Below are 52,757 nucleotides of genomic sequence, written 5' to 3'. Positions count from 1 at the left end.
GGCCGCGGTGACGTTGGCCGCTGCGGCCAGCTCTGCCGGCGGGGCGAAACGCCGCTCCTCCTTGAGCAGGTTGGCCAGGCTCTCGTTGCTCAACGCGCACTCCTCATCGAGTCATGATCTGGGGCGATCCCGTGCGTGGGGATTGTCCCGTGTGTCCCAGCGCACAGCTCACCAGGCGAACGGGCCAGTTGACAAGAGGCTCCTTGGAATTGGTGTAGACCTTTGACCGAACATCGAACGGTCGACCGCCGATTGACCGCCGATCGGTCGTTGTGTTGGCCGTCACGTCGGTCGGTCGGCGAACGGCCGACCGCGCGGCCCGCCACCAGGAGGGGGCTGGCCGCGCGGCGGCCGGTGGGCCCGTGTCCCGGCCCGCCCGGCGGAGACACGGGCCCGGCTCTAGGCGGCCAGCTGAGGGCCCTCCTCGCTGCCGTCGGCCGGAACCCGGCCGTCCTTTCTCACCCGTTCGGCCGAGTCCCCGTCAAGCGGCGCGCCGAGCGGGGCGTCGAACGGTGCGTCGGGCGGAGTGCCGAGCGCGGAGTCGGTACGGGCTTCGGCGTGGGCGTCGCCGCGGGCCTCGACCGGGCTGAACGTCCCGGCGGCGCGGTCCAGGACGTAGGCCTGGGCGGTGGCGAAGTCGAAGTACATCCCGACCAGGCGCAGGCTGCCCTCCTCGACCCGGCGCTCCACCGCCGGGTTCGCCATCAGCTGGTCCAGCTGCTGCACCACGTTGGTGATGCAGAGCTGCTCCGCGAGGTCCACCACCGGCCGGTCGGCGAACTCGGCCGGGGCCCGTCGGAGCCGGTCCAGCGAGCCGCGGCCGTTGCGCAGCCAGCGGGCCAGCGGGGTGGGCGACCCGGGGCGCTCGTGCACGCCGTCCAGCAGGGCCTTCATCGCGCCGCAGCCGGAGTGGCCGCAGACCGTGATCGAGCGCACCTCCAACGCCTCGACCGCGTACTGCACGGCGGCGGCCACCGAGTCGTCGGCCGCACCGGGCTCGAACGGGGCCGGCACCAGGTTGCCCACGTTCCGGACGGTGAAGAGGTCGCCCGGCCCGCTGTTGGTGATCATGCTGGTCACCATCCGGGAGTCCGCGCAGGTCAGGAAGAGCTGGGAGGGCGTCTGTCCTTCCCGGGCCAGCCGGGCGAGTTCGGGCCTGATCAGCGGGGCGGTGTGCTGTTGGAACACCCGGACGCCGTCCAGCAGCCGGCCGTGCGGGTCCTCCTGCTGGTCGATGCAGTGGTGGCCGACCCAGGGCGTCCAGGCCCGGCAGCGGTGCGGGCCGGGTGAACTGCCCGCGCGGACCGTGCCGTCGGGGTCGAGCACCTCGTCGTCCTGGCGCCGCGTCACCAGTGCGACCCGCCCGCCCATGGCCTGGTGCCCCGTCCGCCAGTCGTGCAGCGTCTCGTAGGCGGCGTGGTCCAGGAACGAGCCGTCGTGCACCACAGTGACCTCGGCGCCTGCGGGGATCCCGGCCAGGGCCCGGCTGAGCCGGGGGACGGCGGCGAAGGTGAGCGGACCGTGGGTCTGGACGGTCACCGAGCCGGCGGGGCCGGTCGCGACGTCCACGTGGGCGCGGGTCAGCCGGTACAGCGCGAGCAGGACGGCGGTGGCCGCACCGAGGCCGACGCCCCACAGCACGCCGAAGGCCACCACGGCGATCAGGGTGGTCAGGTAGACCGGGAACTCGCGGTGCCGGTGCACGTTGCGGATGTGCGCGAAGCTCACCATCTGCAGCCCGACCACCAGCACCAGCGCGGCCAGGGCGGCCAGCGGGATCCGGCGCAGCCCGCCGGTCAGCGCCAGTGCGGCGGCGAGCACCCAGACGCCGTGCAGCACCGAGGCCCATCGGGTCTGCCCGCCGGCCCGGACGTTGGCCGTGCTGCGGACGGCGCCGCCGGCGATCGGCAGTCCGCCGACCAGCCCGCTGACCAGGTTGGCGAGGCCCTGCCCGCGCAGCTCGCGGTCGAGGTCACCGGTGCGTTGGGACATCCGGTCCACCGCGACGGCGGACAGCAGCGACTCCACGCTCGCGACGGCGGTGACGGTGAGGACGGCGGCGAGCACCCCGGCGAGCGAACCGTGCGGCAGCGCGGGCACGAGCGCGAGCGGCTGCCAGGCGGGCAGTTCGATGTGGGCGAGCTGCAGGTCCAGGGTGAGGGCGAGCGCGGTGGCGACGGCCACGGCTGCCAGTGGGCCGGGCACCTTGGCCAGGCGGGCGCCGAACTCGCCCGCGCGGCCCGGGAGTCGGTCGAGCCTGGGCCAGCACAGCAGTACGGCCACGGTCACCGAGCCGGCCAGCAGCGCGGGTGGGTGCGGACCGGCCAACTGCCCCGGCAGCGCGAGGAGGTTGGCGACCGCGGAGCTCTGCGGTGAGCCGCCGAGGACGACGTGCAGCTGCGCGATGGCGATGGTCAGCCCCACCCCGGCCAGCATGCCGTGCACGATCGCGGGCGAGACCGCGAGCGCCGTCCGGGCCACCCGGCGTGCGCCGAGCAGGAGTTGGAGCAGACCGGCGGCGAGGGTGATGGCGCAGGTGGCCCGCCAGCCGTACTGGGCGATCAGCCCGGCGGTGATCACGGTCAGTGCGGCAGAGGGGCCGCTGACCATGAGCGGGGTGCCGCCGCACAGCCCGACCACGATGCCGCCCACGGCCGCGGCGGCCAGCCCGGCGGTGAGCGGGGCGCCGGTGGCGAGCGCGATGCCGAGCGAGAACGGCACGGCGATCAGGAAGACCACCAGGGAGGCGGAGAGGTCCTGGGCCCAGCGGGCTCTGGGGCCGGGGGTCGGTGGTGCGTGGTCGGTGGTGTCGGAGGCGATGGGTGCACTGGAGATGTCGAGGGTCATGGTCTTCCCGTCTGTCCGTGGGAACGAACGCAGTCAGGTCCGGTGGTGAGTCCGGGGTGGGGCTCCGGGGCGGATCGGCTGTCGTGGGTCGCGACGGTGTGGCGGGATGGCGTGGGCACGGCGGGGAATGCGGGTGTCACCGGCCGGCGTCGACCATCTGGATCCGCCAGGGGCCAGGGCGAGGTGCGGGATGTCTCGCCGAGGGCCGTCGGGACGGGCCATCAAGACTCGGTAAACCGAGGGTAATGAAAGCTTTGCACAGCGTCGTTCTCGGAGGGAAGCGGAAAATCCCCGGTTCACCCCATTGGGTGGTGTTCGAACCGGCGGGAATCTGCTGGTGGGCGGCTCGGGCGCGTTCGGGAGGGCTTGGCGGCGGGCGGCCGACGGGCGGGGCCGGAACGGGCGAACGGGCCGCGGCGTCCCCCGGGGTGAGGGGGAGGCCGCGGCCCGTCCGGTCGGTGGCGGTGCCGTTCGCGGGGGTGTCAGACGGTGGCTCCGGCCTGGGCGGCCGGTGCGGCGTCGGCCGCGAAGCCGTCCGGGAGCCCGTCGGGGAACCCGCCCAGGACGAAGCCCTCGTCCACCTGGGTCGCGAGGTCGGTGCCGGCCTTGGCGTTGGCCCAACTCTCCGCGTTGCGCCGGTGGAAGAGCACGGCCTGCTCGGTGTAGCGGCGCGCGTCGCGCAGCCCGTGCGCCGCCTCGGCCTCGGCCCGCAGTTCCTCCAGGACGGCGCGGTTGGCCGGCTCCAGCGACTTGAGCGGCGGCTCGGCGCCCTGCTCCAGCCGGCGCACCCAGTCCGACTGGCCGAAGGTGGCGAGCAGGTCGTCGCCGACCTCGCGGCGCAGGAACGCCAGGTCGTCCGGCCCCTGCACCTTGTTGCCGACCACCCGCAGCTGCACGCCGAAGTCCCGGGCGTAGTCCTTGTACTGGCGGTAGACCGAGACGCCCTTGCGGGTCGGCTCGGCCACCAGGAAGGTCAGGTCGAAGCGGGTGAACAGCCCGGAGGCGAAGGAGTCCGAGCCGGCCGTCATGTCGGTGACCAGGTACTCGTCCGGGCCGTCCAGCAGGTGGTTGAGCAGCAGTTCCACCGCGCCGACCTTGGAGTGGTAGCAGGCCACCCCGAGGTCCTCCTCGGTGAACGCGCCGGTCGCCAGCAGTCGGACCGAGCCCTCGTCGAGCGCGATCGGGCGGGCGCAGGCGGCGTAGACCGGGTTCTCCTCGACGATCCGCAGCAGGCGCGAACCGCGCCCGGGCGGTGTGGTCTTGATCATCTCGTCGGCGGAGCGGATCAGCGGGTTGCTGCCCCGCAGGTACTCCTTGATCTCCGGCAGGTGCGCGCCGAGCGAGGGCAGGTCGGCCGCCTGGGTGTCCGTCAGGCCGAGGGCGGGGCCGAGGTGCTGGTTGATGTCGGCGTCGACGGCGATCACCGGTCGGCCGATGGCGGCCAGGTGGCGGATGAACAGTGCGGACAGCGTGGTCTTCCCGCTGCCGCCCTTGCCGACGAAGGCGATCTTCATCTGGGGCTCCGGCTCTCGCTCTGGGCCCTGGGGGCGGGCCGCGTGCTCTGGGGCGCGCGTGGGGGAGCGCCCTCTAACTGGAAATCGTTATCGTCTCCGATAGCGGTCATGCTAGCCGGGGTTTGGGGTCCACCGGGGGAGGGAAGTGAGGATTGCCTCTAACGGGTGATGCGGGGTTGCTGTTCCGGGAGGGGCCGCCCGTTCATTACTCTCGGGTAGGTGAGCACTGGAACAGATCCCCTCGCCCCGTTGGCCCAGCTCCCCGGGGTGCCCGACGCCGTGGCCGAGGTGCGCAAGGCCGTCGACCGGCTCTACGGCCACCGGGTGATGCGTCGCCGCGCGACCGAGGTCACCTCCGAGTCCGCGCTGCGCGGCGCCCGCGCGTCGGCGGCCGTGGCCGGGGCCGACTGGCCGCTGGAGGAGGTCCGGCGCCGTACCGACTTCAGCGCGGACGCCGAGGCCCGTACGGTCGGCGCGGCGCTGCGGATCGCCGCCGAGGCCGGCCAGCTGCTCAGCATCTGGCGGCACTCGCCGCTGCAGGTGCTGGCCCGGCTGCACCTGCTCGCGGTCGGCGACGCCGACCCGGCCGCCGGTCGGCCGCGCCGGGCGGGGGAGGGTGCCGAGGAGCTGTTCCCGCTGGAGCTGGAGCCGGTGGAGAGCGTCGAGGTCGAGGCCGCGGTCGGCCCACGGCCGGTACTGCCGCCCGCGCCGGACGCGGAGGAGGTCGCGGCCCGGCTGGACCAGCTCTCGCGGCTGCTGGTGGCCCGTGCGGAGGGGCAGGGTGTGGGCACGCCGGCCCTGGTGGTCGCGTCCGTGGTGCACGGCGAGCTGCTCGCCCTGCGGCCGTTCGGCGCCCACAACGGGCTGATCGCGCGGGCCGCCCAGCGGATCGTGCTGATCACCGAGGGCCTCGACCCGAAGTCGATCTGCCCCGCCGAGGTCGGCCTGGCCGAGCTGGGCACCGACACCTACCGGCGCGCCCTCGCGGGCTACCTGGCGGGCACGCCCGATGGCATGGCGGCCTGGATCGCCCACTGCGGGCGGGCGCTGCGGCTGGGCGTGCGGGAGAGCACGGCGGTCTGCGAGGCGATGCAGCGCGGCATGGCCTGAGCCGGAGCGGTCCCCGCGCGGGTCGGCTCCGCGCGCGCTGCGGACACGAAGATGCGGCGGCACCTGATCCTGCTGGGTGCCGCCGCTGGTGCAGATACCGGGTGACCATGCATGCACCGGAAGTGCCGATCAGACGGGGATCCTGCCCGTTCGTCTGGTCCGGCGGCCCGACAGCGGGTCGGCTGCATGTGGGTGCTCGGATATCTGTACGTGCGGTCCGTGGGGCCTGAACTGCGTTGTCGGTTTGACCTCTTCGGGTCCTGACCGGGTCTCGCGGGCCGTGCTTCCTTTGTATCGCGTTTCGCCCGAAAGGGGAACCCGAAAAGGGAAGTCTGTGCTGATCTGCCCGTTTTGCTGGCGTTCGCAGCCTTCAGAGCCTCCCGGAGGACCCCTGAGAGGGCTCCCGCCGGACTGGTGAGGGCTTCAGGCGGAGGGGCGGCGCCGACGGGCCAGGTACCAGATGACCCCGGCGGTCACCGCGGCCGTCCCGGCCGCCACGGCGGTCAGCACCGAACCGCTCGGCGCGGAGAACTCCGGCAGCCGCCGTCGCAGTTGCACCGGGCGGTCGAAGACCAGCACCGGCCACTCCCGCGCCTGCGCCTCCTTGCGCAGCGCGCGGTCGGGGTTGACGGCCGACGGGTGGCCGACCGCCTCCAGCAGCGGCAGATCGGTCGAGGAGTCGCTGTAGGCGTAGGACGCGGCCAGGTCGTAGCCCTCGGTCCCGGCCAACTCCCGGATCGCGGCGGCCTTGTTCTCCGCGTAGGCGTAGTACTCGATCTCGCCGGTGTAGCAGCCGTCCTCGACCTTGAGCCGGGTGGCGATCACGTGGTCCGCGCCCAGCAGTTCGCCGATCGGCTCGACCACCTCGGAACCCGAGCTGCTGACGATCACCACGTCCCGGCCGGCCGCGTGGTGCTGTTCGATCAGCGAGGCGGCCTCGTCGTAGATGATCGGGTCGATCAGGTTGTGCAGGGTCTCGGCGACGATCTCGCGGACCTGCTGGACGTTCCAGCCCCGGGTGAGCGCGGAGAGGTACTCGCGCATCTTCTCCATCTGGTCGTGGTCCGCACCGCCGACCAGGAAGACGAACTGGGCGTACGCGCTGCGCAGCACGGCCCGACGGTTGATCAGGCCGCCCTGGTAGAACGGCCGGCTGAAGGCGAGGGCGCTCGACTTGGCGATGATGGTCTTGTCGAGGTCGAAGAAGGCGGCCGTCCGCAGTCCGTTCGGCCGGGGGCGCTCGGGTGCGCCCGGCTCCTCGGGCCCGATGGGGTCGCCCTGGGACTCGTCGGCGTGGTCGTCGGCGTTCGCGGTGGTGTCCACGGGAACCGAGGATAGAGGGAGCCGCAAAACACCCCGCCATTCGGCGTACTCGTGGGCGTGCGGGTTTGTGTTTCTGGCCGCTCGGGTACACCATGGAAGTCACGGATCGTTCGCGACCGTGCTAACCCGGTCCGGCTCCTCCCCCCCGAGTCGGGCTGTGGATAGACGACCCCCGCTCTCCCCCCCGGCGGGGGTCGTCGCACGTCCGGGGCCATTTTCAGGGCTTGAAGGCCCTTCGTGCAGGCTTCGGCGCGGGCTTCCCCGGGGGTGTACAGGTGGTGTCGACGGCTCGGTCCGTCCACCACCTTTCGTCACTCTGCGTCGCCGTTTGCTCATGACTCGCACGATGCGCACGGCTGGTTCCGATCGGCTCCGCACGGCCGCCCCGGAGGGGTGCGCGGGAGGCCGTGAGCCGGCCTCGGGAAGGCGGTCGACGGGGGGTCGGTGGAGGTCCGGTTCATCTCGGTGACCCCCTTTCGTCAATTCTTCGCCGATTAGCCCCCCGCCCGAGTGAACGTTTTCATCCACAACCCCCGAGTTATCCACAGGCAATCGGAACGTGGATGACGGAATCCGGATCTCCCCCCACCGTGATGGTCGGCGGCGGTCGCCGGGCAGGGCCTCACCCCTTCCTCTCCCAGAGGTCTGCCTGGCGGCCGTCCGCCGGAACCGTCCGATGCGCGCCGCGACCGCCCCTGGTGGCCGCCGGCGCAGAGGGGAGAACACCATGTCGACGCCGATCGCCGACCAGGTCACCGCCGGAGGCCCCGCGGCCACCGGGCCGCTCGTCGTCACCGGGGACGACAGCCTGGCCGAGCACCTGCTGCGGGTCTGCGCGGCAGCGGGCACCGAGCCCCGGCTGATCAGGGGCGCGCCGCCGCCGCGCGAACTGTGGGAGGCCGCCCCCCTGGTCCTGGTCGGCGACGACCAGGCGGAGCGCTGCGCCGGGCTGGGCAGGCGCGGCGGGGTGCTGCTGCTCGGGCTGGACCTCGACGACCCCGGGGTGTGGGTCAGAGCCGTCCAACTCGGCGCCGAGCACGTGCTGTTCCTGCCCGACGCCGAAGCCTGGCTGCTGGACCGGATCGCGGACGCGGCCGAGGGCGTCGGCTCCCCGGCGGTCACCGTCGCCGTGCTCGGCGGCCGGGGCGGCGCCGGGGCCTCGACGCTGGCCTGCGCCCTCGCGGTCACGGCCGCGCGGACGGGGCGGCGGACCATGCTCCTCGACGGCGATCCGCTGGGCGGGGGCCTGGACATCCTGCTCGGCGGGGAGACGTCCCGCGGGCTGCGCTGGCCCGACCTGGCCGGATCGCGCGGGCGGGTCAGCGGGGCCGAGCTGGCCAGGGCGCTGCCGGCCCTCAAACGGCTCTCCGCGCTGTCCTGCCTGTCCTGGGACCGCGGCGACACCCTGACCGTCCCGCCCGCCGCCATGCGCAGCGTGCTGGCGGCCTCCCGGCGGCGCGGCGGGCTGGTCGTCGTCGACGTGCCGCGCCATCTCGACCCGGCCGCCGGGCAGGCGCTGGAGCAGTCCGACCTGGCGCTGCTGGTCGTCCCGGCCGAACTGCGCGCGGTGGCGGCCGCCGATCGGGTCGCGGCGGCGGCCCGGATGCGGCTCGGGGACGTCCGGGCCGTGGTGCGGCCGGTGCGGGCCGGCGGGCTCCCGGCCCACCGGATCGCCCGTGGGCTGCGGCTGGAGCTGGCGGGGGAGCTGGAACCGGAGCCGGGTCTGGCCGAGGACGTCGAGAAGGGCGTCCCGCCCGGCACGCGGGACGGCGGCCCGCTCGCGCGCTTCTGCGCGAGCTTCCTGAACGAGGTACTGCCGCCGGTGTCGGCAGTCGGAGGAGGTGCGTACTGATGGTCCGTCTGCGCAGGAGCAGGACAGGAACGCGGGGCGGCGTCCCGGTTCCGGGTGACGGTGCGCGGGAGCACCGGCCGCTGCGGAGCGTGCCGCCGCCCGGCGGGCCCACCCGGGCCGAGCACGGGCCCTGCCCGTACGGCCGGACGGCCCGCGAGGAGCGGGCGGCGGAGCTGGTGGACGCGGTACGGCTGCGGCTGGCCGAGTCCGGGGCCGCCCCCACGGCGGGCACGGTCGCGGCCGTGCTGCGGGCCACCCGGCCGCCGCTCGGCGGGGACGAAGTGCTGGACACCGTGCGCTCGCTGCGCGCCGAACTGGTGGGTGCGGGCCCGCTGGAGCGGCTGCTGGCGGCGCCCGACGTCACGGATGTGCTGGTGAACGGTCCGGACGAGGTGTGGGTCGACCGTGGCGGCGGTTTGCACCGAGCCACCGGGGTCCGGTTCGCGGACGCCGAGGCGGTACGGCGGCTGGCCCACCGGCTGGCCACCGCGGCCGGGCGGCGTCTGGACGACGCCCGGCCCTGGGTGGACGCCCGGCTGCCGGACGGCACCAGGCTGCACGCGGTGCTGCCGCCGATCGCGGCCGGCTGCACCCACATCTCGCTGCGGGTGTGGCGGCCCCGGCCGTTCACACTGGACGAGTTGGTGGCGGGCGGTGCGCTGCCGCCGGAGGGCGCCGAGCTGTTGGCCGGCATCGTGCGGGCGCGATTGTCGCTGCTGGTCTCCGGCGGGACGGGCTCGGGCAAGACGACCTTGCTCGCGGCCTTGCTCGGCCTGGTCGGGCCGGACGAACGGATCGTGGTCGCCGAGGACTCCGCCGAGTTGCGACCGGCCCATCCGCACGTGGTCCGTCTGCAGAGCCGGCCGCCGAACCAGGAGGGGCTGGGCGAGTTCACTCTGCGGGACCTCGTCCGACAGGCGCTGCGGATGCGGCCGGACCGGCTGGTGATCGGCGAGGTGCGCGGGGCCGAGGTGTCGGACCTGCTGGCCGCGCTCAACACCGGGCACGAGGGCGGTTCAGGCACCGTCCACGCCAACACGGCGGCGGATGTGCCGGTCCGCTTGGAGGCACTGGGCTCGCTCGCCGGGCTCGACCGGCCGGCCCTGCACAGCCAACTGCGGGCCGCGCTGGACGTGGTGGTGCACCTGGTCCGGGACCCGGGCTCGGGGCGGCGCCGGGTGGCGGAGATCCACACGCTGGCGGGGGACCGCGACGGGCTGGCCGTGACCACTCCGGCGGTCGAGTTCCCGGCAGCGGGTGGGCTGGTGCCCGGAGCGGCCTGGGACCGGCTGGTCGGGCTGCTGGCCGCACGCGGGGTGCGGCTCGGGGCGGGGGCGTCATGAGCGCGGCGGTGATGTCGGTGGCGGCGCCGGTGGTGATGACGGCGGTGGCGCCGGCGGCGGTGCGGGCGTCGGCGTCGGGGCCGGTGGCAGCGGCGGGCCAGGCGGCGCGGGAGCTGCGGCTGGTGGAGATCGGGTTCGTGCTGTTCCTGGCCGCGTGCGCGACGGGTGCCCTGGTGCTGCTCGGGGCGTCGGGACGGACGGGGCGCCGGCGAGGAGGTGACTGACATGATGCGTGATCAACTCACTTTCTGCTGGGTGGCGGTGCTGTGCGTGCTGGCCGTCGCCGGGTGGCGGACGGTTCAGGAACAGCTGCCCGGTGGGCGGCGCTCCAGGCTGGTGCTGGCGGGCAGCGGGCCCCCGGTGCGGGCGCTCGGCCCTGAGGCGGCGCGCTGGGCGAAAGGCCGACTGTCCGGGCTGCTGACGCCCGAACTGCTGGTGCTGCCGGCCGGCTTGGTCCTCGGACAGGTGACTGTCTCGCCGGTGCCGGTGCTCGCGGGCGTACTGGCTGTCCTTCCGCTGCGGAGGTGGCGGCTGCGACGGCGCCTCGCGGTGGAAGCCGGGCAGCGGGCCGCCGCCGTGGTGGAGCTCTGCGCCGCGCTGGCCGGGGAGTTGCGCAGCGGCGCGACGCCGGAGCAGGCCCTGCACCTGGTCACCGCACGGCTGGCCGCGGACCCGGACGGGCTGCGCAGGCTCGGCGCGGAGCCGGTGGCCCGGCTGGCGGCGGGCCGCTACGGCGGGGACGTTCCCGCGGCGCTCCAGCTGCTCGCCGAACTGCCCGGCGGCAGCGGGGCGGCGGCGATCGGGGCCTGTTGGCGGGTCGCCTCCGACGGAGGGTCGGGGTTGGCCGCCGCGTTGGACCGGGTCGCGGAGGCGCTGCGCGGCGAGCGGGCGTTGGCCGAGGAGATCGCCGGGGAGCTGGCCGGACCGCGGGCGACGATCGCGGTCCTGGCCGCCCTGCCGGGCGCGGGGCTGCTCCTGGGTGGCGCGCTCGGGGCCCGGCCGGTGGAGGTCCTGCTGCACACCCCGGCCGGGCTCGGCTGCCTCGGCGCAGGAGCGGTGCTGGAGGGGCTGGGGGTGCTCTGGACGGCCCGCATCGTCCGGGCGGCGGCCCGGGGCGCGCTGGAGGCCCCCCGGGGCGCAGGGAGCCGCTCCCGTGCGGCGGGCCCGGGGAGGGATCTGGGTGGGCGGCGCGGGTTCCTCCGGGCCGGGGCGTTCGGTGCCGGAGCGGGGGTGGGGTGATGAGGCTCATCGGGTGGGTGCCGGTCGGGCTTCCGGCGGTGGTGATGGTGGCTGTGGTGGTGGTGGCTGCGGGCCGGGCGGTCCGGCGTAGGACCGGGTGGAGGGCTGGACGGAGGGCGTTCGGCTGGGAACGGGAACGGGAGCAGGCACGGAGACGAACGGGGCTGGGGGCAGCTGGCGTCGGGCCCCGTCGGCGGATGGCAACGGCGGTTGCCGCGGGGTTGTCTGTGGCGGTGCTGCTCGGAGGCGGCCTCGGGGTGGCGGCCGGGGTGCTGGTGGCGGTGGGCGTCCACCGGTGGGCGGCCCGGGCCCGGTCGCCGACGGATCGCCGGGCGGCGCTTGAGGAGGAGCTACTGCTCAGGCAACTCCCCTTGGGGGCAGAGCTGTTGGCAGCCTGCCTCGGGTCGGCTGCGCTGCCCTCGGCGGCGGTGGTGGCGGTGGGCCGGAGCGTGGGCGCGCCGCTGGGGCCGAGCCTGGTGGCGATCGGGGCCGAACTGGCCCTGGGCGCACCGCCGGAGCTGTGTTGGACCAGGCTGGGCGAACAGCACCCGTCGTTGGCGTCGTTGGCGCGATGCCTGGTCCGGACGAGCCTCGGCGGAGCCCCCGCGGCCGATCCGCTGATCGGGCTGGCCCAGGAGCAGCGCACCGCCGCAGCCCGCGCGGCCCACGCCCGGGTTCGCCGGGCCGCGGTGCTCGCCACCGCGCCGCTCGGGCTCTGCTTCCTCCCGGCCTTCGTCCTCATCGGAGTGGTGCCGGTGGTGATCGGCCTCACCAGCCTTTTTGCCCAAGCGATGTGAGTGGGTGTCGGGCCCTGCCCGGGTCAACCGGGCCGGGGCCGACGGGAGAGACCGGAAACGAATCCAGACAGGAGAGATCTGATGACTGCAGTCTTCGCGATCAGGCCCGGTGCCGGGCGTCCGTTCCAGCATCTGCCGGGAGTGTGGCGGCGGCGGAGCCGTGGGGCCGCCGGCCGAGTGCGCAGGGCGGTTCGGCACCGGGGCCGTTCGGACGCCGGGATGACAACGGCCGAATACGCCGTCGGAACGCTGGGCGCGTGCGCCCTCGCCGCCGGGCTGTACAAGGTGGTGACCAGCGCGGCCATCACCGGGGCGCTGACCGAGATGCTGGAACGGGCGCTCCGTGCGGCGTAGGGCCCGTCTGCGAGGCACCGTCCCGCGGGCTCCCGGCGAGCCGGCTCCCCGCGAGGCGGGCGGGAGTTCCGGGGCGGGGCCCGGCAGGTCGCTACGGGCCCGGCGGCGGTCGGGGCGGGTGCGGCGCGGGGACGCGGGCTTCGTCACGGCGGAGACGGCGGTGGTGCTGCCCGCGCTCGTCCTGCTCGCGGCCATGCTGATCTGGGGCGTGCTCGCGGCGGCCGCGCAGATCACCTGCGTGGACGCGGCTCGGATCGGCGCCAGGGCCGCCGCCCGAGGGGAGCCGGACGCCGCCGGAATCGCCCGCGCGGCGGCCCCGCCGGGAGCGCGGGTCCGGGTGGCGATCGCGGCGGACACGGTGCGGGTCGACGTGGACGCCCCGTGCGCGGCTCCGGGCAGGCTCGCCGGGCTGCTCGCGGTCCGGGTCGGTGCGATGGCGGTGGCCGCACGGGAGGACGTGTTGGGCAGCACTGCGGAAGGAACCGCGGAAAGGTCTGCGGAAAGGTCTGCGGAAAGCTTCACGGAAAGCTTCACGGAAAGGTCGTCGGAGGGAGGTGGAGGTCCGTGGCCCGTCTGACCGGCCGGTGGTGGGCGGCGGAGCGGCTGGCACGCGTCCGGACCGCTCGGGCGGCCGCGCCCGGCAGACACGGGTACGGGGCGGACGCGGGCTCGGCGACGGTCTGGCTGCTCGCCCTGGCGATGCTGGGCACGGCGGTCTTCGCGGCGACGATCGCGGTCGGTGCGGTGGTGGCCGCCCGCCACCGGGCCGAGTCGGCCGCGGACCTGGCAGCCCTCGCGGCCGCCGACGGGCTGCTGCTGGACCCGGACGGTGGCTGCGCCCGGGCCGTCGGGATCGCGGTGGCACAGGGAGCCGTGCTGGTCTCCTGCGCGGCGGACCGCTCGGCGGATGCCGTCGAGGTGGTGGCCCGGGTGCCGGTCGGCGGACTCCCGGGCCGGCTGCCGGTCGGTCCGGTGCAGGCGCGGTCCAGGGCCGGACCGGTCCGGGCTCCGGTCACCGCCGCCGAGGAAGGTCTCGGCGAGGCGCACGGCAGCCCGGGAGCGACCGGCGGCCCGGGAGCGACCGGCAGCCCGGGTGCGACGGGTGTCGCGGGCGTGGCGGGCGGCGAACCGACGGCCTCCGGTGAGGGGGTGGGCTCATGAGTCGCCCGGTGCGCCGGCGTCCGGGTCCGCGGCCGCTCCGGGCGCCCCGGCCAGCAGGACGTCCAGCAGCCGTACGGCGGCGGCCTTGTCCAGCGGGTCGTTCCCGTTGCCGCACTTGGGCGACTGGACGCAGGACGGGCAGCCGCGCTCGCACTCGCAGGAGGCGATCGCCGCGCGGGTGGCGGTCAGCCACTCGACGGCCCGCTGGAAGCCGCGTTCGGCGAAGCCGGCCCCGCCCGGGTGGCCGTCGTAGACGAACACCGTGGGCAGCCCGGTGTCGGGGTGCAGCGGGACGGAGACGCCGCCGATGTCCCACCGGTCGCAGGTGGCGAACAGCGGCAGCAGGCCGATCGAGGCGTGCTCGGCTGCGTGGGCGGCGCCGGGCAGCCGGTCGAGCGGGAGGTCGGCGTCCAGCAGCTGGTCCTCGGTGACGGACCACCAGACCGCACGGGTGCGCAGGGTGCGGGGCGGGAGGTCGAGCTTGCTCTCGCCCATGATCTCCCCGGTGGAGATCCGCTTCCGGAGGTAGCCGACCACCTGGTTGACCACCTCCACCGAGCCGAAGCTGAGCCGGCCCTCGCCCCAGTGGACGGTGGTGTCGGTGTCGAGGACGGAGATGGAGGTGATGTCACGGGCGGCCGTGGTGTACGGCGGGTCGGCCGGTTCGACCAGGGCGACCGAGTCCTCCAGGTCGAGCTCCCGGACCAGGTAGGTGCGGCCCTGGTGCAGGTGGACGGCCCCGGTGTGGACGGTGGTGTGGGCGGCCGCCGCGTCCACTGTGCCGAGCAGCCGGCCGGTGTCGGCCTCGACGATCTGTACCGGGCTGCCGCCGCTGCCCCGCAGGTCGACGGCATCGGCGGCGCGCTCCCGGCGGGTCCAGTACCAGGAGCCGTCGGAGCGTCGGCGCAGCAGGCCGCGTCGCTCCAGCACCGGCAGCAGCGGCGCGGTGGACGGGCCGAACAGCTCCAGGTCGGCGTCGGTGAGCGGGAGTTCGGCGGCGGCCGCGCACAGGTGCGGGGCGAGCACGTGCGGGTTGTCGGGATCGAGCACGGTGGCCTCGACGGGTGTCGCGAACAGCGCCTCCGGGTGGTGCACCAGGTAGGTGTCCAGCGGGTCGTCCCGGGCGATCAGGATTGCCAGCGCGCCCTGGGCCTCCCGGCCGGCCCGGCCGGCCTGCTGCCAGAGCGAGGCCCGGGTGCCGGGGTAACCGGCCATCAGGACGGCGTCGAGGCCGGAGACGTCGACGCCGAGTTCGAGGGCGGAGGTGGAGGCGAGTCCGAGCAGCCGGCCGGAGTGCAGGTCGCGCTCCAGGGCCCGGCGTTCGTCGGCGAGGTAGCCGCCGCGATAGGCGGCCACCCGGTCGGCGAGCGGTCGGCCGAGCTGGTCCTGGGCCTGCAGGGCGACGAGTTCGGCGGCGCGCCGGGAGCGGACGAACACGACGGTCCGGGTCTGCCGTTCGACCAGGTCGGTCAGCAGGTGCGCGGCCTCGGCGGTGGCGGTGCGGCGCACCGGGGCGCCGTGCTCGCCGACGTTCTCGGTCAGTGGCGGCTCCCAGAGGCCGAAGACCATCGGCCCGCGCGGCGAGGCGTCCTCGGTGACGGCCACGGCGGGCAGGCCGGTCAGCCGCCGGGCGGTGACGGCCGGTTCGGCGGTGGTGGCGGAGGCGAGCAGGAAGGTGGGTGACGAACCGTAGCGGGCGCAGATGCGGCGCAGCCGCCGCAGTACCTGGGCGACGTGCGAGCCGAACACGCCCCGGTAGCTGTGGCACTCGTCGACGACCACGTAGCGCAGCACCTTGAGGAAGGAGGACCAGCGGGCGTGCGCGGGCAGGATGCCCCGGTGCAGCATGTCCGGGTTGGTGAGCACGTAGGAGGCGTACTGGCGGACCCACTCGCGCTCCTCGAACGGGGTGTCGCCGTCGTAGAGGGCGGCCCGGACCCGTGCCGGGGCGAGTTCGGCGGCACGGCGGCGCTGGTCGGCGGCGAGTGCCTTGGTCGGAGCCAGGTAGAGCGCGGTGGCGCCGCGGCCGTTGCGGGCCTCGGTGCCGTCCAGCAGGTCGCTGAGGACCGGCGCCAGGTACCCCAGCGACTTGCCCGAGGCGGTGCCTGTGGCGATCACCACAGTCTGGCCGCTTTTGGCCAGGTTCATCGCTTCTGCCTGGTGCGCCCAGGGCTGTTCCACTCCGACGTCCAGGGCCGCGGCGACGATCTCCGGTCGGATCGAGTCGGGCCAGGGCGAATAACGCGCGGGTCGGGCGGGAAGGTGCTCCGTATGGGTGAGCCGATCGGCCCGCCCCCGACTGGTGGACAGGGTCGCGAGCAGTGCCTCGGGCAGGCTGTGTCGGGGCGGCATGAGGACCCAGTGTGTCACCGGCGTGACAGAGAATCGTCGTAAGCCATCGTGCGGGCATGGTCGCAGGTGGTTGAATGTGGCCGTGACGGCCGTATGGCCGTGGGTCGCAGCGCTGAGGCTTGCCACGCGTTGGCTTGGCGCGTCCGGGCTCGCGACCATGCGGTGGCGGCCGTCCGGCCGAGGATCGCACATGACGTAGCAAGGCAAGGTGCTGGAGGTTCCGTGGACCTGTCCCTGTCGACCCGTGCAGTCGGCGATCGTACGGTCGTCGAGGTTGGCGGCGAGATCGATGTGTACACCGCCCCGAAGCTGCGGGAGCAGCTGGTCGAGCTCGTCAACGACGGCAAGTACCACCTCGTCGTCGACATGGAGGGCGTCGACTTCCTCGATTCGACCGGCCTCGGCGTGCTCGTCGGCGGTCTGAAGCGGGTGCGTGCTCACGAGGGCTCGCTGCGCCTGGTGTGCAACCAGGAGCGCATTCTCAAGATCTTCCGGATCACCGGTCTGACCAAGGTCTTCCCGATCCACACCTCGGTGGACGACGCGGTCCAGGCGACCGACTGACGCGTCCGGGCCGGTCCACGTGGTCGGCCCGCCCGTTCCACGCGTCCGGGGCGCGGAGGGTCCGTGCGGCCCCCTGCTCCCCGGGCGTCTCAGGGCCGGCTCAGCCGGTCCGCGGGGCCGCACCGTCGGCCCCCGTCGGAGCACCCCGAGGGGGAGAGATGGCAACCGTCGAACTTCGATTCAGCGCGCTTCCCGAGCACGTGCGGACGGCCCGGTTGGTCGCCGCGGCCGTCGCCAGACGGGCCGGGGTCGACGAGTCGGTGCTCGACGAGGTACGGCTCGCGGTCGGTGAGGCGTGCTCCCGTGCGGTCGGTCTGCACCAGCGCGGTGGGATCGGCGGCACGGTGCGGGTCGCGTTGACCGACCAGGAGAAGCGTTTCCTCATCGAGGTCGAGGATGAGGCGGGCCCCGCCACCGTCCCGGCCTCCGGGGGCGCCGAGGGCGGCGATCCGGACGAGGACACCCTGGGTCTCGCCGTGATCACCGGTCTGGTCGAGGACCTGGAGGTCACCAACGGCGCCGACGGCGGCGTGATCCGGATGAGCTGGCCGGTTTCGGTCGCCTCCGTCGCGGTCTGACGTCACCGAACGGGTTACGCGGGTTCTGCGGGTGTCGGGGGCTCCGGGGGTGTGCGGGTGTCGCGGGTGCCGTTCTCGGGGTGCCCAGTTCCCGGGCGCGCATTGACAAACTGTTGAGCCTGGCGGTTCGCTGCTTCCGGCACGACCGGGTCCGGTCATCGATCGGACCTCGTCGCGGAAGAGGAAGCACATGCGGATCCGCATCCTGTGGCCGGCCGGGCAGGCCACCGCCGCGCTGGCGGCCACCCCCACCACCGAAGCGCTCTGGGCCGAGCTGCCGATCAGTTCGACGGCCGGCACCTGGGGCGAGGAGGTCTACTTCGGAACGCCCGTCAGCGTGCCGCGCGAGGACGGTGCCCGGCAGGTGGTCGAGCCGGGCACGGTCGCGTTCTGGACCGACGGCGACAGCCTCGCGCTGCCCTACGGACCGACCCCGATCTCGCACGACGGCGAGTGCCGACTGGCCAGTCCCTGTAACGTCCTCGGCCTGCTGGACGGGGACGCCCGGGTGCTGCGCACCGTCCGGCCCGGCGATCCGATCCGGGTCGAACGCGCCTGAGCACCGGGACGGGTCGGGCGGAACGGGGGCCGGGCAGCCGGGAACCGGGTGCCCGGTGACGGCCGTGTAGGTTCGACGACCGAAGACGACCGAAACCGAAAGGCTCCTCCCGGTGAACAAGCGACTGCTGGCCGTACCCGCCCTCGGCGTGCTGCTCGCGTTCGGCGCCGTCGGCTGCGGCGACGACAACAGCAAGCAGCTGGACTCCTGGGCGTCGAACGTCTGCGGCGCGGCCAAGGACCCGATCGCCCAGGCGCAGACCGCGCTCGCCGACACCGCCCAGGTGAAGACCGGTGAGACCCCGGTCGACCTGCAGAAGCGGCTCTCGGCGGACATCGGGCGACTGGCCAAGACCAACCAGGACATCGCGGCCGCGATCGACGCGGCCGGCGCGCCCAAGGTGGACAACGGCGCCGCCCTGCAGAAGGACACCATCGACGAGCTGAAGAAGGCCGCCGACGGCTACCTGAACGTCCAGAAGAAGCTGGACGCGCTGGTCAACAACGACCAGGCGAAGTTCGCGGACGGGCTGAACAGCGTCGGCGACCAGCTGCGCCAGCTGTCCTCGCTGTCCACCCAGGCGCAGAGCAAGCTGGGGAGCGGCGAGCTCGGCAAGGCGATGGCCAAGCAGGAGGGGTGCAAGGCCTCCCCGGCCACTCCGGGCGCTGGGGCGAGCGGCAGTGCCGGCGGCTCCACGGCCACCCCGGGTGCGGGTGTCACCCCGAGCGCCGGTGCCACGGCCTCGGCCGGTGCGCCTGGCGGCACCCCCGCGCCGGGCGCGACGGGCAGCGCGAGCCCGGCGGCCACCCCGGCGGCCGGTGCCACCACTCCGGCGTCCCAGGCCCCGGCCCCGGCCTCCTCCTCGGCCCCGGCCAGTCCGGCACCCAGCGCGAGCTGACCGGGGGCAGTACGGCATCGGCAAGGGCCGGGGCCGCTCGGAGGAGCGGTCCCGGCCCGCTGTGTCGAGGGGCGCGGCCGGAGCGGGGGTTGGGGGCCCGGGTCGACGTCCTGATGCGGCCGGTGGGGCGCTCCGGCCGTCGGCGGGGGCGGGTGGGTGAGGGGGTGCTCCCGGTGGGGGCGGCGGGCCGGTGGGGCCGGGATGGGGCGGGGCGGGGGAGAATGGCGGGGTGATCAGTAGCCCCGTTCTCGACCCGACCCGTCTGGCCAAGCTGCGCGAGGCGCTGCTGGCCGCCTCGTTCACCGCCGATGGGTGCCTGGACCTGCTGGGGCCCACCGGCTACGCGGCGCTGGCCCGTAGCGAGGCCGTTCCGGCGCTGCGCGCGACGCGCGGTGGCAGCCCGCTGGAGACGCTGGTGCGGCTGTTCCTGCTGCAGCAGCCGGTGCCGTACCGGGCGGCCGCCGCAGCGCTGCCCGTGGAGGACTGCCTGGCGGACGGCTGGCTGCGCCCGGACGGGGATCTGGTGCGCGCCACGGTGGACGTCCGCCCGTACGCCAACGAGGTTGCCGGAATGCCCAGTTCGGACGCCTGGGTGGTGTCCGACCTGGGCTGCGCGGTCGGCGGGGCGGGCGGGATCGGCTCCGGCGAGACCGCGCACGGGGTGGCCCGCAAGGACCTCGTCCTGGGGGTCGGCGGAGCGTCCACGACGCTGGCGAACATCACTGTGCGTCGCCCCGTCCGGGCGGCGCTGGACCTCGGTTCGGGCTCCGGCGTGCAGGCGCTGCACGCGGCCCGGCACGCTGGGAGCGTCACCGCCACCGACCTCAACCCGCGTGCGCTGCGGTTCACCGAACTGACCCTGGCGCTTTCGGGGTTCGACAACACCGAGGTGCTCACCGGGAGCCTCTTCGAGCCGGTCGGGGAGCGGAAGTTCGACCTGATCGTCTCCAACCCGCCGTTCGTGATCTCGCCCGGCGGCCGGTTCACGTACCGTGACGGCGGCATGGCCGGGGACGACCTGTGCCGCAGCCTGGTGCGGTCGGCCGCCGAGCACCTGGAGCCGGGCGGGTACTGCCAGTTGCTCGCCAACTGGCAGCACGTCAAGGGCGAGGACTGGAAGGAGCGGCTGGCCGGCTGGGTCGCGGGCACCGGGCTGGACGCCTGGGTCGTCCAGCGCGAGGTCCAGGACGTGGCCCAGTACGCCGAGTTGTGGCTGCGCGACGGCGGTGACCACCGGGGCCCGGGCGGCGACTACCAGGCCCGGTACGGCGAGTGGCTGGACGCCTTCGAGGCGGGCCGGGTCGAGGGCATCGGGATGGGCTGGATCACCCTGCGGGCGGGCGGTGCCGAGCGTCCGACCGTCCGGGTGGAGGAGTGGCCGCACCCTGTGGAGCAGCCGCTCGGTCCGCACATCGACGAGTGGTTCGACCGGCAGGACTTCCTGCGTTCGCACGACGACGCGGGGCTGCTCGCGGCCCGCTACGTGCTGGCCGACGAGGTGGTCCAGGAGCAGGTCGGCGCGCCGGGGGCGGAGGACCCGGAGCATGTGGTGCTGCGTCACAACCGGGGCATGCGACGGGCCACCAAGGTGGACACCGTCGGGGCCGGGTTCGTCGGGGTCTGCGACGGGACGCTGTCGGCGGGCGAGATCGTGGACGCGATCGCGCACCTGCTCGGCGAGGACCGGGTGGTGCTGCGGGACCGGGTGCCGGAGTCGCTCCGGCTGCTGACCGAGCAGGGGTTCATCGACCCGGTGCGGTGAGGTCCGGTGCGGTGAGGTCCGGTGCGGTGAGGTCCGGAGGGGTGAGGCCCGCGGTGAGACCCGGTGTCGTGAGGCCCGGCGGGGCGGGGTTCGGCGGCTTGGCGTCGGGTTCCTTGGCGTTCGGTGCGGTGAGGTTCCGCCCCGTCCGGTAGAACGCTGCCCGGGCATCCTCTGGTTCACCCTCCCGTACCCCCTGGTTCGCCCGGTGGTCCCCGTCCGGCCGCCCCCCGTTGGCCGGGTGCTGTGAGGCTCTGTCCACAGGCTGTGGACAGAGTTGGGGAGCCGGGGGCCAGGGGTGGACACGACGACGGCGACCGTCGGCGGGCTGGTGCTCGCCCTCTTCGGTGGCGCGCTGCTGCTCTGGTGCGCCGCCGAAGTGCGCCTTCGCCACCGGGTGCGCCGGTCGGGGGTCCCGGTGGTGGCGACGGTCGTCGCCGAGCGCGACGTGCACGGCCAGCTCGACAGTGCTCCGCTGCTCTCCTTCTCCGTGCTGCCGGCGGCGGCCGGCGGGTCCGGTTCGGGCTCCGGTTCGGGCTCCGGCGCCGGCCGGATCGCTGAGCTGGTGCTCACCCGGCCGCGCGGGCACACTCCGCTGCGCCGTCCGGAGCGGTTCGCGCCCGGCGCCCCGGTGCGGATCTGCTACGACCCGGACCGCCCCCGCCGGGCGGTGCTGGCGGCCGGGGAGATCGGCCGGGCGGCGGTCGTCGACCTGCTGTGGTGCGCGCTGGGCGTGGTGTGTCTGGGGGCGGGTGCCGGGCTGCTGGCGGCGATCGGCCGCTGACGGGTCGGCAGCCCGCCGTCGTCCCCGTCCCGGCCGCGTCCTGGCCCCGTCCCGCTTCCGTCGGCCGTCCCCGTCCCTGTCCGCTGTCCGCTGTCCCCGGCGCGATCCGGAGAGCGCAATACCGCATCCGCGCCGATTTTCCGTTGACAGATCTTGAAATCCGTCATTCCATCCTCCGGAACCTGCCGAAGCCCCCCTCCACGGGGCGCGAACCTCCGTCATCGGGTTACCGTTCGAGTGGCGTCGGTGAGCGCGGCAAGCGAAACAGCGGGAACCGTCCGTTTGACAAGGGTGGCCGGGGTACGGTCACACTCCGCTGGTGGGGTGTCGTGCAGTGGCGACCCCGGGACGGTGGAGGGGTCGGGCGGAGCGCAGCCCGTGCTGCCAGCGCCGACCAGCCACATAAGGACCGGGAGAGAAGAGCGAAGGTGTCCCCGAGCAGCGAGACCGCGCACGGACAGCGACTCGTCATTGTCGAGTCGCCGGCCAAGGCGAAGACGATCAAGGGCTACCTTGGCCCCGGCTACATCGTCGAGGCGAGCGTCGGGCACATCCGGGACCTGCCCAGCACCGCGGCCGAGGTCCCGGACAAGTACACCGGCGAGGTGCGCCGCCTCGGCGTGGACGTCGATCACGACTTCGCGCCCATCTACGTGGTGAACGCGGACAAGAAGTCCCAGGTCAGCAAGTTGAAGTCGCTCCTCGCGGAGTCCGACGAGCTCTTCCTCGCCACCGATGAGGACCGCGAGGGCGAGGCCATCGCGTGGCACCTCCAGCAGGTCCTGAAGCCCAAGGTGCCGGTGCACCGCATGGTGTTCCACGAGATCACCAAGACGGCGATCCAGGAGGCCGTGGCCAACCCGCGGGAGCTGAACCAGCGGTTGGTCGACGCCCAGGAGACCCGCCGCATCCTCGACCGCCTCTACGGCTTCGAGGTCTCGCCGGTGCTGTGGAAGAAGGTCATGCCGAAGCTGTCGGCGGGCCGGGTGCAGTCCGTGGCGACCCGTCTGGTGGTCGAGCGCGAGCGCGAGCGGATGGCCTTCCGCACCGCCTCGTACTGGGACCTGGTCGGCACCTTCGGCACCGGCCGCACCCCGGCCGACGCCGCCAACCCGGAGACCTTCGGTGCCCGGCTGGCCTCGGTCGACGGCAAGCGGATCGCCACCGGCCGCGACTTCGGTTCGGACGGCCGCCTCAAGGCCGGCAGCACCAACACCCTGCACCTGGACGAGCAGGCCGCCCGACAGCTGGCCGCCGCCCTCGAGCAGACCGCGTTCAGCGTCCGCAGCGTCGAGTCCAAGCCCTACCGCCGCTCGCCGTACGCGCCGTTCCGCACCACCACGCTCCAGCAGGAGGCCAGCCGCAAGCTGGGCTTCGGCGCGAAGCGGACCATGCAGGTGGCCCAGAAGCTGTACGAGAACGGCTTCATCACCTATATGCGTACGGACTCCACCACGCTGTCGGAGACCGCGATCGCCGCCGCCCGTGCGCAGGTCACCCAGCTGTACGGCGCCGACTACCTGCCGGACGCCCCGCGCACCTACGCCAGCAAGGTCAAGAACGCCCAGGAGGCGCACGAGGCCGTCCGCCCCTCCGGCGACCGCTTCCGCACCCCTGCCGAGACCGGTCTGACCGGCGACGAATTCAGGCTGTACGAGCTGATCTGGATGCGCACCGTCGCCTCCCAGATGAAGGACGCGGTCGGCCAGTCCGTCACCGTCCGGGTGGGCGGCGCCTCCGCCGACGGCCGGGACGTCGAGTTCTCCGCCTCCGGCAAGATCATCACCTTCCACGGCTTCCTGAAGGCCTACGTCGAGGGCGCCGACGACCCGAACGCCGAGCTCGACGACCGCGAGCGCCGGCTGCCGCAGGTCGCCCAGGGCGACCCGCTGGCCGCCGAGCGGATCACCCCGGAGGGCCACGCCACCAAGCCCCCGGCCCGCTACACCGAGGCCTCGCTGGTCAAGGAGCTGGAGGACCGGGAGATCGGCCGCCCCTCCACCTACGCGTCGATCATCGACACGATCATCCAGCGCAAGTACGTGTTCAAGAAGGGCACGGCGCTCGTCCCGTCCTTCCTCTCCTTCGCCGTGGTCAACCTGCTGGAGAAGCACTTCGGCCGGCTGGTCGACTACGACTTCACCGCGAGGATGGAGGACGACCTCGACCGGATCGCCGCCGGTGAGGCGCAGTCCGTGCCGTGGCTCAAGCGCTTCTACTTCGGCGAGGGCGAGGTCGCGGCCGGCGCTGCCGCCGAGGCCGGCAACGGCGACGGCGACCACCTGGGCGGCCTGAAGGAACTGGTCACCGACCTCGGTGCGATCGACGCCCGGGAGATCAGCTCGTTCCGGATCAGCGAGGACATCACCCTGCGGGTCGGCCGCTACGGCCCGTACGTCGAGCGCGCCTCCGCCGTCGAGGGCGAGCCCGGCCAGCGCGCCGACATCCCCGACGAGCTGCCGCCGGACGAGCTGACCGTCGAGCTGGCCGAGGAGCTGCTGGCCAAGCCCAGCGGCGACTTCGAGCTCGGCCCGGACCCGGTCAGTGGCAACATGCTGGTTGCCAAGGACGGCCGCTACGGCCCGTACGTGACCGAGATCCTGCCCGAGGGCACGCCCAAGACCGGCAAGAACGCGGTCAAGCCGCGCACCGCCTCGCTGTTCAAGACGATGTCGCTGGACACCGTCACCCTGGAGGACGCGCTGCGGCTGCTCTCGCTGCCGCGCGTGGTCGGCACCGACGCCGAGGGCGCCGAGATCACCGCGCAGAACGGCCGCTACGGCCCGTACCTCAAGCGCGGCACCGACTCGCGCTCGCTCACCAGCGAGGACCAGCTCTTCACCATCACCCTCGACGAGGCGCTGGCGATCTACGCCCAGCCCAAGCAGCGCGGCCGGGCCGCCGCCGCCCCGCCGCTCAAGGAGCTGGGCACCGACCCGGTCTCCGAGCGGCCGGTGGTGGTCAAGGACGGCCGCTTCGGCCCCTACGTGACCGACGGCGAGACCAACGCCACGCTGCGCAAGGACGACGACGTCGAGACCATCACGCCGGAGCGCGGCTACGAGCTGCTCGCCGAGAAGCGGGCGCGCGGGCCGGTGAAGAAGGTGGCGAAGAAGGCCCCGGCCAAGAAGGCGGCGGCCAAGAAGACCACCACCACCAAGACGACGGCGACCAAGACCGCCGCCAAGAAGACGGCCGCGAAGAAGACCACCGCCACCAAGACGGTGACGGCGAAGAAGACGGCCGCGAAGAAGACCGCGGCCGCCAAGACCACCGCCACCGACGAGGGCTGATCCGGCGGCAGCAGCCCGACGGCAGCCTGATGGCGGCCCCACGGCAGCCCGACAGCGGCACCGGGCCCGCGTCCCCCACCGGGGGCGCGGGCCCGAGCTCTGTGCAGGGATCGTCACAGGCCGGTGATGACGGCGAACCGGAACCCCGTTCGTCTCAATCCGGCAAAGCCCAGACCGCTACGCTGACCGTATGACGAGCGAGGAGCAGCCCACCCCCAGCGCCGCCCCGGCTGCCGGAGCCACCGGGCCCGACCTGCCCGAGATCGCGCCCGCCGGAACCCCCGTGGACCGGGCCCGGGCACTGCTGCGGACCAGGTCCTACCGGCGGCTGTGGACCACCCAGCTGATCGGCGGCGCCGCCGACCGGCTCGGGCTGCTGGTGCTGCTCGCGCTCACCGTGATCGCCGCGGCCCAGGGCGGCCAGCTCGGCGACCTGCCGCGCAGCCTCGCCTTCGCCACCGCGGCCGTGCTGGCCGTGCGGGTGGCGGCCACCGGGCTGCTCGGCGTGGCGCTGCTGGAACCGGTGCACCAGCTGGTCGCCGGCAAGCTCGACCGGCGCTGGACGCTGGTCGGCGCCGACGCGCTGAGCGCCCTGCTGATCGGCCTCGCGCCCTGGTGGACGGTCTGGCTCGGCTCCGGCCCGAAGCCCTCCGGCGCGGCCACCTACGTGCTGCTCGCCACCGTGTTCCTCACCGGTGCGGCCGAGCGGGTCCGGGGCATCGCCAAGGCCACGGCCGTCCCCGGCCTGCTGCCGCCCGTGAACCCGTACGCCCCCGCCGCGGAGCAGCGGCCGGCCGCCGCCAATCTGGACACCGTCCGGAGCATCGACCGGTTCACCGGCTGGGTCACCGTGCCGCTGGGCGCCGTCGGCCTGGTCGCCCTGACCCTGCTCAACAACATCGGCGCGGCAGTCGGCTCGGACTGGCTGCGCGCCCACCAGCTGACCTTCGCCGCCCTCGGCGCGGCCGGACTCTTCACCACCGCTGCCGTCCGCGGCTACCTCCAGCAGCTGCCCGTCGGCCGCGTGAGCGTCGCCCCGCACTCGCCGCTGACCGGCCTGCGCGCCCCCACCGACGCCGCCCCCGGCCCAGCCCTGCGCAAGGGCCGCACCGGCAGCGCCCCGTACTTCACCTTCGCCGTTGCGGCCGGCTTCGCCTCGATGGCGGGCGTCGCCGCCCTGGCGCTGCTCACCGCCGCCGAGCACCGGGCCGGGCCGATCGGCTACGGCCTGGTCGTGCTCGCCGCGGCCGGCGCCCCCGCGCTGGGCGCCCGGCTCACCCGGGCCACCCTGCCCTCGCTCTCCCGCCGCCGCCTGCTCGCGCTGGCGCTGCTCACCGAGGGCGTCGCGCTGATCCTGGCCGGCCTGGTGCTGGACTTCGTGCTGGTCCTGCTGCTCACCGTGCTGGCCGGACTGGCCGCCGGGATCGTCGTCTCGGCCGGACGCAACCTGCTCGCCCAGGAGGTCGAGGAGGCCCGGCTGCCCAAGGTCACCGAGCACCTGTACGCGGTGCTGCGGACCGTGGTCGCCGCCGCGCTGGTCGTCGTCCCGCTGATCGCCGCCGGCTACGGCGACGTCGAGTACGGCACCGTCGAGCCCGGTTCGTTCACCTTCATCCACGGCGGCGGCGCCCTCGCCGTCGCCACCGCGGGCCTGCTCACCCTCGTCCTCGCCGCCGTCGTCCTGCTGCGCACCGACGACCGGCGCGGCACGGTGCCGTTCGGCCGGGACCTGGTCGACGCGGTCCGCGGCGGCAGCGGCCCGGTGCCCCACCGGGGTACCGGAACCGGCTTCTTCATCGCCCTGGAGGGCGGCGACGGCGCCGGCAAGTCCACCCAGGCCCAGGCGCTCGCCGAATGGATCCGCGGCAAGGGGCACGAGGTCGTGCTCACCCGCGAGCCCGGCGGCAGCCCGGTCGGCCAGCGGCTGCGCGGCCTCGTCCTGGACGTCGGCAACACCGGCCTGTCGCACCGCGCCGAGGCGCTGATCTACGCGGCCGACCGTGCCGAGCACGTCGAGAACGTCATCCGGCCGGCCCTCGCCCGCGGCGCCGTGGTGATCACCGACCGGTACATGGACTCCTCCATCGCCTACCAGGGCGCCGGGCGCGACCTGGCCGCCACCGAGGTCGCCCGGATCTCCCGCTGGGCGACCGGCGGGCTGCTGCCCGACCTCACCGTGGTGCTCGACGTCGACCCGACCCGGGCCCGGGAGCGCTTCACCGAGGCGCTCGACCGGCTGGAGTCCGAGCCCACCGAGTTCCACCAGCGGGTCCGGGCCGGCTTCCTCGCCCTCGCGGCCGCCGACCCGGCGCGCTACCTCGTCGTCGACGGCAGCCAGGCCCCCGGCTTCGTCACCACCGCCATCCGCCACCGGCTCGACCGCGAGCTGCCGCTCTCCGAGCAGGAGAAGGCCGCCCGCGCCGAGCAGGAGCGGCTGGCCAAGGAGGAGGCCGAGCGGCGCGCCGCCGAGGAGGCCCGCAAGAAGGCCGAGGAGGAGGCCGCCGAGCGCAAGCGCCAGGAGGTGCTGGCGCAGCTGCGGGCCAAGCAGGCCGAGGAGGAGCGGCTGGCGAAGGAGGAGGCCGAGCGGCTCGCCGCCGAGGCCCGGCGCAAGGCCGAGGAGGAGGCCCGCCGCCGGGCGGAGGAGGCCGCGAAGCTCCGCGCCGAGGAGGAGGCGAAGCAGCGCGCCGCCGAGGAGGCCCGGTTGGCCGCGGAGGCCGCCGAGCGCAAGCGGATCGCCGACGAGGCGGCCGCCCAGGCCGAGCTCCAGCGGCAGCGGGAACTGGCGCGCGAGGAGCAGCGGCGCCGGGCGGAGGAGGCGCTGCAGCGGGCCGAGGAGGCCCGGCTGGCGCAGGCCGCCGCGCTCGCGGCGGCTGCCGCGGCGGCGGAGACGGCTTCGGACCGGGCCGGTGCGAAGCGGGCTGCTTCGGACCGGGCTGCTTCGGAACGGGCGGGGTCTGCGGCTGCCGGTGACGCTGCCACGACGGAGCTGCGGGCCGCCCCGGACGCTCCGCGGGGCGCGGCGGACGGGCTCGGCGACGAGGCGACGCGGGAGCTGACGCTGCGCGACCGGCAGGCGGCGGTCCGGGCGGCGGAGGCCGCCGGGGCGACCTCCCGGCTGCCGAAGGTGCCCGCTGTGGACGAGACGGCGGTGTTGCCGAGGGTTCCGGCGGGGCCGGCGGTTCCGGCGGCGGATGAGACGGCGGTGCTGCCGAGGGTTCCGGCGGGGCCGGCGGTTCCGGCGGCGGTGCTGCCGAGGGTTCCGGCGGTGGACGAGACGGCTGTGCTGCCGCAGGTCGGGCCGGGGCGTTCGGGGGAGCCGGTGGACAGCACCCGTGAGCTGCCGGTGGTGGACGGGTGGCAGGCTGCGCCGCAGCCCGTCCAGCGGCCGGTTCAGCAGCCCGTTCAGCCGCCGGCGGCTCCGCAGTCCGGCGAGTCGCAGTCCACGGCCGAGCGGCCGCGGCCGGAGTGGGCCGAGGAGACGCCGATGGACGACCTGCCGAGCCTCACCGACACCCTGCTCGGCTCGCGTGACGAGTGGGCGCGCTGGGACCACGGCGGCGACCAGGACGGCTCCGCCCGGCGGGGTGGGGACGACCGCGGCGAGGACGGCGGCAAGGGCAAGGGCCGGCGCTGGGGCCGGCGCAGCTGACGTAGGGACGCAGGGACGGGCGGTGCCGCCCCCGGGACAGTGCCTCCCGGGGCGGCACCGCCCGTCGTCGCACCGGGGCGGTGGCAGGCCGTACCGGGGTGGTGGCAGGCCGTGGGGTGACCGCTGTCCGTGGCCGGGCCGCAGTCCGTGACCGGGCGTGACGCGGACGGAGCAGTGGCTGTCGGAGCGGAGACGTATGCTCGACGGCGGGGAATCGGCGCGGAGCGCTGCCGTACGGAGCTTGGGAGCAGCAGTGGCCGTCTGGGACGACCTGGTGGGCCAGGATCGCGTGGTCGACCAGCTGACCGCCGCGGCCCGGGCGGCCGGGGCGGCGGTCGAGGCCGGTCGCGGCGCAGCCCCCGAGCAGGGCGGGAACGCCTCCCTGATGACGCACGCCTGGCTGTTCACCGGCCCGCCCGGGGCCGGCCAGGTCACTGCCGCGCGCGCCTTCGCCGCCGCCCTCCAGTGCACCAGCCCCGACCTCGCGCTCGGCGGCACGCCCGGCTGCGGGTTCTGCGACGGCTGCCACACCGTGCTGGCCGGCAGCCACGCCGACGTCAAGTACGTGCGGACCGACGGTCTGTCCATCGGCGTCGGCGACATGCGCGACCTGGTCCTGCGCGCTTCCAGCTACCCGACCGGCGGCCGCTGGTCGGTGATCCTGGTGGACGCCGCCCACCGGCTCACCGAGGCCGCCGCCAACGCGCTGCTCAAGGGCGTGGAGGAGCCCTCCCCCCGCACCGTCTGGCTGCTCTGCGCCCCCTCCGTCCAGGACGTGCTGCCGACCATCCGCTCGCGCTGTCGCCTGCTGGTGCTGCGCACGCCCGCCGCCGAGGCGGTCGCCGACATGCTGGTCCGCCGCGACGGCGTCGACCCGGAGACCGCCCGGCTCGCCGCGCTCGCCGGGCAGGGCGACATCGAGCGCACCCGCCGCCTCGCCGTCGACGAGCAGGCCCGCACCCGCCGGGCCGAGGTGCTGCGGATCCCGCTGGAGGTCGCCGACATCGGTGGCTGCCTGACCGCCGCCCAGCGCCTGGTCGACACTGCCAAGGCCGACGCCGAGGCGCTCGCCGAGACCCAGGACGCCAAGGAGACCGACGACCTCAAGGCCGCCTACGGCGCCGCCGAGGGCAGCAAGGCGCCGCGCGGCATGGCGGGGGCCGTCAAGGAGCTGGAGAAGCGGCAGAAGAGCCGGTCCACCCGGACCCGCCGGGAGACCCTCGGGGTCGCGCTGCTCGACCTGCTCGGCTTCTACCGGGACGTGCTGGCGATCCAGCTCGGCTCCACCGGCCCGCTCGCCAACGAGGACCAGCGGCAGGCGCTGAACCGGGTCGCCCAGGACGGCACGCCCGAGGGCACGCTGCGCCGGATCGAGGCGGTGCTCGCCTGCCGGGTGGCCTTGGACCGCAACGTGGACCCGCTGCTGGCGGTCGAGGCGATGACGGTGGCGCTGCGGGCGGGCTGAGGTCCGTTCCGGGGACCGGGCCTGCCGGCCTGTTGGGCCTGCTGGCCTGTTGGCCTGCGTCAGGGCCCGCGGTCGGCCCGGGTCCGATCCGCAGGGCGGCGTCCGATCCGCAGCGGCGTCCGGTCCGCAGGGCGGTGTCCGTACGCCGCCCGGAGCCGCTCGGAGTCGGCTCGGCGTCCCACCTTCGAGTGAACGGGCGATACTCGCCGGGCACACCCGCGTGTGACGGCGGGCCCGTTGTGCACGCTGGGGGCCGACTGCGTCCCGGCCGTGTCCCGGTCCTCCCGGTCGGGAGGGCCCGCCGCCGGAGTGGTCGTCTCCTGCACGGCACCGGGTCCGGTCCGGCGCCGGCCCTCGTCCCGAGGTGGTGCGTTCCGTGGTTCGTCCGCTCCTCGTCATTCCCCTGCTGGCTGCCGCCGTCGGCGGGATCTGGCTGGCGCGCGGTGCGCTCCAGCGCTGGCGCGACCTGCGGGCCGCCGCGACCTACGAGCTGGCGGGCGACCGGTGGCCGATGCTGGTCCGGGCGGGCGGGGCGATGGTCTGCGGGGTGTGCGTCACCGCGTTGACGCTGCTCACCGCGCTCGGGGCGTTCGGCGGTCTGGGCCACGGCGGGGAGACGGCGGACCGGGCAGAGCCCGCTGTCGACGCGGCCGCCGCCGGGGCCTGGGCGGGCTCCGCGGCGGGTACGGCGGGTACGGCGGGTACGGCGGGTGCGCCGGGTGCGGCCGGTCGGCAGCAGGCGGCGCCGCCTGCTGCCGAGTCGGCTGCGGCGGGGGCCGGCACAGCGGCCGCCACTCCCGCCGTGGCCAGCCGCTTCGACAGCGTCGGGCACCCGGGCGGCGGCGAGCTGCTGCAGTCCGCCGTGCTCGGCCCCGACGGAAAGCCGCGCAACGTCCGGGTCTGGCTGCCGCCGCAGTACGCGAAGGAGCCGAACGCGCGCTTCCCGGTCGTCGTGATGCACGCCGCCACCCCGAGCAAGACCGCAGACGCCGAGGTCCCGGACGTCTTCGAGGGCGTCGGCGCGGCCCTGCAGGCGGGCCGCGCCCGCCCGTTCATCCTGGTCGCCCCCGAGGCGCCGAACGGCACCGCGCACCCCTGCGAACTGGTCGCCGCCGCGCCGGCCGCCGTCGCCGACGACGCGACCCTGCGCACCACCATCGCCGCCTCCTTCCGCACCCTGCCGCCCGGCCCGGCCTCCTGGGGCGCCCTCGGGGTCGAGGGCGGCGCGCCGTGCGCCGCCGCGGCCGGGCTGGCCCGCCCGGACCTGTACGGCGCGGCCGCCGCCGTCTCCGGCCGCTACGACGCCGCCGCGCTCACCCAGACCGGCGCCGAGGCCCCGGCGGGCAGCTCGGCCAAGCTGCTGCTGGCCGCCGCCAAGGGCGATGCCGCCGGGCTGGACGCGGCCCGCAAGCTGCAGACCGCGCTCAAGGCCGGGCCGGGCCCGGCGGCCAAGGCCGAGGTGCGGATCTCGGACAACGTGCAGGACTACTCCGCGGACCGGGAGCGGCTGCGACTGGTCCGGCAGGCGGCGCAGTTCCTGGCCGAGGCACTGGCCAAGGCGTCCTGAGCGACGTCGGTCGGGGCGTCGTGGGCGTCGGTCGAGCCGGCGTTACGCTGCCCGGTACCCGGGGTGGGTACCGGGCAGCGGCGTTTCTCCGTGCTCGTTCCCGGACACGTTCTCGTGCTCGTTCTTGCACTCGTTCTTGTGCTCGTGTTCGTGTTCGTGCTCGTACTTTTCTCGGAGCGGCGGAGAGGGAGAGGAAGCGGATGAGGATGAGGGCGCGGGGCTCCGGGCGGGTCCGGGCGGTTGCCGCGGTGGTCGCGGTGGGACTGCTGGCGGTCGGGGTGGGCGGGTGCAGCCGGGGTCCCTCGGGGCGGGCCGGGACGGTCGGCGCCAGCGGGGTGTCCGGGCAGGCCCCGTCCGACGCGCCCGGCGTCGGCGCCGCCACGGCGAACGCCACCGCCACCCCGTTGGAGGCGCTGCCCGCCGCCGTACCCGCCGCGCTCGCGCCCTACTACGCGCAGCACCCGGAGTGGCAGCCGTGCGACGGCGGCTTCGAGTGCGCCACCTTCCGGGTCCCGCTGGACTACGAGCGCCCCGGCGACGGGGAGCTCATGCTCTCGGCCGCCCGCGCCGCCGCCGTACCCGGTGAGTCCGCCGGCGATCCCCGGGCGGGTTCGCTGCTGCTCAACCCGGGCGGCCCCGGCGGCTCGGCGATCGAGTACCTGGAGGCCGTCGCCGGGACGTACGACCGCACGGTCCGCGCCCGGTACGACCTGGTCGGCCTCGATCCGCGCGGGGTCGGCCGCAGCAATCCCGTCAGCTGCCTGAGCGGCGAACGGATGGACGCCTTCACCGCCGCCGACCTGGCCCCCGGCGACCAGCGGGCGATCGACGCCCTGGTCGCCGCCGACAAGGAGTTCGCCGAGGGCTGCCGCCGGCAGGCCGGCCCCGCGCTCGGCCACCTCAGCACCGTCGAGGCGGCCCGCGACATGGACGTGCTGCGCGCCCTGCTCGGCGACGAGCGGCTGAACTTCGTCGGAAAGTCGTACGGCACCTTCCTCGGCGCCACCTACGCCGGGCTGTTCCCCGGCCGGGTCGGGCGGGTGGTGCTGGACGGCGCGATGGACCCGGCGCTCGACTCGGTCGCCGGCAACCGCACCCAGGCGGGCGGCTTCGAGACCGCCTGGGCCGCCTTCGCCGAGGACTGCGCCAAGCGTGAGGACTGCCCGCTCGGCCGCACCCAACAGCAGGTCGGGGACCAGCTCACCGCCCTGCTCACGGCCGTCCACGCCCAGTCGCTGCCCAGCAGCGACAACGGGCGCCGACTCACCGGCTCCCAGGCCACCACCGGTGTCGTCCAAGCCATGTACGCGGAGTTCCTCTGGCCCAAGCTGCGCACCGCGCTCACCGACGCCAGGGCGGGCGACGGCAGCGGGCTGCTGAAGCTCTCCGACGCCTACTACGGACGCTCGGCGGACGGCTCGTACCCCAACCTGATGTTCGCCAACACGGCCGTCAACTGCCTCGACCTGCCCGCCCCGTTCCGCTCACCCGAGGACGTCCAGCGGGCCGTACCGGACTTCGAACGCGCCTCGCCCCACTTCGGGCGCGACATGGCCTGGATGGCCCTGACCTGCGCCTACTGGCCGGTGCGGGCCACCGGAGCGGCCCACACCATCCGCGCCGCGGGCGCCGCCCCGATCGTCGTCATCGGCACCACCCGCGACCCGGCCACCCCCTACGACTGGGCCCGCTCACTGGCCGGACAGCTGGAGTCCGGCCGCCTGCTCACCTACGACGGCGACGGCCACACCGCGTACGGTCGCCGCAGCACCTGCGTTGACGGCGCGGTCAACCGGTTCCTGCTCACCGGGGAGGCCCCGGAGCAGGGCAAGCGCTGCGACCGCTAGCGGCTCGCCGGCGGGCTCGCGCTCAGGCGGAGGAGACCGCCAGCTTCGCGGCGAAGCCCGCGAACAGGACGGCGACACCGCTGGTCAGGGTCGCGGACAGGCGCCGGCGGCGGCGGAAGGCGGTCGCCAGCGTGGTGCCGGCGAAGATCAGCAGCGAGAGGTACAGCATGCTGAAGGTCTGCAGGATCCCGCCCAGCAGCGCGAAGGAGAGCACGGGCTGCCCGTAGTGCGGGTCGACGAACTGGGTGAAGAACGACAGCAGGAACAGGATCGCCTTCGGGTTCAGCAGGCTGATCACCAGCGCCCGACGGAACGGCCGCTCGCCCGCCTCCGCCGACGCCGTCTCGGCCTCACCCGCCGGGCCGGTCTCGGCGGCCCGGCGCTCGCGCCACAGCTGGCGGGCCGCCCGCAGCATCCCGAACCCGATCCACAGCAGGTACGCGGCACCGCCGAACTTCACCACCGCGAACACCGCCGGGTTGGCCTTCAGCAGCGAGGCGGCCCCCAGCGAGGTCAGGCTGATCAGCGTGAGGTCTCCCACGAAGACGCCCGCCGCGGCCCGGTACCCGGTCCGGATGCCCTTGCGGGCGGCCACCGACAGCACGTACAGCGAGTTGGGGCCGGGCAGCAGGATGATGACGAGGGCGCCGAGGACGTACGTCGCCAGGTCGTTGACACCGAACACGGTGGCTCCGGGGGTGGGGAAGGGCCAGCAGGGGGGCGATCATCCTAACGTCGTACCGCTGATCGGTTGAAACGGAAACCATCCGCCCCGCCCGCCCCCACCGGCCACCCCACCACCCCGGCTACGGATCACCTGCGAACCTGTGTAGACTGACCCGCGTTGCCACCGCGTGTGGCAGCGGTGCCGCCTTAGCTCAGTTGGCCAGAGCAACGCACTCGTAATGCGTAGGTCGCGGGTTCGAATCCCGCAGGCGGCTCAGTAGGTGGAGGGCCCGGTCAGGTTTGCTGTCCGGGCCCTTCGGCGTTCATGGGGTGCGGCGGCGGGGTTTGGTGGGGGTGGGCTTGTTCTTCTCGAGCCACTGTGTGTGGCGCCAGGCCAGGGCGTCGCGGTGGGGGTACTTGTCCAGGCCGTCGAGGTGGGTCTTGATGATGCCGAGTTGGGCCAGCGTGGGGCCTTGGGGGCGGACGAGGATCTCTCGCGTGTCCGGGTGGATGGCGAAGAGGTCGGCATCGAACGCGCGGTGGAGTGCGGCGTTGAGGGGCAAGCCGTTGCGCGGGTCGGACGTGCCGTTCTTGGCGGAGGGGCGCAGGTGGGCGGCTTCGATCATCTCGGGGACCGCCAGGCCGGAGAGCGGGCAGGTCGGCCCGTAGCGCTGGAAGACCTCCAGCTTGAACTGTGCTTGGTCGGGTCGGGTCGGGACTTTTCCGGTGCGCTGTCCCCGACGGTTGCCCTCAAGTACGAACGGCTGCTCGTCCGAACGGTCCTGGGTGAGGAGCGCGGTCGGGGCTTCGGGACCGAACGTGACGTAGAACTGCCCGCTGCGGTCCTCCCAGCCGGCGACCCAACCGAGCTTGACCAACCGCCGGTTCCCGCGCTCCGAGATCAGGAAGATGGGGAGCCCGAGCTTGGCGGCGGTCTTGGTGGCCAGGATCTCGGTTTGGTCCTGCCCCGACCGCTTGGTGTCGGGGTAGCGGTAGAGGGCGCTCTCCTCGGTGACCGTGTCCGGGTAGTCCGTACCGGTGTGCTTCAGGGCCACACCGAGGCCGTTGTGGTGGATGTGCTTGGTCCGCGCCTTGTCGGTCCAGATTCCCTGCTGGCCACCGAAGGCACGCACTGACCGGACCTCGTACGAAGTGAGTAGCCCGTCGGCGTCGCTGCTGGCGAGGAGGTGCTTCCAGACGACCAGCCGCCAGCCGAGTTCCTCCTCGACGGTGGCCGGGCGTCCGTTCAGCACCGTGAAGCCGCTGGTGCGCAAGGCAGCGGCGGCGCGGATCTCACTGATGCTGGCCCCCGCCCGGGCCGGGTCGGTCGGCGGGGGCTGGAAGTCGTAGGCCGCACCGGCGATGGCCTTCGCGCTGTAGAGCCGGTCACCGTGCTGGAGGTGGTACTGGTCGCCCTCGCCGCCCTCGTAGCGGGTGTGGAAGGCCTTTGGGTCGACCTCGTCGTGCTCGGAGATCGCCTTCAGCACTGCTGAAGCGTCGGGCGGCTCGTGGGTGTCGGTCGACAACGTCCCTCCTCGGATCCGCAAGAAGCCTAGGCGCTGGCACTGACACGCGAGTCCGTTCCGATTCGCGGTTACTGGTCGAGGTAGGCGAGGACGGCGAGGACGCGGCGGTTGTCGGCGTCGGTGGGGAGGAGGTTGAGTTTGGTGAAGATGTTGCTGATGTGTTTGGCGACGGCCTTCTCGGTGATGAAGAGGCCCTGGGCGATGCCGGCGTTGGAGCGGCCCTGGGCGACCCATTCGAGGACTTCGCGTTCGCGGGTGGAGAGGGCGGCGACGGATTCGTCGCGTTCCTTGCGGATCAGGAGTTGGGAGATGACCTCGGGGTCCATGGCGGTGCCGCCGTCGGCGACGCGCTGGATGGAGTCGAGGAACTGGGAGCCGTTGGTGACGCGGTCCTTGAGCATGTAGCCGACGCCGCGGCCGCCGCTGGCGAGGAGTTCGCGGGCGTAGAGGGGTTCGACGTACTGGGAGAGGAGGAGGACCGGGAGGGTGGGCATGGTGCGGCGGGCGGTGAGGACGGCGCGCAGGCCCTCGTCGGTGAAGTTGGGGGGGAGCCGGACGTCGACGACGGCGACGTCCGGCTGGTGGTCGGTGAGGGCGCGGAGGAGGTCGGCGCCGTTGTCGACGGCGGCGGCGACCTCGTGGCCGTAGGCCTGGAGGAGGCGGATCAGGCCGTCCCTCAGGAGGAAGTGGTCTTCGGCGAGGACAATGCGCACGGGAGCTCCATGGTGACCATGGTGGGGCCGTTGACGGGGCTGCTGACCGCGAGGACGCCGTCGAAGGTGGCGAGCCGCCGCTCGATGCCGCGCAGGCCGGTACCGCGGGTGGCGTCCGCGCCGCCGCGGCCGGTGTCCGTGACCGTGACGCGCAGCATGCCGTGATCGTAGCGGATGTCGATCCAGGCGCGGTCGGCGTGGGAGTGCTTGGAGACGTTGGTGAGGATCTCCGAGATGGCGAAGTAGGCGGCGGACTCGACGGGCATCTCGGGGCGGCCGGGGAGGTCCACCGCGACCTCGGTGGGGACCGGGCAGACCATCGCCAACGCCCTTACCGCGTCGGCGAGTCCGCGGTCGGCGAGGACGGGCGGGTGGATGCCGCGGACCAGGTTGCGGATCTCCTCGAGGGCCTTGGAGGAGGACTCCCGGGCCTCGATCAGCAGAGCGCGGACGGCGTCCGGGTTGGTCTCCAGGAGGTGCTCGGCGGCGTCCAGGGTCATGCCCATCGCGACCAGGCGGGCCTGGGCGCCGTCGTGGAGGTCGCGTTCGATCCGGCGGATCTCGGCCATCTGGGTGTCCACCGCGGTGCTGCGGGTGGTGGTGAGGTGCTCGATCCGGCTGGCCATCAGCTCCTGCTCGCTCGGGGCGAGCATCGAGCGGGTGTAGCGGGCGTGCTTGCGCACGGCGCGGGGCGCGACCCAGAGGGCGAATGGGAGTTGGAGCAGGCCGAGGACGCCGGCCAGGACCGCGGTGGCCTGGCCGTCGATCGGGATGAACTGGTACCAGAGGCCGTCCCACTCGACGGACAGCGGGACGCCGAAGAAGGCCAGGAAGATGCCCCAGAAGCCGCTGAGCACCAGGGCGATCGGGCCGAAGGCGAGGAAGCCGCCGGCGATCGGGTCGGTGAGGACCCAGGCGAACTCCCGGCGGGTCTGCGGGTCGCTCATGATCCAGCGGTAGCGGGCGATCGCCCCGGAGGCGCCCTCCGGGGCGGGCGGCAGCGGTCCGGGCGGGCCGGGGATCCGGACGCCCGACCAGTCCTCGGCCAGGCCGCGCTGACGGGCCGCCAGGGAGCGGACGCGCTCCATCGACCGGGGGACCAGGCCGAGGCCGGGGCCGATCAGGGAGATCGCCGTGGTGAGTCCGAGGGACCGGCCGAAGGCGGCGACGGAGAGCCAGCAGAGGGTCAACGCGCGCCGTAGTCCGGTGAGTCCGGCGGAGGCGGAGAAGCCCCTGATCTCGACCGGTGCCGGGTCGGACCCGAGCTGCATCGTGCGGTCCATGGACACGCTCCTCTCTGGTGCCTGCGTGCGACCCGGCCGCGGTGGCCGGGGAGACCATTCTGGCGGCGGCGGGGGGCGGAAATCGGTAGTACTAACTCCCCTCTTGGGCAACGGGGACGGGGTCGGCGACGAAGAGGGAGAGGGTGTCGGCCACGCAGGCCGCGCGGGTCTCGCCCTCGATCTCCACGGTCATCCGCACCGCGGCCAGGTGGCCGGCCGGGGTCTCGCGGACGCTGGTGACCCGGGCGCCGCCGCGGACCCGGGCGCCGACCTTCACCGGGTGCGGGAAACGCACCTTGTCCAGGCCGAAGTTGACGCCCATCGTGACGTCCTTGATCTCGAAGATCGCGCGCATCATCGCGGGCAGCAGGCCGAGTGTCATGTAGCCGTGGACGATGGTGGTGCCGAACGGGCCGGTGGCCGCGCGCTCGGGGTCCACGTGGATCCACTGGAGGTCGCCGGTCGCGCCGGCGAACCGGTCGACGTTGTGCTGGGTGACGACCAGCCAGTCGCTGTAGCCGAGGTGCTCACCGGTCGCCTCGGCGAACTCGGCCAGGGTGGCAAAGGATCTCATGGGGTGATTGTCCGCCCACCGGGCTGACGCTCAACTGACGCTCCACTGACGGGAGAAGGGGAAAGAGGGAGAGGGGGAGAGGGGGAGAAGGGGAGAAGGGGAGAAGGGGAGGGGGAACGGCAAGGGCGCCCGCCCCGGGAGGGGCAGGCGCCCGGTGGTGGTGGCGCGGGGGTCAGCCGTAGCGCTTGAGCTCGTGGAAGAAGCCGGGCACGGTGTGCAGTCGGTCGGCGGACCGGACGTGGTCGTAGACGTGCTTGGCGACGGCCAGGTCGAGCACGCCGAGGCCGAACGGGGAGAAGACCACCGGGCGGTCGGCGGGCGGGGTGATCGCGCCGGTGAGCACGTCGTACAGCGTGCCGGCCACGAACTCCCGGTGGCCGACCTGCTGTTCGGCCAGGTGCGGGGAGGTGCCGGCCTTCAGGCAGTGGTCGATGTCGTCGACCGCGTTCCAGGAGTCGAGGACGATCCCGGGGGAGAGGTCGCGCAGCGAGATGTGCAGCACGAGCGGATGGTGGTCGAACCAGGAGGGGTCCGTCACGTGCGGTTCGCCGGCCACGGTGGCGAAGACGACCAGGTCGGCGGAGCGGACCAGGTCCTCGGGCTTCTCGTGGACGGTGACCGTCAACTCCTCGCCCTCGGACCGGCGCAGGTAGTCGGCGAAGCCCCGGGCGTGGTCCGCGGAGAGGTCGTGGACGCCGGCCTCGGTGAAGTCGAAGCCGTTGGCGGCGAGGTAGGTGTGGATGTAGCGGGCGATCAGGCCGACCCCGAAGAAGCCGACCCGGCGCGGGCGTTCGCCGCGGGCGTCGGCCAGCCGGGCGGCGGCGAGGGCGGCGGAGGCGGCGGTGCGCACCGCGCTGATGATCGAGCTCTCCAGGCAGGCGAACGGGTAGCCGGTCTCCGCGTCGTTGAGGATCAGGACGGCGGAGGCGCGCGGCAGGCCGGCCGCCACGTTCCCCGGGAAGCTGGAGATCCACTTGATGCCGTGCACGCCGGGATCGCCGGAGTCGCCCTCGCCGGAGGCCCGGAGCGAGGCCGGCAGGGCGATGATCCGGTCGGACGGGCGGTCCGGGAAGCGCAGGAAGTACGAGTCCGGGTTGACCGTCCGCCCCTCGCCGTGCAGCCGGTAGGCGGCCTCGACGGTGGCGATGACGTCTTGCTCGTGGCCGTGGAGGGCCTCGTGCACCTGGGCGCCGGAGACGACGGCGAAGGTCGGTGCACCGGGCGTGGCAGCACTGGTCATGGGAACACTGCTCCTGGTCGGGTGGGACGGGAGTGGGGTTTCAGCCGATCCGGGCGAGGCCCTTGGCGCTCTGCCGGGAGCGGCCGCGGGAGACCAGCAGCGGGTCCCAGCCGGGGCCGCGGTCGGGCAGCCTGGCCGGGTCGCCGAGCACCGTGCCGGCGACCAGTTCGGGCATCAGCGGCCGGTCGAGGATCTGCCCGGCGGCGACCACGCCGCCGGTGGCCACCGCGCCCAGGCCGCTGCCGAAACGGGTGCTCTGGCCGACCACGTACAGGCCCTCGACGTCGGTGCGCAGGTCGGGCCGCTGGCTGACGCTGCCCCAGCGGGCCATGCCGTACGGGGTGCCGCCGCTGCTGCGGATGTAGCGCTCGTGGCTGAGCGGGGTCGCCGTCTCGAGGTGGGTGATGCGCTCCCGGAAGGGGCCGATCACCTTCTCGGCGGTGGTCAGCATCAGTTCGGTGAACTGCTGCTTGCGCTCCTGGTATGCGGGGTTACGGCGGTAGGGCTCGCCGTCCGCCGGGCCGCCCCGCACGCCCCAGAAGTCGTAGCCGGGCGGGCAGAGGGTGAGCAGCTGGAAGTTGGTGTGGCCGGGCGGGCAGACCGCGGCCGAGCCCGGGTCCTTGTGGGAGGCGAAGGAGAACATCAGCTGGGGTATCGAGTCCAGCCTGCGCTCGCGTTCCCAGCGCTCGATCATGGCGGCGTGCGCGGCCTCCATGTCGTCGCTGCCGTGCCACCAGAGGTTGGCGTTGGGCAGGCCGGGCAGCTCGGTGTCGAGCGCGATGTAGACCGCGACCAGGGCGCCGCGCATGGTGGCCGTGCGGGTCCGGTCGACCAGGTCGGCGGGGAAGGCCCGCTCGCCGCCGCACAGGTCGAGCACGGTGCGGCGGTAGTCGGCGTTGGAGATCACCAAGGGGGCGGAGATCCGGCTGCCGTCGGCGAGTTCGACGCCGGTGGCGCGCCCCTCCTCGATCAGGATGCGGCGCACCTCGCAGCGGGTGCGCAGCTCGCCGCCGTACGACTCCAGGGCTTCGACGAAGGCGGCCACCAGGACCTGTCCGCCGCCCTCCGGGTAGTAGGCGCCGCGCAGGTAGTGGTCGAGCATGGCGGAGTGCTCGGCGAAGGTGATGCCGTCCGGCATGGTGGCGTAGTTGCCGGCCTGGGCGGCGAGCAGGGTGCGGGCCTTGGGGGAGACGCCGCAGTGGTCCAGGGCGTCGGCGAGGGTGCGGGCCCGGCGGGCCCAGCGCATGGTGTCCGGGGACTGGCGGAACAGGTCGACCATGGGGCGGCCGAGCAGGGCCTCCCGGGTGGCGCCGGCCACCGCTTCGGCGAGGTGGACGAAGCGGTCGATGCCCTCGGTCTCCTCGGGCAGCGCGTCGCACAGCCGGTCGCGGTAGGCCGTCCAGCCGGCCGGCACGTCCAGCGTGGCGGTGGGGGTGATGATCCGGTCGAAGCCCTGCTCGTTGTCCATCGGGCGGAAGGAGACCCGGTCGCGGACGCCGAGGCCGGACAGGATCGCGGGGAGGATGCCGTCGGGCCCGCAGTCGCCGACGTAGTGGGTGCCCACGTCGAACTCGTACTTGCGCCGGCGCCGGAAGACGTGGGCGTTGCCGCCCGCCACGTCGTGCTGTTCGAGGACCAGCACGCGGCGTCCGTCGGCGGCCAGGTACGCCGCGCTGACCAGCCCGCCGAGGCCGCTGCCGACCACGATCGCGTCGTAGTGGTCCTCGTAGTGGTCGTCGTGGTGGTCTCTGCCGCCGCCGGCCGTCGGACCCTGTACTTCCCGCATTCCCGCCCCCGTTCGTCGGACCATCAGAACGTGCCGCCGCCGTGGATCTCGAAGACCGACCCGCTGATGTACGCCGCCTGGTCGGACAGCAGGAAGGAGACCAGGTCGGCCACCTCCTCCGGCTTGCCGGCCCGCCCGAGCGCGACGTTCCCCAGCATCCGCTCCATCGCGGCCGCGGACATGTCGCCGACCATGTCGGTCGCGATCAGGCCCGGGGCGACCACGTTGGCCCGCACGCCGCGCGGGCCGCACTCCTTGGCCAGGGACTTGGTGAAGCCGATGATCCCCGCCTTCGAGGCGGCGTAGTTGGCCTGGCCGACGTTGCCGTAGATCCCCGATACGGAGGACAGGTTGACGATCACTCCACTGCGGCGCTTGCTCATCGCGAAGGCGGCGGCGCGGCACACGTGGTAGACCCCGTCGAGGTTGGTGCGCAGCACCTGGGCCCAGTCGGTTTCGGGCATCAGGATGACCGGACGGTCCCGGGTGATGCCGGCCGAGGTGACCGCGGCGTCCACCGGGCCGAGCTCGCGCTCGGTGCGGGCGAACCAGTCGTGGACCTCGGCGGAGTCGGACACGTCGCAGCGGGTGGCGGTGATCCGGGTGCCGGACTCCCCGACCTCCTTGACCAGCCGGTCGGCGGCGTCGGCGTCGGAGCGGTAGCAGAAGGCGACGTCGTAGCCGTCCCGGGCGAGCCGCTGCACGATCGCCCGGCCGATGCCCCGGGAGCCGCCGCTGACCAGGGCGATCATGCGGTGGCTCCGTTCAGGGCGGGGGCGGTCGGCGTCGAGGAGGGGGCCGGGGCCAGCAGCCGCAGCACCGCGCAGCCCACCGCGCCGTCCCGGTCGACGGCGGTGACCAGGGCGATCCGGCCCGCCGCGGCCGGCTCGGCCTCGGCGACGCTGAGCAGCGCCTGGATCTGGAAGGTGGCGGCGGCCGCGCTGGTGTCGCCGAGCAGGGCCATGGACGGCACGGCGGTGAGCGCCGGGGCGGGCAGCAGCGCGGCCAGTGCCGCCTGCTCGGCCCGGCCGGCCGCGGTGGGCGCGGCGCTGGGCACGGCGGCCCACACCTCCTCGGCGGTGGCACCGGCCCGGGCGAGGGCGCGGTGGACGCAGGCGGTGACGGCGGCGCCGGGGTCGTCGTCGATGTCGACCCGGGTCTCGATCGCCAGGACGGCTGCCAGCGGCGGGCGTTGGGCGGTGCCGGCCGGCTCGACCACGAACAGGCCGCAGCCCTCCCCGAGCAGCGGCGCCGGGTCGCCGGGGGCGACGGCGGCGTGCTCGATCCAGGCGTGCGCGGTGGAGAACTCCTCGGCCGAGCCCACCAGGTACTTGGTCGCCCGGCCCTGGCCCAGCAGCCGGCGCGCGTAGTTGAGCGCCAGCAGGCCGCTGACCCGGCCGCCCGCGACGGTGGTGTTGGGGCCGGTGAGCTCGTGCCGGATCGCGGTGGCGCCGGCGGCGTGGTTGAGGCTGCCGAAGGGGATGCGGCCGGCGTCGACGTGGAAGGGCAGTGCGTTGGTGTACGACTGCTTCAGGAAGTTGGTGACGTTCTCCAGGCTGCCCATCGAGATGCCGAGGACCACGCCGGTGAACTCGTCGGTGGCGACCACCCGGTTGCCGTCGGCGTCCTTCAGCAGGCCGTCGGAGGCGACCAGGGTGAGCGCGGTGAGCCGGTCCATCTTGGCGGTGCCGGTGGGGCCGAGCAGGCCCTTGATGTCGAAGCCGGGCACCAGGCAGACCTCGGGCGAGGGCAGCGGGCCGTACGCCTCGGCCGGCTCGGCGGCGGTGCGGGCGCCGGCCCGCAGGCCGTCCGCGAAGGCGCGGCTGGTCAGGCCGTACGGCGAGACGGCCGACCAGCCGGTGATGACGAGGGTCTCCGGCGGCAGGGCCGTCGGGGCGGTGGCGGTGGTCATCAGCGGTCTCGCTCTCCGTACGTGCCCAGGATCAGGATGGCGTTGTTGCCGGCGAAGGCGGAGGAGTTGTTCTCCACGATCCGGACCTCGGCGTCGATCGCCTGGTTGGGGACGACGTCCAGCGGGCAGTCCGGGTCGGTCTCCCGGTGGTTGATGGTCGGCGGGATGAACTGCTCCTCGATGGCGATGCTGCAGGCGATCGCGGCGAGCGCGCTGGCGGCGCCCATCGAGTGGCCGAGCATGGACTTCACGGCGACGGTGCGCGGCGGGGTGTCGCCGTAGACGTCGAGGATCGCGGCCGACTCCGTCCGGTCGTTGGCCTTGGTGCCGGTGCCGTGTGCGGAGATGAAGTCGATCTCGTCGCGTTCGACCCCGGCGTCGGCCAGGGCGAGCCGGATGCCGCGGGCGATGCCGTCCCGGTTGGGGGCGGTGGCGTGGGCGGCGTCGCAGCTGAGGCCGTAGCCGAGCACCTCGGCGTGGATCCGGGCGCCGCGGGAGAGCGCGGACTCCAGGCTCTCCAGGACGAGGATGCCTGCGCCCTCGCCGGTCAGGATGCCCTGGCGGTCGCGGTCGAACGGACGGACCACGTCCGGGGTGAGCGCGCCGAAGCGCTTGAACAGGGCGAAGGCCTTGCGGCAGACCGCGTCGGTGCCGCCGCACAGCGCGATGTCGACGTCGCCGGAGCGGATCGCGTCCAGCCCGTAGCCGATCGAGTAGTTGCCGGCCGCGCAGGCGGTGGTGATGGTGGTCGGCTCGACGTTCGGCATCCGCAGTTCGCGGGCGATCACGGTGCTCAGCCGGCCGGCGTTGATCCGGCGGGACAGCACCGGGTCGATCGCCTTCGGGTCCCCGGCGGCCAGCTCCTGCTCGACCAGCAGCCCGATGTCGTGCGACTCGCCGTCGGTGGTGCCGACGCTGATCACGGCCTGGCGCTCGCCGAGGTCCTCCTCGGTCAGTCCGGCGTCGTCCACCGCCATCCGGGCCGCCGCGACGGCGAACTGCCCGGCCCGGCCCATGTCCTGGAGCGGGACCCGGTGGATCCAGCGCTCCGGCTCGAAGTCCGGGACCTCGCAGGCGACGTTCTGGCCGAAGCCCTCGGTGTCGAAGCGGGTGATCGGCCGCGCGCCGGAGCGGCCCGCGCGCAGCCCCGCGGTGTACTCCTCGATGCCCGTGCCGATGCTGGAGATCGCCCCGAGACCGGTGAGGACGACCCGGCGGCGCCCGGCCGGCGTACCGGACCGGGGGGCCGCTGGTGACTGTGCGGTGGAGTCCATGGGACCTCTCCTAGAGCGGTGTGAGCGGGAGGGGTGCGGAACGGGTGGTGGCCGGGTCGGCCGACCGGGGCGGGCGGCCGGTTACCAGCCGGCCGCGGCCGCCGTCACCTCGTAGGTGGTGGTCACGTTCACCATCTTCGGCAGCTCGTTCATGTCGATGACGATGGAGTACTCCATCTCCAGCGCGCTCAGCACATCGATCAGCTTGAGCGAGTCCGCGCCCAACTCGTCGACGAACAAAGCGGTGTCGGTGAACTCCGTGTGCACGTCGATGTTCTCGGCGATGATTTCGCGGATACGGGTAAGGCGCTCCGGCACAACCGTCGTCATCTCGTTTCCTCCGTTTTCCAGACGCCCGGAAATCTGCTGCTGGCCAGAAAACTAATCAGCGCCGATGACGGGTCGATGACGTCCAACTGACTGTTCACTGACGGCAGTCGGGGGAGGCCAACGGGCCTGGTGGGAGCGGGTCCGGGGGCATGGGAACAGCCGCCCGCCGCACCTGGTGGACGGGGGATCCACGGGTGCGGCGGGCGGCTGTCGGCGGGGGCGGTTCTGCGGGGATCGTGAATTCCCCGGTGGGACGGGCGCGTTCAGTCGGCGTGTTCAGCCGGGGCGTTCAGCCGGGGCGTTCAGTCCTGCCGTTGCAGGCTGAGCGGGCGCAGGTCGGTCCAGTTGGCCTCGATGTGGGCGACGGCGCTCGCCCGGTCGGTGGCCTCCAGTGCCACCGACCAGCCGGACGGGACGGCGGCGAAGGACGGCCAGAGGGAGTGCTGGCCCTCCTCGTTGACGAGGACGAGGAAGGTGCCGTCTTCGCGGTCGAAGGGGTTCGCCATGGTGGTTCGCTCCTGTGGCTGGTTCGGCTGGTTCGGCTGGTTCGGCTGGTTCGGCTGGTTCGGCTGGTTCGGCTGGTTCGGCTGGTTCGGCTGGTTCGGTGGTTGGTTCGGCTGGTTCGGTCGGCTCGGCCGGGTCACGGGTGGTCGGGCGTTTCGAGAGCGGCGAGCGCCGCTTCGAGGACGGCGCCGATCGCGGCGGCCGGGCCGGGGCGCAGCAGCTGCTGGTGGCCGGCGTCCACGTCGTGCGGGCGGACGGCCGAACCGACGTACGGCTCCCAGCTCTTGAGCTTGAGGGCGCGCTCCTCCGGGGTGGGGCGGCGGTCGCCGCCGGTGGCCACGAAGAGGGTCATCGGGCAGTCGTCCAGGCGGTGCGGGGTGAAGCGCTGGAACAGCTCCAGATTGTTGCGCATGACGGCCAACAGGCGCTCCAGCAGGGCGGGTCCGAGGCCGGCCAGCGGGCCGGGGGTGCCGGCGAGGTGGGCGGCGACGGTCCGGGGGGTGAGCGGGGCGGTGCCGTCCAGGGCGGGCGGCTCGGCGCCGGCCTCGGCCAGGAAGTCGGCGAGGAACTCGGCGTCGCTCGGCCGGGCGCCGCGGGCGTCGTCGGGGTAGGCGTCCAGGTTGGCCAGCAGGGCCACCGGCTCACCGGCGGCGCGCAGCCGGACGGCCATCTCGTGGGCGACCACCCCGCCGTAGGACCAGCCGAGCAGGTGGTACGGGCCGTGCGGCTGGATCGCCCGGATCCGGGCCAGGTACTCCTCGGCGACCTGGCCGAGATCGGTGGGCAGCGGGCCGTCGTCGGACAGGCCGCGGGCCTGGAGACCGTACACCGGGCGGGACGGGTCGAGGTGCTCGGCGAGGGCGGCGAAGGGCAGCGCGAAGCCGAGGCCGCCGTGCACGCAGAACAGCGGGGCGCGGCTGCCGGTGGGGCGGATCGGCAGCACGGGGGCGAGCGGGTCGAGGGTGAGCGGGTCGGGAGTGTGGGGGCTGGTGCTGGGAGGGGCGGTGGCGGCCAGGGTTTCCAGGGTGCGGTGCTCGAAAACCGCGCCGAGGGTGAGCGGGAGGCCGGACCGGGCGGCCGCGTTGACCAGCCGGATGGCCTTGAGGCTGTCCCCGCCGAGCGCGAAGAAGGAGTCGTCCGGACCGACCCGGGGCAGGCCCAGCACCTCCTGGACGGCCGCGCACAGCACGCGTTCGGCGGACGTCCGGGGGGCCCGGGTCGAGGCGGGGGCGGCGGCCGGTTCGGGCAGCGTGCGGACGTCCAGCTTGCCGTTGGCGTTCAGCGGCAGCTCGGGCAGCACGGCGTAGGCCTCCGGGACGAGGTGCCCGGGCAGCGAGCGGGCCAGGTGGCGCCGCAGTTCGGCCGCTCCGGGCGCCGGGCGGCCCTCGGCGGGCACCAGGTAGGCGACCAGCCGGCGCTGGCCGGCGGCGTCGGCGGGGGCCAGTACGGCGGCCCGGGCGACGGCCGGGTGCGCGGCCAACAGGCCCTCGATCTCGCCGAGTTCGACCCGGAAACCGCGGATCTTGACCTGCTGGTCGGCGCGGGCGACGTACTCGATCCGGCCGTGCCGGTCCCAGCGGACCAGGTCGCCGGTGCGGTACATCCGGGCGCCGCCCGCCTCGAAGGGGCAGGCGACGAAGCGCTCGGCGGTCAGCGCGGGCCGGCCCAGGTAGCCGCGGGCCAGGCCCGGACCGGACAGGTACAGCTCGCCGACCACCCCGCGCGGCACCGGGTTCAGCGCCTCGTCCAGGACGTACGCGCCGGTGTCGCCGATCGGCAGGCCGATCGGGACGGTGCCGTCGGCGCGGCCGAGGTCCTGGCCGGTGGCGAAGGTGGTGGTCTCGGTGGGGCCGTAGACGTGCAGGACGGTGGTGTCGGGCAGGGCTGCCCGCAGCCGGTCCAGGTGGTCCCGGGAGTGCGCCTCGCCGCCGGTGAGCAGGGCGCGCAGTGGGGCCAGGGCGCGCGGGCGGGTGTCGGCGAGGGTGTTGACCAGCTGGGTGGTGAGGAAGGCGACCGTCACCCCGGCCCGGGCCAGGAAGTCCTCCAGGGCCTGCGGATCGGCGGGGCCGGGCGGCTGGACGGCCAGCCGGGCGCCGTGGGCGAGCGGGCCCCAGATCTCGAAGGTGGAGGCGTCGAAGGCGACCGGCGCGAAGTACAGGAAGGTGTCCGCGGCGGTCGGGGCGAGCTCCGGCAGGCCCAGCACCAGGCGGGCGGCGGCGCGGTGGGTGACCGCGACGCCCTTGGGGAGGCCGGTGGAGCCGGAGGTGTGGATGACGTACAGCAGGTCGTCGGGGCGGATGGTGACCGCGGGGGCGGTGGCGGGCCGGTCGGCGAGGTCGGCCTCCGTCCCGGGGTCGTCCAGGACCAGCGGACGGACGTCCGGGGGCAGGTCGAAGTCCGCCAGCGAGCGCTGGGTGACCAGCAGCCGTACGCCGCTGTCGGCGAGTATGCCGTGGACCCGCTCGGCGGGGTGGGACGGGTCGATCGGCAGGTAGGCGGCGCCGGTGCGGGCGATCGCCAGCAGGGTGCGCACCACCGCCGGGCCGCGCTCCAGGCGCAGCGCGACCGGCGTGCCGCGGCCGGCGCCGCGCTCGGTCAGCAGCCGGGCGAGGCGGTTGGCCTCGGCGTCGAGTTCGGCGTAGCTGGTGTGGCGGAGCCCGTCCGGCCCGGCGTGGACCAGGGCGACCGCTTGCGGGGTGGCGGCGATCCGGCGCTCGACCAGGGCGGTGAGGGTGGTGGGCGGTCCGGTCTCGCCGAGCCGGCGGGTGCCGAGGGCGAGCAGCTCGGCGGCCTCCTCGGGGGAGGCCAGTGACGGCCGGGAGAGCGGGGCGCCGGGGTCGGCGAGGGCGGCGGCGAGCAGCCGCAGGTAGGCCTGGGTGATCCGGCGGGCGGTGGCGGGGGTGAAGAGGTCGAGGCGGTGTTCGAGGGTGAGGGTGAGGGCGGGCGGGCCTTCGGGGTGCTCGGGGGCTGCGGTGGTTTCGGCGGTCTCGGTGAACTGGAAGAAGAGGTCCCACTTGGCGGTGTGGATCGGGACGGGCTGCTCGGAGACGGTGAGTTCCGGATCGGCGTCGGAGGCGGAGGCGTGACGGTGGGCGGCGGTGAGCCGGTGGTGGCCGATCATCACCTGGAACAGCGGGTGCCGGGCCAGTGAGCGTTCGGGGTTGAGCACCTCGACCAGCCGTTCGAAGGGCAGGTCCTGGTGCTGGTGCGCGGTCAGGTCGGACTCCCGTACCCGCTCGGCGAGTTCGCGGAAGGACGGGTCGCCGGACGTGTCCGTGCGCAGCACCAGGGTGTTGACGAACATGCCGACCAGCTCGTCGAGTCGGTCGTCGGTGCGCCCGGCGATCGGGCTGCCGAGCGGGATGTCGGTGCCTGCGCCGAGCCGGGTGAGCAGGGCGGCGAGGGCGGTGCGCAGCAGCATGAAGGGGCTGGCCGACCAGGCGGTGGCGGTGCGGCGCAGCTGCTCGACGAGCTGCGGCGGCACGGTGGCGCGGTGGGCCGCCCCGCGGTGGTCGGTCCGGGTGCTGCGGGGGTGGTCGAAGGGCAGCGCGAGCTCGGCCGGGAGGTCGCGCAACCGTTCCGTCCAGTAGCGGAGTTGGCGGGAGAGCTCGCTGTCCGGGTCGCTCTCGGTGCCGAGCCGTCCGTGCTGCCAGAGCGTGTGGTCGGCGTACTGGACGGGCAGCGGCGGGAGTTCGGCGGGTCGGCCGTCGCGGCGGGCCCGGTAGCAGGCGGTGAGGTCGCGGGTGAGCGGGGCGAGCGACCAGCCGTCGGCGGCGATGTGGTGCAGCACCAGGGAGAGCACGTGCTGCTCCGGCCCGAGGACGAAGAGCCTTGCTCGGATGGGGAGTTCGCGCTCCAGGTCGAAGCCGGTGGCGGCCTCGGCGGCGAGTGCGGCGGGCAGGCCGTCCTCGGTGCTGCGGCTCACCGGGAGCGGGAGGACGGCCTCGGCAGGGGCGAGCACCCGCTGTTCGGCCACCGGCGCGCCCGCGGAGGTGTGGCGGGGGAAGACGGTCCGCAGCGACTCGTGCCGGGCCAGGACGTCCTGGAGGGCGGCGGCCAGGGCGGAGGTGTCCAGCGGGCCGGAGAGCCGGACGGCCAGCGGGATGTGGTAGAGCCCGCCGGGGGCGCCCAGTTGTTCGACGAACCAGAGCCGCTGCTGGGCGGGGGAGAGCGGCAGCACGGCCGGGCGGGGCCCGGCGGTGAGCGGTGGGCGGTGCGGGGCGGCGGTGCCGCCGGGGCGGGCACTGCTCAGCCGGGCGGCGAGCCGGGCCGGGGTGGGGGCCTCGAAGAGGTCCCTGACCTGGAGTTCGGCGCCGAGCTCCGTCCGGGCCCGGTTGACGATCCGGGTGGCGAGCAGCGAGTGGCCGCCGAGGGCGAAGAACTCGTCGTCGGCGCCGACCTCGGGCAGGCCGAGCACCTCGGCGAAGACCGCGCAGAGCAGCTGCTCCTCGCGGCCGCGCGGGGCGCGGGCGGTGGTGGCGTACGCGGGGGCGGGCAGGGCGCGGCGGTCGAGCTTGCCGTTGCCGGTCAGTGGCAGCGCGGGGAGGGTGACCACGGCGGCCGGGACCATGTGCTCGGGCAGCCGTTCGGCGGCGAACGCCCTTACCTCCTGGGCGAGTTCTGGGCTCTCGGGCGCGGTCGGGACGACGTAGGCGACCAGGCGCTGGTCGCCGGGCCGGTCCTCGCGGGCCAGTACGGTGGCCTCGGCGACCAGCGGGTGCCGGCCGAGGACGGTCGCGATCTCGCCCAACTCGATCCGGAAGCCGCGCAGTTGGACCTGGTCGTCGATCCGGCCCAGGTACTCCAGGGTGCCGTCCGGCCGCCACCGGGCGAGGTCGCCGGTGCGGTACATCCGGGCGCCGCCCGTCTCGAAGGGGCAGGCGACGAAGCGTTCGGCGGTCAGCGCGGGCCGGTTGAGGTAGCCGCGGGCGAGGCCTGGGCCGGACACGTACAGCTCGCCGGGCACCCCGGGCGGGACCGGCCGCAGGGCGCCGTCCAGCAGGTGGGTCCGCAGGTCGGGGAGGGCGCGGCCGATCGCGCTGCCGCCCCCGGCGACAGCCGGTGCGGCGGTCAGGTCGTGCCGGGTGACGTGCACGGTGGTCTCGGTGATGCCGTACATGTTGACCAGCCGCGGCGCGTCCTCGGGGTGCCGGGTGTACCAGTCCGTGAGCCCGCCCTGGTCCAGCGCCTCGCCTCCGAACACCACTGTGCGCAGGGCGAGTTCGCGCGGTCGCTCGGCGTCGGCGCGGCTCAGCTGCTGGAAGGCGGACGGGGTCTGGTTGAGGACGGTCACCCGCTCGGCGGCGAGCAGGTCGAGGAAGGCGTCGGGGGAGCGCGACACGTCGTACGGGACGACGACCAGCCGACCGCCGTACAGCAGGGCGCCCCACAGCTCCCAGACCGTGAAGTCGAAGGCGATCGAGTGGAACAGCGTCCAGACGTCCTGCGGTCCGAAGCCGAAGTGCCGCTCGGTGCTGTCCAGCAGCCGGACCACGTTGCGGTGCGGGACCACCACGCCCTTGGGGCGGCCGGTGGAGCCTGAGGTGAAGATGACGTACGCCGGGTGCTCGGGCCGCAGGGCGGGCGCGGGTACGGGCGCGGTGGCGGGGGCAGCGGCGAGGGCGGCGGCGGTCTCCGGGGTGTCGAGCTCGATCCTCGGGAGCCCGCTGCCGGGCAGTAGGCCGCTGGCGGTGACCAGCAGCCGGGGCCGGGCGTCGGCCAGGGCGTGGCCGGTCCGCTCGGCCGGGTGGGCGGGCTCCAGCGGCAGGTAGGCGGCGCCCGCCTTGAGCACCGCGAGGACGGCGACGACCAGCTCGGCGCCGCGCGGCAGGGCGACGGCGACGAAGGACTCCGGGCCGGCGCCGCGCGCGACCAGCAGGTGGGCCAGCCGGTCGGCGCGCTGGTCCAGTTCGCGGTAGCTGAGCTCGGCGTCCGGGGCGGTGACCGCGATGGCCTCCGGGGTGCGGGCGGCCTGCTCGGCGAACAGCTCCGGGATGGTGGTGTGCCGGGGCTGTGGGGCGACTTCGCTGGGCCCGGGGGGCTGGACGGCCGCTTCGGGCGCGCCCAGGTGGGCGAGCAGGGTGTGCGGGTCCTCGGCGACCTGCTCCAGGATGCGCACCAGCCGGTCGAGCAGCCCGTCCGCCCGGGCCGCGTCGAAGGCCGGGGCGCGGTGGCCGAGTTGGAGGTCCAGGCGCTCGCCGGGGAAGACGCTGAGGCTCAGCGGGTAGTGGGTGGCGGAGAGGATCCGGGCCGAGCTGACCGTGCCGCCGGACTCCCGGTACAGCGCGGCCTCGTCCATCGGGAAGCTCTGGAAGGCGAGCACCGTGTCGAACAGCTCGCCGCGCACCCCGGAGGCGGCCTGTACCTCGGCCAGTGGCAGGTGCTCGTGCGGCATCATCGCCAGCTGCTGCGCGGCCAGCGCCGCGAACAGCTCGCTCGCCCGGCGGTCCGGACGCAGGTCGGCGCGCACCGGGAGGGTGTTGGCGAACAGCCCGATCATCGACTCGACCCCCGGCACCTCGGCCGGACGGCCGGAGGTGACCGAGCCGAAGACCACGTCCTGGCGGCCGGTGAGCCCGCCGAGCAGCAGCGCCCAGCAGCCCTGAAGGACGGTGTTCAGGGTGAGGCCCTGGCCGCGGGCCCAGTCGGACAGCGCCGCGGTGGGCCGCTCGTCCAGCAACCGCCGGGTGGTGGAGGGGAGTTCGGGCGAGGCGCCGGTCGACGGCAGTACCCGGACCGGTCCGTCCAGGTCGGCCAGCAGCTCCGCCCAGGCGGTGCGGGCGGCGGCCTGGTCCCGGCCGTTCAGCCAGCCCAGGAAGGACCGGTACGGCGCGGGTGCGGGCAGCGCGGCGGCCGTGGCCGGGTCGCCCAGTAGGCCCAACTCCCTTACGGCGAGCGGGAAGGACCAGCCGTCCAGGACGATGTGGTGCACCGACCAGAGGAAGCGGTGGCGGCCCTCGCCGAGCCGGATCAGGGTGAAGCGCATCAGCGGCGGCCGGGCCGGGTCGAAGCGGCGCAGCCGGTCCTCGCGGGTGAGCCGGCCGGCCTCGGCCTCGCGTTCGGCCTCCGGGAGGTGGGTGAGGTCCAGCAGCTGCCACGGGGGCTCGGTGTCCTTGAGTACGACCTGGACGGGTTCGCCGGTCTTGCGGTGGCGGAAGCAGGCGCGCAGGTTGGGGTGGCGCTGCAGCAGGGCGGCGGTGGCGGTGCGCAGGCGTGCGGCGAGCTGTTCGCCGTCGGCCGCGCCCGGGCCGTCCAGTTCGGCGACCAGCTGGAGGGTGTACAGGTCGGGCGCGGCCTGGTCGTAGGAGGAGAGGAACAGCAGGCCCTGCTGGAGCGGGGAGAGGGGCAGGACCTCGCTGATCTTCCCCCCGGTGGCGGCTGCGGTGGCGGTGGCCGGGGTGGTGGCGGCCGGGGCGGTGGCGGTGGCCGTCACCGGGGCGGTGGTGGTCGCCGTGGGGCCGCTCGGTCCGGGGCCGGTGGTTCCGGGGCCGGTCGTCACGACAGCTCCTCGTTCAACTCGAATTCCAGATCGGCCAGTTCTTCGTCGGACAGCTCGACCAGGCCGCCCTCCCCGGGCTCCGCCGGGGCGGCTTCGGCGGCCGCGGCCTCGGTGCCGGTCTCCTCGGCCAGTCGGGCGAGGGCGGCGGCGGTCTTGTGGGTGAAGACGTCCCGGGTGGTGAGGGTGAGCCCGGCCTTGCGGGCGCGGCTGACCACCTGGATGGAGCGGATGCTGTCGCCGCCGAGGGTGAAGAAGTCCTCGTCGATGCCGACGGCGGAGGCCCCGAGGACCTCGGCGAGGATGTCGCAGAGGATCCGCTCGTGCTCGGTGCGCGGGCCCCGGCGGTCGGCCTGCTCGGTGGGGGCGGGCTGGGGGAGGGCCTTGCGGTCGAGCTTGCCGTTGGGGGTGAGCGGCATGGCGTCCAGGACCAGCCAGGAGGCCGGGACCATGTAGTCGGGCAGCAGGTCGGCCAGCTGGTCGCGGATCCGCTCGGGGTCCACCCCCGGGCCGGTGAGGTAGCCGACCAGTCGGGGGTTGCCGGAGGCGTCGGGCAGGACGGTGACGGCGGCGTCGGTGACCGGGGTGAGGGTGCGGAT

Annotated in this window: 38 protein-coding genes and 1 tRNA gene; 21 read left to right on the top strand and 18 right to left on the bottom strand. The window is 74.3% G+C overall.

The features are described 5' to 3' along the window. Positions 1-399 precede the first annotated feature (399 nt). Both ABTY61_RS36515 and ABTY61_RS36510 read right to left on the bottom strand, forming a co-directional pair. Positions 400-2,847, bottom strand: a complete 2,448-nt coding sequence (locus ABTY61_RS36515) for a SulP family inorganic anion transporter (protein WP_350509488.1) — start codon at positions 2,845-2,847, stop codon at positions 400-402. A 482-nt stretch (positions 2,848-3,329) separates the two neighbouring features. Further along, on the bottom strand, positions 3,330-4,361 hold the full coding sequence (locus tag ABTY61_RS36510) for an ATP-binding protein (RefSeq protein WP_350509487.1): 1,032 nt from the start codon (positions 4,359-4,361) through the stop codon (positions 3,330-3,332). A gap of 219 nt (positions 4,362-4,580) precedes the next feature. On the opposite strand from ABTY61_RS36510, the gene ABTY61_RS36505 reads away from it, so the two are divergent. Next, the gene (locus ABTY61_RS36505; RefSeq protein WP_350509486.1) at positions 4,581-5,471 is read left to right on the top strand and encodes a Fic family protein; all 891 of its coding nucleotides are present in this window, start codon (positions 4,581-4,583) and stop codon (positions 5,469-5,471) included. Between the two features lie 423 nt (positions 5,472-5,894). Here the strand turns inward: ABTY61_RS36505 and ABTY61_RS36500 are convergent, their stop codons facing one another. Next, positions 5,895-6,692 carry an HAD family hydrolase gene (locus ABTY61_RS36500; RefSeq protein WP_350509491.1) on the bottom strand — a complete coding sequence of 266 codons (798 nt, stop codon included), beginning with the start codon at positions 6,690-6,692 and terminating at the stop codon, positions 5,895-5,897. Between the two features lie 829 nt (positions 6,693-7,521). Between ABTY61_RS36500 and ssd the strand changes: the two genes are divergently transcribed. The 8 genes from ssd to ABTY61_RS36460 all read left to right on the top strand — a co-directional run bounded on the left by ssd (position 7,522) and on the right by ABTY61_RS36460 (position 13,540). Next, the gene (gene ssd, locus ABTY61_RS36495) at positions 7,522-8,646 is read left to right on the top strand and encodes a septum site-determining protein Ssd (protein WP_350509485.1); all 1,125 of its coding nucleotides are present in this window, start codon (positions 7,522-7,524) and stop codon (positions 8,644-8,646) included. After that, positions 8,646-9,989, top strand: coding sequence for a TadA family conjugal transfer-associated ATPase (locus tag ABTY61_RS36490; protein WP_350509484.1), 1,344 nt, complete (start codon positions 8,646-8,648; stop codon positions 9,987-9,989). Before ssd ends, ABTY61_RS36490 begins: the two co-directional genes overlap by 1 nt. After that, positions 9,986-10,213, top strand: coding sequence for a hypothetical protein (locus ABTY61_RS36485; RefSeq protein ID WP_350509483.1), 228 nt, complete (start codon positions 9,986-9,988; stop codon positions 10,211-10,213). The genes ABTY61_RS36490 and ABTY61_RS36485 overlap by 4 nt, the downstream gene beginning before the upstream one ends. A 1-nt stretch (position 10,214) precedes the next feature. Then, positions 10,215-11,228, top strand: a complete 1,014-nt coding sequence (locus ABTY61_RS36480; protein WP_350509482.1) for a type II secretion system F family protein — start codon at positions 10,215-10,217, stop codon at positions 11,226-11,228. A gap of 197 nt (positions 11,229-11,425) precedes the next feature. Next, on the top strand, positions 11,426-12,025 hold the full coding sequence (locus tag ABTY61_RS36475) for a type II secretion system F family protein (protein ID WP_350509481.1): 600 nt from the start codon (positions 11,426-11,428) through the stop codon (positions 12,023-12,025). Positions 12,026-12,106: 81 nt separating this feature from the next. Beyond that, positions 12,107-12,379, top strand: coding sequence for a DUF4244 domain-containing protein (locus ABTY61_RS36470; protein WP_350509480.1), 273 nt, complete (start codon positions 12,107-12,109; stop codon positions 12,377-12,379). Between the two features lie 118 nt (positions 12,380-12,497). Further along, positions 12,498-12,956 carry a TadE family type IV pilus minor pilin gene (locus ABTY61_RS36465; RefSeq protein WP_350509479.1) on the top strand — a complete coding sequence of 153 codons (459 nt, stop codon included), beginning with the start codon at positions 12,498-12,500 and terminating at the stop codon, positions 12,954-12,956. Beyond that, entirely contained in the window at positions 12,944-13,540 is a 597-nt protein-coding gene (locus ABTY61_RS36460) for an Rv3654c family TadE-like protein (RefSeq protein ID WP_350509478.1), read from the top strand. The genes ABTY61_RS36465 and ABTY61_RS36460 overlap by 13 nt, the downstream gene beginning before the upstream one ends. On the opposite strand, the gene ABTY61_RS36455 is transcribed toward ABTY61_RS36460, so the two are convergent. Beyond that, positions 13,535-15,892 carry a DEAD/DEAH box helicase gene (locus tag ABTY61_RS36455; protein WP_350509477.1) on the bottom strand — a complete coding sequence of 786 codons (2,358 nt, stop codon included), beginning with the start codon at positions 15,890-15,892 and terminating at the stop codon, positions 13,535-13,537. The genes ABTY61_RS36460 and ABTY61_RS36455 overlap by 6 nt on opposite strands. Positions 15,893-16,114: 222 nt before the next feature. Here ABTY61_RS36455 and bldG point away from each other — a divergent pair, with 222 nt between their 5' ends. From bldG to ABTY61_RS36400, 11 genes are all read left to right on the top strand, one after another. Beyond that, positions 16,115-16,456, top strand: a complete 342-nt coding sequence (bldG, locus tag ABTY61_RS36450; protein WP_045698282.1) for an anti-sigma factor antagonist BldG — start codon at positions 16,115-16,117, stop codon at positions 16,454-16,456. 158 nt (positions 16,457-16,614) lie between these two features. Beyond that, on the top strand, positions 16,615-17,034 hold the full coding sequence (locus tag ABTY61_RS36445) for an ATP-binding protein (protein WP_350509476.1): 420 nt from the start codon (positions 16,615-16,617) through the stop codon (positions 17,032-17,034). 190 nt (positions 17,035-17,224) lie between these two features. Beyond that, complete coding sequence (locus ABTY61_RS36440; protein ID WP_350509475.1) at positions 17,225-17,593, top strand: cyclophilin-like fold protein; 369 nt, start codon at positions 17,225-17,227, stop codon at positions 17,591-17,593. A 112-nt stretch (positions 17,594-17,705) separates the two neighbouring features. Beyond that, entirely contained in the window at positions 17,706-18,491 is a 786-nt protein-coding gene (locus tag ABTY61_RS36435) for a hypothetical protein (RefSeq protein WP_350509474.1), read from the top strand. Positions 18,492-18,720: 229 nt separating this feature from the next. After that, positions 18,721-20,253, top strand: a complete 1,533-nt coding sequence (locus tag ABTY61_RS36430; RefSeq protein WP_350509473.1) for a DUF7059 domain-containing protein — start codon at positions 18,721-18,723, stop codon at positions 20,251-20,253. Positions 20,254-20,548: 295 nt separating this feature from the next. Next, positions 20,549-21,034, top strand: a complete 486-nt coding sequence (locus ABTY61_RS36425; RefSeq protein ID WP_350509472.1) for a DUF3592 domain-containing protein — start codon at positions 20,549-20,551, stop codon at positions 21,032-21,034. A 428-nt stretch (positions 21,035-21,462) separates the two neighbouring features. After that, positions 21,463-24,327, top strand: coding sequence for a type I DNA topoisomerase (topA, locus tag ABTY61_RS36420; RefSeq protein WP_350509471.1), 2,865 nt, complete (start codon positions 21,463-21,465; stop codon positions 24,325-24,327). 190 nt (positions 24,328-24,517) lie between these two features. Then, on the top strand, positions 24,518-27,976 hold the full coding sequence (gene tmk, locus ABTY61_RS36415) for a dTMP kinase (protein ID WP_350509470.1): 3,459 nt from the start codon (positions 24,518-24,520) through the stop codon (positions 27,974-27,976). 253 nt (positions 27,977-28,229) lie between these two features. Continuing rightward, positions 28,230-29,441, top strand: coding sequence for a DNA polymerase III subunit delta' (locus ABTY61_RS36410; RefSeq protein ID WP_350509490.1), 1,212 nt, complete (start codon positions 28,230-28,232; stop codon positions 29,439-29,441). 376 nt (positions 29,442-29,817) lie between these two features. Next, positions 29,818-31,008: an alpha/beta hydrolase gene (locus ABTY61_RS36405; RefSeq protein WP_350509469.1), complete on the top strand. Its 1,191-nt coding sequence runs from the start codon at positions 29,818-29,820 to the stop codon at positions 31,006-31,008. Between the two features lie 200 nt (positions 31,009-31,208). Further along, a complete protein-coding gene (locus ABTY61_RS36400) occupies positions 31,209-32,855 on the top strand; it encodes an alpha/beta hydrolase (protein ID WP_502895491.1) in 1,647 nt (548 codons plus the stop codon). Positions 32,856-32,877: 22 nt separating this feature from the next. Here ABTY61_RS36400 and leuE read toward each other — a convergent pair whose 3' ends face one another. Then, entirely contained in the window at positions 32,878-33,540 is a 663-nt protein-coding gene (gene leuE / locus ABTY61_RS36395; RefSeq protein ID WP_350509468.1) for a leucine efflux protein LeuE, read from the bottom strand. 182 nt (positions 33,541-33,722) lie between these two features. On the opposite strand from leuE, the gene ABTY61_RS36390 reads away from it, so the two are divergent. Then, positions 33,723-33,796 (top strand) — tRNA-Thr (locus ABTY61_RS36390). A gap of 48 nt (positions 33,797-33,844) precedes the next feature. Here ABTY61_RS36390 and ABTY61_RS36385 read toward each other — a convergent pair. From ABTY61_RS36385 to ABTY61_RS36325, 13 genes are all read right to left on the bottom strand, one after another. Continuing rightward, a complete protein-coding gene (locus tag ABTY61_RS36385) occupies positions 33,845-35,047 on the bottom strand; it encodes an HNH endonuclease (protein ID WP_350509467.1) in 1,203 nt (400 codons plus the stop codon). Positions 35,048-35,115: 68 nt separating this feature from the next. Beyond that, positions 35,116-35,760, bottom strand: a complete 645-nt coding sequence (locus tag ABTY61_RS36380) for a LuxR C-terminal-related transcriptional regulator (protein WP_350509466.1) — start codon at positions 35,758-35,760, stop codon at positions 35,116-35,118. Further along, positions 35,724-37,043, bottom strand: a complete 1,320-nt coding sequence (locus ABTY61_RS36375; RefSeq protein WP_350509465.1) for a sensor histidine kinase — start codon at positions 37,041-37,043, stop codon at positions 35,724-35,726. The genes ABTY61_RS36380 and ABTY61_RS36375 overlap by 37 nt, the downstream gene beginning before the upstream one ends. Before the next feature lie 91 nt (positions 37,044-37,134). Continuing rightward, the gene (locus ABTY61_RS36370) at positions 37,135-37,617 is read right to left on the bottom strand and encodes a MaoC family dehydratase (RefSeq protein ID WP_350509464.1); all 483 of its coding nucleotides are present in this window, start codon (positions 37,615-37,617) and stop codon (positions 37,135-37,137) included. Between the two features lie 172 nt (positions 37,618-37,789). Then, positions 37,790-38,857: a 2,3-diaminopropionate biosynthesis protein SbnB gene (gene sbnB, locus ABTY61_RS36365; protein ID WP_350509463.1), complete on the bottom strand. Its 1,068-nt coding sequence runs from the start codon at positions 38,855-38,857 to the stop codon at positions 37,790-37,792. A 40-nt stretch (positions 38,858-38,897) separates the two neighbouring features. Then, positions 38,898-40,643 (bottom strand): phytoene desaturase family protein, encoded by a 1,746-nt coding sequence (locus tag ABTY61_RS36360; protein WP_350509462.1) that lies wholly within the window; start codon positions 40,641-40,643, stop codon positions 38,898-38,900. A gap of 23 nt (positions 40,644-40,666) precedes the next feature. Further along, complete coding sequence (gene fabG / locus ABTY61_RS36355; RefSeq protein WP_350509461.1) at positions 40,667-41,395, bottom strand: 3-oxoacyl-ACP reductase FabG; 729 nt, start codon at positions 41,393-41,395, stop codon at positions 40,667-40,669. After that, the gene (locus tag ABTY61_RS36350; RefSeq protein ID WP_350509460.1) at positions 41,392-42,555 is read right to left on the bottom strand and encodes a beta-ketoacyl synthase N-terminal-like domain-containing protein; all 1,164 of its coding nucleotides are present in this window, start codon (positions 42,553-42,555) and stop codon (positions 41,392-41,394) included. The genes fabG and ABTY61_RS36350 overlap by 4 nt, the downstream gene beginning before the upstream one ends. Then, entirely contained in the window at positions 42,555-43,829 is a 1,275-nt protein-coding gene (locus ABTY61_RS36345) for a beta-ketoacyl-[acyl-carrier-protein] synthase family protein (protein ID WP_350509459.1), read from the bottom strand. The genes ABTY61_RS36350 and ABTY61_RS36345 overlap by 1 nt, the downstream gene beginning before the upstream one ends. Positions 43,830-43,910: 81 nt before the next feature. Further along, positions 43,911-44,159, bottom strand: coding sequence for an acyl carrier protein (locus ABTY61_RS36340; RefSeq protein ID WP_350509458.1), 249 nt, complete (start codon positions 44,157-44,159; stop codon positions 43,911-43,913). 302 nt (positions 44,160-44,461) lie between these two features. Further along, positions 44,462-44,665: an MbtH family protein gene (locus tag ABTY61_RS36335; RefSeq protein WP_350509457.1), complete on the bottom strand. Its 204-nt coding sequence runs from the start codon at positions 44,663-44,665 to the stop codon at positions 44,462-44,464. Between the two features lie 134 nt (positions 44,666-44,799). Beyond that, positions 44,800-52,161: a non-ribosomal peptide synthetase gene (locus ABTY61_RS36330; protein ID WP_350509456.1), complete on the bottom strand. Its 7,362-nt coding sequence runs from the start codon at positions 52,159-52,161 to the stop codon at positions 44,800-44,802. Further along, positions 52,158-52,757, bottom strand: a 600-nt coding sequence (locus ABTY61_RS36325; protein WP_350509455.1) for a phosphopantetheine-binding protein, incomplete at its 5' end; no start/stop codon positions are given. The genes ABTY61_RS36325 and ABTY61_RS36330, both read right to left, overlap by 4 nt.

This window comes from Kitasatospora sp. NPDC096128, assembly GCF_040303105.1.
In the GTDB taxonomy this organism is placed as follows: domain Bacteria; phylum Actinomycetota; class Actinomycetes; order Streptomycetales; family Streptomycetaceae; genus Kitasatospora.
The sequence above is the reverse complement of the archived record's forward strand: the minus strand, read 5'-3'. Positions and strand labels throughout refer to the sequence as shown.

What these genes read in the sequence shown, in the direction of transcription:
- ABTY61_RS36515 (WP_350509488.1), bottom strand. Translation starts at nt 2,847, where the DNA reads ATGACCCTCGACATCTCCAGTGCACCCATCGCCTCCGACACCACCGAC.
- ABTY61_RS36510 (WP_350509487.1), bottom strand. Translation starts at nt 4,361, where the DNA reads ATGAAGATCGCCTTCGTCGGCAAGGGCGGCAGCGGGAAGACCACGCTG.
- ssd (WP_350509485.1), top strand. Translation starts at nt 7,522, where the DNA reads ATGTCGACGCCGATCGCCGACCAGGTCACCGCCGGAGGCCCCGCGGCC.
- ABTY61_RS36490 (WP_350509484.1), top strand. Translation starts at nt 8,646, where the DNA reads ATGGTCCGTCTGCGCAGGAGCAGGACAGGAACGCGGGGCGGCGTCCCG.
- ABTY61_RS36485 (WP_350509483.1), top strand. Translation starts at nt 9,986, where the DNA reads ATGAGCGCGGCGGTGATGTCGGTGGCGGCGCCGGTGGTGATGACGGCG.
- ABTY61_RS36480 (WP_350509482.1), top strand. Translation starts at nt 10,215, where the DNA reads ATGATGCGTGATCAACTCACTTTCTGCTGGGTGGCGGTGCTGTGCGTG.
- ABTY61_RS36475 (WP_350509481.1), top strand. Translation starts at nt 11,426, where the DNA reads ATGGCAACGGCGGTTGCCGCGGGGTTGTCTGTGGCGGTGCTGCTCGGA.
- ABTY61_RS36470 (WP_350509480.1), top strand. Translation starts at nt 12,107, where the DNA reads ATGACTGCAGTCTTCGCGATCAGGCCCGGTGCCGGGCGTCCGTTCCAG.
- ABTY61_RS36455 (WP_350509477.1), bottom strand. Translation starts at nt 15,892, where the DNA reads ATGCCGCCCCGACACAGCCTGCCCGAGGCACTGCTCGCGACCCTGTCC.
- ABTY61_RS36445 (WP_350509476.1), top strand. Translation starts at nt 16,615, where the DNA reads ATGGCAACCGTCGAACTTCGATTCAGCGCGCTTCCCGAGCACGTGCGG.
- ABTY61_RS36440 (WP_350509475.1), top strand. Translation starts at nt 17,225, where the DNA reads ATGCGGATCCGCATCCTGTGGCCGGCCGGGCAGGCCACCGCCGCGCTG.
- tmk (WP_350509470.1), top strand. Translation starts at nt 24,518, where the DNA reads ATGACGAGCGAGGAGCAGCCCACCCCCAGCGCCGCCCCGGCTGCCGGA.
- ABTY61_RS36400 (WP_502895491.1), top strand. Translation starts at nt 31,209, where the DNA reads ATGAGGATGAGGGCGCGGGGCTCCGGGCGGGTCCGGGCGGTTGCCGCG.
- ABTY61_RS36375 (WP_350509465.1), bottom strand. Translation starts at nt 37,043, where the DNA reads ATGGACCGCACGATGCAGCTCGGGTCCGACCCGGCACCGGTCGAGATC.
- ABTY61_RS36370 (WP_350509464.1), bottom strand. Translation starts at nt 37,617, where the DNA reads ATGAGATCCTTTGCCACCCTGGCCGAGTTCGCCGAGGCGACCGGTGAG.
- sbnB (WP_350509463.1), bottom strand. Translation starts at nt 38,857, where the DNA reads ATGACCAGTGCTGCCACGCCCGGTGCACCGACCTTCGCCGTCGTCTCC.
- ABTY61_RS36360 (WP_350509462.1), bottom strand. Translation starts at nt 40,643, where the DNA reads ATGCGGGAAGTACAGGGTCCGACGGCCGGCGGCGGCAGAGACCACCAC.
- fabG (WP_350509461.1), bottom strand. Translation starts at nt 41,395, where the DNA reads ATGATCGCCCTGGTCAGCGGCGGCTCCCGGGGCATCGGCCGGGCGATC.
- ABTY61_RS36350 (WP_350509460.1), bottom strand. Translation starts at nt 42,555, where the DNA reads ATGACCACCGCCACCGCCCCGACGGCCCTGCCGCCGGAGACCCTCGTC.
- ABTY61_RS36345 (WP_350509459.1), bottom strand. Translation starts at nt 43,829, where the DNA reads ATGGACTCCACCGCACAGTCACCAGCGGCCCCCCGGTCCGGTACGCCG.
- ABTY61_RS36340 (WP_350509458.1), bottom strand. Translation starts at nt 44,159, where the DNA reads ATGACGACGGTTGTGCCGGAGCGCCTTACCCGTATCCGCGAAATCATC.
- ABTY61_RS36335 (WP_350509457.1), bottom strand. Translation starts at nt 44,665, where the DNA reads ATGGCGAACCCCTTCGACCGCGAAGACGGCACCTTCCTCGTCCTCGTC.